This is a genomic window from Streptomyces sp. NPDC085946, from assembly GCF_044540485.1.
GTDB lineage: Bacteria > Actinomycetota > Actinomycetes > Streptomycetales > Streptomycetaceae > Streptomyces.
Map to the genome: position 1 here is coordinate 26,679 of NZ_JBITSF010000014.1, position 57,671 is coordinate 84,349.

44 protein-coding genes, 1 other RNA gene and 3 pseudogenes (1 of these 48 only partly in view) are annotated in these 57,671 nt (G+C 70.7%); 28 read left to right on the forward strand and 20 right to left on the reverse strand.

Translation table 11 applies throughout. The annotated features are described in order from the left end of the window. Positions 1-463 precede the first annotated feature (463 nt). Complete coding sequence (gene prfB, locus ACIF8T_RS25660) at positions 464-1,570, forward strand: peptide chain release factor 2 (RefSeq protein ID WP_400038441.1); 1,107 nt, start codon at positions 464-466, stop codon at positions 1,568-1,570. A gap of 298 nt (positions 1,571-1,868) precedes the next feature. After that, the gene (locus ACIF8T_RS25665; RefSeq protein ID WP_400038442.1) at positions 1,869-2,510 is read left to right on the forward strand and encodes an LPXTG cell wall anchor domain-containing protein; all 642 of its coding nucleotides are present in this window, start codon (positions 1,869-1,871) and stop codon (positions 2,508-2,510) included. Positions 2,511-2,632: 122 nt separating this feature from the next. Here the strand turns inward: ACIF8T_RS25665 and ACIF8T_RS25670 are convergent, their stop codons facing one another. Beyond that, the gene (locus ACIF8T_RS25670) at positions 2,633-2,824 is read right to left on the reverse strand and encodes a hypothetical protein (protein WP_400038443.1); all 192 of its coding nucleotides are present in this window, start codon (positions 2,822-2,824) and stop codon (positions 2,633-2,635) included. 225 nt (positions 2,825-3,049) lie between these two features. Here ACIF8T_RS25670 and ftsE point away from each other — a divergent pair, with 225 nt between their 5' ends. From ftsE to ACIF8T_RS25700, 6 genes are all read left to right on the forward strand, one after another. Next, entirely contained in the window at positions 3,050-3,739 is a 690-nt protein-coding gene (gene ftsE / locus ACIF8T_RS25675) for a cell division ATP-binding protein FtsE (protein WP_190202671.1), read from the forward strand. 56 nt (positions 3,740-3,795) lie between these two features. Then, positions 3,796-4,713, forward strand: coding sequence for a permease-like cell division protein FtsX (ftsX, locus tag ACIF8T_RS25680; RefSeq protein WP_400038444.1), 918 nt, complete (start codon positions 3,796-3,798; stop codon positions 4,711-4,713). Positions 4,714-4,781: 68 nt separating this feature from the next. Then, a complete protein-coding gene (locus ACIF8T_RS25685; protein ID WP_400038445.1) occupies positions 4,782-5,951 on the forward strand; it encodes a S41 family peptidase in 1,170 nt (389 codons plus the stop codon). Between the two features lie 79 nt (positions 5,952-6,030). Then, the gene (gene smpB, locus ACIF8T_RS25690) at positions 6,031-6,573 is read left to right on the forward strand and encodes an SsrA-binding protein SmpB (RefSeq protein WP_400038579.1); all 543 of its coding nucleotides are present in this window, start codon (positions 6,031-6,033) and stop codon (positions 6,571-6,573) included. A 137-nt stretch (positions 6,574-6,710) separates the two neighbouring features. Continuing rightward, positions 6,711-7,114, forward strand: a transfer-messenger RNA (tmRNA) gene (gene ssrA / locus ACIF8T_RS25695). 107 nt (positions 7,115-7,221) lie between these two features. Next, positions 7,222-8,214 carry an alpha/beta hydrolase family esterase gene (locus tag ACIF8T_RS25700; RefSeq protein WP_400038446.1) on the forward strand — a complete coding sequence of 331 codons (993 nt, stop codon included), beginning with the start codon at positions 7,222-7,224 and terminating at the stop codon, positions 8,212-8,214. Positions 8,215-8,259: 45 nt separating this feature from the next. Here ACIF8T_RS25700 and ACIF8T_RS25705 read toward each other — a convergent pair whose 3' ends face one another. The 6 genes from ACIF8T_RS25705 to ACIF8T_RS25730 all read right to left on the reverse strand — a co-directional run bounded on the left by ACIF8T_RS25705 (position 8,260) and on the right by ACIF8T_RS25730 (position 16,097). Then, on the reverse strand, positions 8,260-9,267 hold the full coding sequence (locus tag ACIF8T_RS25705) for a LacI family DNA-binding transcriptional regulator (protein WP_400038447.1): 1,008 nt from the start codon (positions 9,265-9,267) through the stop codon (positions 8,260-8,262). Beyond that, positions 9,261-11,516, reverse strand: a complete 2,256-nt coding sequence (gene yicI / locus ACIF8T_RS25710; protein ID WP_400038448.1) for an alpha-xylosidase — start codon at positions 11,514-11,516, stop codon at positions 9,261-9,263. The genes ACIF8T_RS25705 and yicI overlap by 7 nt, the downstream gene beginning before the upstream one ends. Before the next feature lie 9 nt (positions 11,517-11,525). After that, entirely contained in the window at positions 11,526-12,350 is an 825-nt protein-coding gene (locus ACIF8T_RS25715; protein WP_400038449.1) for a carbohydrate ABC transporter permease, read from the reverse strand. Further along, a complete protein-coding gene (locus ACIF8T_RS25720) occupies positions 12,347-13,315 on the reverse strand; it encodes a carbohydrate ABC transporter permease (RefSeq protein ID WP_400038450.1) in 969 nt (322 codons plus the stop codon). Before ACIF8T_RS25720 ends, ACIF8T_RS25715 begins: the two co-directional genes overlap by 4 nt. After that, positions 13,312-14,604: an ABC transporter substrate-binding protein gene (locus ACIF8T_RS25725; RefSeq protein WP_400038451.1), complete on the reverse strand. Its 1,293-nt coding sequence runs from the start codon at positions 14,602-14,604 to the stop codon at positions 13,312-13,314. The genes ACIF8T_RS25720 and ACIF8T_RS25725 overlap by 4 nt, the downstream gene beginning before the upstream one ends. 203 nt (positions 14,605-14,807) lie before the next feature. Further along, the gene (locus ACIF8T_RS25730; RefSeq protein WP_400038452.1) at positions 14,808-16,097 is read right to left on the reverse strand and encodes an MFS transporter; all 1,290 of its coding nucleotides are present in this window, start codon (positions 16,095-16,097) and stop codon (positions 14,808-14,810) included. Positions 16,098-16,180: 83 nt separating this feature from the next. Between ACIF8T_RS25730 and ACIF8T_RS25735 the strand changes: the two genes are divergently transcribed. The 7 genes from ACIF8T_RS25735 to ACIF8T_RS25765 all read left to right on the forward strand — a co-directional run bounded on the left by ACIF8T_RS25735 (position 16,181) and on the right by ACIF8T_RS25765 (position 33,344). Beyond that, positions 16,181-17,158 carry a LysR family transcriptional regulator gene (locus tag ACIF8T_RS25735; RefSeq protein ID WP_400038453.1) on the forward strand — a complete coding sequence of 326 codons (978 nt, stop codon included), beginning with the start codon at positions 16,181-16,183 and terminating at the stop codon, positions 17,156-17,158. 188 nt (positions 17,159-17,346) lie between these two features. Then, entirely contained in the window at positions 17,347-18,447 is a 1,101-nt protein-coding gene (locus ACIF8T_RS25740; protein WP_400038454.1) for a hypothetical protein, read from the forward strand. Further along, the gene (locus ACIF8T_RS25745; protein ID WP_400038455.1) at positions 18,447-20,639 is read left to right on the forward strand and encodes a glycosyltransferase; all 2,193 of its coding nucleotides are present in this window, start codon (positions 18,447-18,449) and stop codon (positions 20,637-20,639) included. The genes ACIF8T_RS25740 and ACIF8T_RS25745 overlap by 1 nt, the downstream gene beginning before the upstream one ends. Further along, positions 20,636-21,889 carry an acyltransferase gene (locus tag ACIF8T_RS25750; RefSeq protein ID WP_400038456.1) on the forward strand — a complete coding sequence of 418 codons (1,254 nt, stop codon included), beginning with the start codon at positions 20,636-20,638 and terminating at the stop codon, positions 21,887-21,889. Before ACIF8T_RS25745 ends, ACIF8T_RS25750 begins: the two co-directional genes overlap by 4 nt. Positions 21,890-22,248: 359 nt before the next feature. Continuing rightward, positions 22,249-25,884 (forward strand): LamG domain-containing protein, encoded by a 3,636-nt coding sequence (locus ACIF8T_RS25755; RefSeq protein ID WP_400038457.1) that lies wholly within the window; start codon positions 22,249-22,251, stop codon positions 25,882-25,884. A gap of 169 nt (positions 25,885-26,053) precedes the next feature. Then, entirely contained in the window at positions 26,054-32,953 is a 6,900-nt protein-coding gene (locus ACIF8T_RS25760) for a polymorphic toxin-type HINT domain-containing protein (RefSeq protein ID WP_400038458.1), read from the forward strand. Then, on the forward strand, positions 32,898-33,344 hold the full coding sequence (locus ACIF8T_RS25765) for a DUF5958 family protein (protein ID WP_400038459.1): 447 nt from the start codon (positions 32,898-32,900) through the stop codon (positions 33,342-33,344). Before ACIF8T_RS25760 ends, ACIF8T_RS25765 begins: the two co-directional genes overlap by 56 nt. A 123-nt stretch (positions 33,345-33,467) precedes the next feature. Here ACIF8T_RS25765 and ACIF8T_RS25770 read toward each other — a convergent pair. Continuing rightward, positions 33,468-34,426, reverse strand: a pseudogene (locus tag ACIF8T_RS25770) (tyrosine-type recombinase/integrase); the annotation flags it as partial. A 402-nt stretch (positions 34,427-34,828) separates the two neighbouring features. Here ACIF8T_RS25770 and ACIF8T_RS25775 point away from each other — a divergent pair. Next, complete coding sequence (locus ACIF8T_RS25775) at positions 34,829-36,211, forward strand: nitrate/nitrite transporter (protein WP_400038460.1); 1,383 nt, start codon at positions 34,829-34,831, stop codon at positions 36,209-36,211. Positions 36,212-36,352: 141 nt separating this feature from the next. Continuing rightward, positions 36,353-37,504 carry a uroporphyrinogen-III synthase gene (locus tag ACIF8T_RS25780; RefSeq protein ID WP_400038461.1) on the forward strand — a complete coding sequence of 384 codons (1,152 nt, stop codon included), beginning with the start codon at positions 36,353-36,355 and terminating at the stop codon, positions 37,502-37,504. A gap of 147 nt (positions 37,505-37,651) precedes the next feature. Here ACIF8T_RS25780 and ACIF8T_RS25785 read toward each other — a convergent pair whose 3' ends face one another. Together ACIF8T_RS25785 and sigK are read right to left on the reverse strand one after the other, a co-directional pair. Continuing rightward, positions 37,652-38,398, reverse strand: a complete 747-nt coding sequence (locus tag ACIF8T_RS25785; protein ID WP_400038462.1) for an anti-sigma factor domain-containing protein — start codon at positions 38,396-38,398, stop codon at positions 37,652-37,654. Continuing rightward, the gene (gene sigK, locus ACIF8T_RS25790; protein ID WP_400038580.1) at positions 38,395-38,979 is read right to left on the reverse strand and encodes an ECF RNA polymerase sigma factor SigK; all 585 of its coding nucleotides are present in this window, start codon (positions 38,977-38,979) and stop codon (positions 38,395-38,397) included. Before sigK ends, ACIF8T_RS25785 begins: the two co-directional genes overlap by 4 nt. A gap of 521 nt (positions 38,980-39,500) precedes the next feature. Here sigK and ACIF8T_RS25795 point away from each other — a divergent pair. After that, positions 39,501-40,736, forward strand: coding sequence for a M24 family metallopeptidase (locus tag ACIF8T_RS25795; protein WP_400038463.1), 1,236 nt, complete (start codon positions 39,501-39,503; stop codon positions 40,734-40,736). Positions 40,737-41,012: 276 nt separating this feature from the next. On the opposite strand, the gene ACIF8T_RS25800 is transcribed toward ACIF8T_RS25795, so the two are convergent. Together ACIF8T_RS25800 and ACIF8T_RS25805 are read right to left on the reverse strand one after the other, a co-directional pair. Continuing rightward, the gene (locus ACIF8T_RS25800; RefSeq protein ID WP_400038464.1) at positions 41,013-41,906 is read right to left on the reverse strand and encodes a virginiamycin B lyase; all 894 of its coding nucleotides are present in this window, start codon (positions 41,904-41,906) and stop codon (positions 41,013-41,015) included. 23 nt (positions 41,907-41,929) lie between these two features. After that, on the reverse strand, positions 41,930-42,838 hold the full coding sequence (locus ACIF8T_RS25805; protein ID WP_400038465.1) for an alpha/beta fold hydrolase: 909 nt from the start codon (positions 42,836-42,838) through the stop codon (positions 41,930-41,932). Positions 42,839-43,228: 390 nt separating this feature from the next. Here ACIF8T_RS25805 and ACIF8T_RS25810 point away from each other — a divergent pair, with 390 nt between their 5' ends. Continuing rightward, positions 43,229-44,497, forward strand: coding sequence for a hypothetical protein (locus ACIF8T_RS25810; RefSeq protein WP_400038466.1), 1,269 nt, complete (start codon positions 43,229-43,231; stop codon positions 44,495-44,497). Then, positions 44,451-44,777, forward strand: a complete 327-nt coding sequence (locus tag ACIF8T_RS25815; RefSeq protein WP_400038467.1) for a hypothetical protein — start codon at positions 44,451-44,453, stop codon at positions 44,775-44,777. The genes ACIF8T_RS25810 and ACIF8T_RS25815 overlap by 47 nt, the downstream gene beginning before the upstream one ends. A 212-nt stretch (positions 44,778-44,989) precedes the next feature. Here the strand turns inward: ACIF8T_RS25815 and ACIF8T_RS25820 are convergent, their stop codons facing one another. Then, the gene (locus tag ACIF8T_RS25820) at positions 44,990-45,187 is read right to left on the reverse strand and encodes a hypothetical protein (protein WP_400038468.1); all 198 of its coding nucleotides are present in this window, start codon (positions 45,185-45,187) and stop codon (positions 44,990-44,992) included. 14 nt (positions 45,188-45,201) lie between these two features. Continuing rightward, complete coding sequence (locus ACIF8T_RS25825; protein WP_400038469.1) at positions 45,202-45,786, reverse strand: ArsR/SmtB family transcription factor; 585 nt, start codon at positions 45,784-45,786, stop codon at positions 45,202-45,204. A 328-nt stretch (positions 45,787-46,114) separates the two neighbouring features. Between ACIF8T_RS25825 and ACIF8T_RS25830 the strand changes: the two genes are divergently transcribed. The 3 genes and pseudogenes from ACIF8T_RS25830 to ACIF8T_RS25840 all read left to right on the forward strand — a co-directional run bounded on the left by ACIF8T_RS25830 (position 46,115) and on the right by ACIF8T_RS25840 (position 47,358). Further along, complete coding sequence (locus ACIF8T_RS25830; RefSeq protein ID WP_400038470.1) at positions 46,115-46,876, forward strand: hypothetical protein; 762 nt, start codon at positions 46,115-46,117, stop codon at positions 46,874-46,876. 21 nt (positions 46,877-46,897) lie between these two features. Continuing rightward, positions 46,898-47,017, forward strand: a pseudogene (locus ACIF8T_RS25835) (IS5/IS1182 family transposase); the annotation flags it as partial. 17 nt (positions 47,018-47,034) lie between these two features. Beyond that, on the forward strand, positions 47,035-47,358 hold the full coding sequence (locus tag ACIF8T_RS25840) for a hypothetical protein (RefSeq protein WP_400038471.1): 324 nt from the start codon (positions 47,035-47,037) through the stop codon (positions 47,356-47,358). A gap of 372 nt (positions 47,359-47,730) precedes the next feature. Here the strand turns inward: ACIF8T_RS25840 and ACIF8T_RS25845 are convergent, their stop codons facing one another. After that, the gene (locus ACIF8T_RS25845) at positions 47,731-48,591 is read right to left on the reverse strand and encodes a DUF1963 domain-containing protein (RefSeq protein WP_400038472.1); all 861 of its coding nucleotides are present in this window, start codon (positions 48,589-48,591) and stop codon (positions 47,731-47,733) included. A 383-nt stretch (positions 48,592-48,974) separates the two neighbouring features. On the opposite strand from ACIF8T_RS25845, the gene ACIF8T_RS25850 reads away from it, so the two are divergent. After that, a complete protein-coding gene (locus ACIF8T_RS25850; RefSeq protein WP_400038473.1) occupies positions 48,975-49,712 on the forward strand; it encodes a VOC family protein in 738 nt (245 codons plus the stop codon). 549 nt (positions 49,713-50,261) lie between these two features. Here the strand turns inward: ACIF8T_RS25850 and ACIF8T_RS25855 are convergent. The 4 genes from ACIF8T_RS25855 to ACIF8T_RS25870 form a co-directional block, all read right to left on the reverse strand. Next, positions 50,262-50,639, reverse strand: a complete 378-nt coding sequence (locus ACIF8T_RS25855) for a DUF1330 domain-containing protein (protein ID WP_400038474.1) — start codon at positions 50,637-50,639, stop codon at positions 50,262-50,264. Between the two features lie 313 nt (positions 50,640-50,952). Then, positions 50,953-51,345, reverse strand: coding sequence for a four-helix bundle copper-binding protein (locus ACIF8T_RS25860; RefSeq protein ID WP_400038581.1), 393 nt, complete (start codon positions 51,343-51,345; stop codon positions 50,953-50,955). Positions 51,346-51,514: 169 nt separating this feature from the next. Then, on the reverse strand, positions 51,515-51,910 hold the full coding sequence (locus tag ACIF8T_RS25865) for a hypothetical protein (protein ID WP_400038582.1): 396 nt from the start codon (positions 51,908-51,910) through the stop codon (positions 51,515-51,517). A 327-nt stretch (positions 51,911-52,237) separates the two neighbouring features. Further along, complete coding sequence (locus tag ACIF8T_RS25870; RefSeq protein WP_400038475.1) at positions 52,238-52,570, reverse strand: plasmid stabilization protein; 333 nt, start codon at positions 52,568-52,570, stop codon at positions 52,238-52,240. 713 nt (positions 52,571-53,283) lie between these two features. On the opposite strand from ACIF8T_RS25870, the gene ACIF8T_RS25875 reads away from it, so the two are divergent. The 4 genes and pseudogenes from ACIF8T_RS25875 to ACIF8T_RS25890 form a co-directional block, all read left to right on the forward strand. Next, positions 53,284-53,892 carry an ABC transporter ATP-binding protein gene (locus ACIF8T_RS25875; protein WP_400038476.1) on the forward strand — a complete coding sequence of 203 codons (609 nt, stop codon included), beginning with the start codon at positions 53,284-53,286 and terminating at the stop codon, positions 53,890-53,892. After that, positions 53,889-54,758: an ABC transporter permease gene (locus ACIF8T_RS25880; RefSeq protein WP_400038477.1), complete on the forward strand. Its 870-nt coding sequence runs from the start codon at positions 53,889-53,891 to the stop codon at positions 54,756-54,758. Before ACIF8T_RS25875 ends, ACIF8T_RS25880 begins: the two co-directional genes overlap by 4 nt. 17 nt (positions 54,759-54,775) lie before the next feature. After that, complete coding sequence (gene uppS, locus ACIF8T_RS25885; protein WP_400038478.1) at positions 54,776-56,614, forward strand: polyprenyl diphosphate synthase; 1,839 nt, start codon at positions 54,776-54,778, stop codon at positions 56,612-56,614. Between the two features lie 239 nt (positions 56,615-56,853). Next, positions 56,854-57,146, forward strand: a pseudogene (locus ACIF8T_RS25890) (hypothetical protein); the annotation flags it as partial. Between the two features lie 371 nt (positions 57,147-57,517). On the opposite strand, the gene ACIF8T_RS25895 reads toward ACIF8T_RS25890, so the two are convergent. Further along, positions 57,518-57,671, reverse strand: partial view of a medium chain dehydrogenase/reductase family protein gene (locus ACIF8T_RS25895; RefSeq protein ID WP_400038479.1) — the final stretch only. 902 nt of this gene lie beyond the right edge of the window; only the last 154 of its 1,056 coding nucleotides appear in the window; the start codon falls outside the window, past its right edge — the gene reads right to left on this strand; it ends in the stop codon at positions 57,518-57,520.

The following is a 57,671-nucleotide window of genomic DNA, read 5'->3' on the forward strand; positions in this document are numbered from 1 at the left end:
GCCCTGTGCCCCGGTGGCGCCGTGGGGTGCGGGCGGTGGTCCCGGTCGCCCCGGTGGGTGCCGGGGCGGGGTCGGCGGCCCCGGGCGGCGGCGCGGACGCCGTCCCTCTCGGGGCACCGGCGACTTGGCTCCGGTAGGTCCCTGACCTGGGGCGCTTCCCGGAATCGGCGCCCTGTGCCCCGGTGGCGCCGTGGGGTGCGGGCGGTGGTCCCGGTCGCCCCGGTGGGTGCCGGGGCGGGGTCGGCGGCCCCGGGCGGCGGCGCGGAGGCCGTCCCCTCGGGACGCCTGCAACTCGGTCCCGGCAACGCCCTGACCTGCGGACCTTTCCTCGGACCGGGTCGCGCGCCCGTGCGGCGGACGCGCCCCGGCGCCTTCTCCCCCCACCCCCGGCGGGACGAGGTCCCCGGCCGCCGTGCCCGTCGGCCCGGCGTTCGCCGGTGGGCGGAGCCGTTACGCTGGATGCGTGGCAGTCGTCGATGTATCCGAAGAGCTCAAGTCCCTCTCCTCGACCATGGAGTCGATCGAGGCCGTTCTGGACCTCGACAAGCTGAGGGCAGACATCGCCGTGCTCGAGGAGCAGGCGGCCGCGCCGTCCCTGTGGGACAACCCGGACGAGGCGCAGAAGATCACCAGCAAGCTCTCCCACCTCCAGGCCGAGGTCAGGAAGGCGGAAGCGCTGCGCGGGCGGATCGACGATCTCGCCGTGCTCTTCGAGATGGCCGAGGAGGAGGACGACCCGGACACCCGGGCCGAGGCCGAGTCCGAGCTCGCCGCCGTCAAGAAGGCGCTGGACGAGATGGAGGTCCGCACCCTCCTGTCCGGCGAGTACGACTCCCGCGAGGCGCTCGTGAACATCCGCGCCGAGGCCGGCGGTGTCGACGCCGCCGACTTCGCCGAGAAGCTCCAGCGCATGTACCTGCGGTGGGCCGAGCAGCGCGGCTACAAGACCGAGCTCATCGAGACGTCGTACGCCGAAGAGGCCGGCATCAAGTCGACCACCTTCGCCGTGCAGGCGCCCTACGCCTACGGCACCCTCTCCGTCGAGCAGGGCACGCACCGCCTGGTGCGCATCTCGCCCTTCGACAACCAGGGACGCCGCCAGACCTCCTTCGCCGGTGTCGAGGTGCTCCCCGTCGTCGAGCAGTCCGACCACGTCGAGATCGACGAGTCCGAGCTGCGCATCGACGTCTACCGGTCCTCCGGCCCAGGCGGCCAGGGCGTGAACACCACCGACTCCGCGGTGCGCATCACCCACCTCCCGACCGGCATCGTCGTCTCCTGCCAGAACGAGCGCTCGCAGATCCAGAACAAGGCCACGGCGATGAACGTCCTCCAGGCCAAGCTGCTGGAGCGCCGCCGCCAGGAGGAGCAGGCCAAGATGGACGCCCTCAAGGGCGACGGCGGCAACTCCTGGGGCAACCAGATGCGTTCGTACGTGCTGCACCCGTACCAGATGGTCAAGGACCTGCGCACCGAGCACGAAGTGGGCAACCCCGAGGCCGTGTTCAACGGTGAGATCGACGGCTTCCTGGAGGCCGGGATTCGCTGGCGCAAGCAGCAGGAGAAGTAGAGCGAAGCGCGCACAGCGCTTTGTCGACAAGACAACTGCCGCCCGATGGGCGGCAGTTGTGTTTATGTCTGGGTTTTACATCACACTCACAGGCGCCAAGTCACCGTAAAGCAGCCGTACATGGACATCGCGTACGCAACGGCCTTGACGGCGCTCCGGAAAATCGGAAGGGTGAACGGTGGCATGCGTTATGTCTGGGGCGCATGTGAACCGGGGGGCTCTTCATCGCAGCTACCTCCGTCGATCACGGCCCCGAGCGCCGCCTCTCTGACACTCAGCTACTGGGGGTAGCAACCACATGACCAAGAAGACGCGGATCCGCGTCGCGCGCATCGCGGCCGGCGCCGTGATCGCCGCCGGTGCCTCGCTGACCGCCGCGGGCGCGGCCTCCGCCGCGGAGTCCGAGGACTGCCTGCTCGGCGTCCTGTGCGCCGACGAGTCGCCGACTCCCACCACCCCGCCGACCGAGCTCCCCACCGACCCGCCGACCGAGCTCCCGAGCGACCCGCCGCCGTCGACGGAGCAGCCGCCGACCGACCTGCCCACCGACCCGACCGAGGACCCCACCGAGCCCGAGGACCCGATCGAGGAGCCGACCACCGAGCCGTCCGCCCCGGGCAACGGGAACGGCAACGGCAACGGCAATGGGAACGGCAACGGCAACGGGAACGGCACCGGTGGCGGGAACGCCGCCGACCCCGACGGCGGCTCCGGCACCTCCACCCAGGAGCAGGGCTCCTCGGCCCTCACCGACACCGGCTCGGACACCGTGACCGCCGGGACCGGCACGTCGGCCCAGGGCAACGGCGCGGAGCTCGCCGAGACCGGTGCCGCGCAGACCACCTTCCTGGTCATCGGTGCCGCGACGATGATCGCCGGTGGCGTCGGCTTCCGTGTGCTGCCGCGCCTGATGGGCGGCCGCGGCGGCGCCGCCGCCTGAGCGCGGTCACGCGCCCGCGCGGCACACGCGCACCAGGGGCCCGGAGCGTCTCGCTCCGGGCCCCTGTGGCGTGTACGGAGGGGTACGGCGGCCCGCGCCCGCCGGCGGGCGGATACGGCGGCTTACGCGGTCTGGTGCGCCAGCAGTGCGACCGCCGCGACCAGCACGGCCAGCAGCGCGATCAGCGTCATCGGGTTCAGCCCCGCGAAGAAGTTCTCCTGCTGCAGCCGCTCGCGGTTCGCCCGGCATACGGGGCACCGGCCCTCGTTCACGGGCGCCGCGCAGTTCGCGCACACCAGCCGGTCGTACGTCATGCGCTTCGCCCTCCTTGCACCGGTTTCCCTGTACCTCAACGCTCACGGTGCCGCGAACGTTCCCCCTCCACTGTGCCAGGTTCCTCCGAAGGGTGCGCGGCCCGCTGCGAGAGGCGTACGGCACAAAAGGCACAACCCGCACGCAACCCTGACCGGTGACTGCGGGGCCCTCCCCGGTTCGCGTATGGTCACGCTCATCTACCCCCGGCGACCCGTGGTGCATCCGTGATCCGATTCGACAACGTCTCCAAGGTCTACCCCAAGCAGAACCGCCCCGCCCTCAGGGATGTCTCCCTGGAGGTCGAGAAGGGCGAGTTCGTGTTCCTCGTGGGGTCCTCCGGCTCCGGAAAGTCCACCTTCCTGCGGCTGATCCTCCGCGAGGAGCGGGCCAGCCACGGGCAGGTGCACGTCCTGGGCAAGGACCTCGCGCGCCTCTCCAACTGGAAGGTGCCGCACATGCGCCGCCAGCTGGGGACGGTGTTCCAGGACTTCCGTCTCCTGCCCAACAAGACGGTCGCCGAGAACGTCGCCTTCGCGCAGGAGGTGATCGGCAAGTCCCGCGGCGAGATCCGCAAGTCCGTGCCGCAGGTGCTCGACCTCGTCGGGCTCGGCGGCAAGGAGGACCGGATGCCGGGCGAGCTGTCCGGCGGTGAGCAGCAGCGCGTCGCCATCGCGCGGGCCTTCGTCAACCGGCCCAAGCTGCTGATCGCCGACGAGCCCACCGGCAACCTCGACCCGCAGACCTCGGTGGGCATCATGAAGCTGCTGGACCGCATCAACCGGACCGGTACGACCGTCGTGATGGCCACCCACGACCAGAACATCGTGGACCAGATGCGCAAGCGCGTCATCGAGCTGGAGAAGGGCCGCCTCGTCCGCGACCAGGCACGCGGCGTCTACGGCTACCAGCACTGACCCGCGCCGAGACAGCCGTCTGCTGACCGTCCACGGAAAGGCCTGAACAACACGCCATGCGCGCCCAGTTCGTACTGTCGGAGATCGGTGTGGGTCTCCGTCGCAACCTGACGATGACCTTCGCCGTCATCGTCTCCGTCGCCCTGTCGCTCGCCCTGTTCGGCGGGTCGCTCCTGATGAGCGACCAGGTCAACACGATGAAGGGCTACTGGTACGACAAGGTCAACGTCTCGATCTTCCTCTGCAACAAGAGCGACGCGGAGTCCGACCCCAACTGCGCCAAGGGCGCGGTCACCGAGGACCAGAAGAAGCAGATCCGCGCCGACCTGAAGAAGATGTCGGTGGTCGACTCGGTGACGTACGAGTCGCAGGACGAGGCGTACAAGCACTACAAGGAGCAGTTCGGCGACTCGCCGCTGGCCGCCTCGCTCACGCCGGACCAGATGCAGGAGTCGTACCGCATCAAGCTGAAGGACCCGGAGAAGTACCAGGTCATCGCGACCGCCTTCGACGGGCGCGACGGCGTGCAGTCCGTGCAGGACCAGAAGGGCATCCTGGACAACCTGTTCGGGCTGCTGAACCTGATGAACCGGGCGGCGCTCGGCGTGATGGCGCTGATGCTGGTCGTCGCGCTGCTGCTGATCGTCAACACCGTGCGCGTCTCCGCGTTCAGCCGCCGCAGGGAGACCGGCATCATGCGGCTGGTCGGCGCCTCCGGCTTCTACATCCAGGCGCCGTTCATCATGGAGGCCGCCGTCGCCGGCCTCATCGGCGGCTGCCTGGCCTGCCTCTTCCTGGTCGTCGGACGGTACTTCACGATCGACCACGGCATGGCCCTGTCCTCCAAGCTCAACCTGATCAACTTCGTGGGCTGGGACGCCGTGGTCACCAAGCTGCCGCTGATCCTCGCGGCGAGCGTCCTGATGCCCGCGTTGGCCGCGTTCTTCGCGCTGCGCAAGTACTTGAAGGTGTGACGCATGCCAAGAAGGGCCGTGCGGTCAACGAGCCGTACGGCCCTTCACGTTGTCCTAGACTCACCGGCATGTCAGGTCGTGACCTGTTCTGTCAGCCCCGCCGCGTACGCCGCGGGGCCGCCCTGACCTTGGTGTTCGCCAGTGTGCTCGCCGCCGGTGCCGCCACGGGCGCGCTGCCCGGGGCCGATCGCGAACCCGCACCGGACCCGACCCGCCAGGCCGCGCCCGCCGGACCCCACGCGGACGTCGCCAGGGCGGCCGAGGAGGCCCTCGCCGACGGCAAGTCCCCCGTGGAGGCCGCCCGGCGGGCCGTCAGCCGCAGCGGCGACCGGTGGGGCGCCGTCTACTCGCCGGACGAGTACGAGGACGTCGAGGACGCCCTCGACGGCCGGTACACCGGCGTCGGCCTGTGGGCGCGGCGCGAGCGGGACGGCCGGATCGAGGTGACGAAGGTGCGGGCCGGATCGCCCGCCGCCGACGCCGGGATCCGCGCCGGCGACCGGCTGCGCAGCGTCGACGGTCACGAGGTCGACGGGCGGCCCGTCACCGAGGTCGTCTCCTTACTGCGCGGTGACGCCACCGACGAGCCCGCCGGCACCACGGTCCGCCTCGGCCTGGAGCGCGGCACGCGCGCGTGGGACGTCACCCTGCGCCGGGCCCGCCTGTCCACCGAGTCGGTGGCGGTCCGGGAACTCCCCGGCGGGATCACCGTCATCAGGGTCGACACGTTCACCAAGGGCAGCGGCGACCGGGTGCGCACCGCCGTGCGGCGGGCCCCGGCCGACGCCGGGATCGTCCTGGACCTGCGCGGCAACTCCGGCGGCCTGGTCGACGAGGCCGTCACCACCGCCTCCGCCTTCCTCGACGGCGGGCTCGTCGCCACCTACGACGTCGAGGGCGAGCAGCGCGCCCTGCACGCCGAGGGCGGCGGCGACACCGGCCGGCCCCTGGTCACGCTGGTCGACGAGGGCACCATGAGCGCCGCCGAGCTGCTCACCGGCGCCCTGCAGGACCGCGGCCGCGCGATCGTCGTCGGGACGCGCACCTTCGGCAAGGGCTCCGTCCAGATGCCGGGCCGGCTGCCCGACGGCTCCGTCGCCGAGCTCACCGTCGGCCACTACCGCACCCCCTCCGGCCGCAGCGTCGACGGCCGCGGCATCACGCCCGACCTGGAGGCCGACGAGGGCGCCCTGGAGCAGGCGGAGACGGTCCTGAGCGGCATAGGGGACCCGCGCTAGCGTCCTGCGCCCGCCGCATCAATCGGCTTCCCTCACACCCCCCGCGTAGTGCGAAAATGGCGGCACTATGAGCAAGGGAATGTACGTACCCAAGGAGTCCCAGCCCAAGCAGGGCGGCGGGGGCGGCAAGGCCAGGGACGGCGAGAAGGGCGGCCAGCGCAAGATCGTCGCCCAGAACAAGAAGGCCCGGCACGACTACGCGATCATCGACACATACGAGGCCGGGCTCGTGCTCACCGGCACCGAGGTCAAGTCGCTCCGTGAGGGGCGGACCTCGCTGACCGACGGCTTCGTCCAGATCGACAGGGGCGAGGCGTGGCTGCACAACGCCCACATCCCCGAGTATCACCAGGGCAGCTGGACCAACCACTCCGCGCGCCGCAAGCGCAAGCTGCTGCTGCACCGGGAGGAGATCGACAAGCTGGAGTCCAAGGCCCAGGAGACGGGGCACACGATCGTCCCGCTGGCCCTGTACTTCAAGGACGGCCGCGCCAAGGCCGAGATCGCCCTGGCGCGCGGCAAGAAGGAGTACGACAAGCGCCAGACCCTGCGGGAGAAGCAGGACCGCCGGGAGTCGGAGCGCGCCATCGCGGCGGCGAAGCGGAAGCAGCGGGCCGTCTAGCCCGGGGCCGCCCGGCCCCAAGGCCGTCCGGCCCGGAGCCGGCCGGTCCCGGGGAATGCGCTGGCCTCGGCGTGCGTTGGTCACGTATCATGAGGGAACCACCGGCCGGACCGGTGGGCGGATTGAAAAATCAACATGGGGATGATCGGTTTCGACAGCGGCTGTCGAAGCAGGGGAAGCGTGTCGAGGAAGCGGCCATGATCTCGTAAACCACAGGCCGAAAAAAATAATCGCCACTGTTAAGAGCGATTCTCCCAAGGCGACGCAGTTCGCCCTCGCTGCCTGATCAGGTAGCTAGGCGACTGCCCCTTACTTAAGGGAGTGTCAGCCCGGGGCTGTTCCCGACCCGGATCCTGGCATCAGCTAGGGAACTAAACCTTGATCCCGGTCACGGGGTGAAGAGGGAAACCGCACAGTGACTGGGCCCGTCGGAGACTTGTCCGCGTGATCTCCGGGGCCGAGAAAAGCGAAGCGGACTGCACACGGAGAAGCCCTGGTTCCGCACCGTTGGACGCGGGTTCGATTCCCGCCATCTCCACAGTCTCCATGTCACGAGGGCCCGGTGGTCTACAACCACCGGGCCCTCGTCGTGTTTGTGGTGCCCCGGCACATATCGAGGGGTGGTTCACGCTTCTACCGTCCTTCCCCATGACCCAGACCGGAGCCGCACGCCGCCGCACCGCCCCGGCGACCCTGCTGGTCGCCCTGATCACCGCCCTGATCACCAGCCTCCTCACCCCCGGCCGGGCCGCCGCGGCCTCCCTCCAGGAGGTCACCGCCTTCGGCACCAACCCGGGCGCGCTGCGCATGTTCCGCCACGTGCCCGACGGGCTGCCCGCCGGACGCCCCGTCGTCGTCGCCCTGCACGGCTGCACGCAGAACGCCGCCGGGTACGGCACCGGCAGCGGATGGCTCCGGCTCGCCGACCAATGGGGCTTCTCGGTCGTGCTGCCGCAGCAGCAGAGCGCCAACAACGCCTCCGCCTGCCTCAACTGGTTCCAGACCGGCGACATCCAGCGCGGCGCGGGCGAGGCCGCCTCCATCGCGCAGATGGTCGACCGGCAGCTCGCCGACGCCTCGGCGGACGCGTCCCGGGTGTACGTCACCGGCCTGTCCGCCGGCGGCGGCATGACCGCCGTGATGATGGCGGCGTACCCGGAGAAGTTCGCGGCCGGCGGGATCGTCGCCGGGCTGCCCTACGGGTGCGCGCAGGCCGCCGGGTCGCCGTACGTGTGCATGTACGTCGGCGCCACCCAGACCGCCCGGCAGTGGGGCGACCGGGTGCGTGCCGCCCGGCCCGGGTACGCCGGGCCCTGGCCGCGGCTCACCGTCCTGCACGGCACCGCCGACCACACCGTCAGGCCCGTCAACATGACCGGCCTGGTCGAGCAGTGGACCGACGTGCACGGCGCCGACCGGGCCGCGGACGTCACCGACACCGTCGGCGGGTACCCCCACCAGGTCTTCCGGGGCCCGGCCGGTGACACCGTCGTCGAGACCTACGCCCTCACCGGCATGGGCCACGGCCAGCCCGTCGACCCCGGCACCGGGACCGAGCAGTGCGGGACGGCCGGGGCGTACCTCCTGGACGTGAACCTGTGCGCCGCGTACCGGCTCGGCCGGGCCTGGGGACTCGGCTGACCCGGAACCCCCCGGGCCCCCGGCACCGCGCGCGGCCCCGGCACGTCAGGCCGTGCGCGGTGCCGTGCTCGCCCGTTCGGTCAGCCGGGGCGCCAGCAGCGTGGTCCCGGGCACGGGCGTCCCGCCCAGCTTGCGCATCAGCAGCTCCACCGCCCGCGCCCCCAGCTCGGCGGACGGCAGGCCCACCCCGGTGACGGGGACGCGCAGCGAGGCGGCGAGCTCGTCGGGGCAGACGGCCGTCACGGACAGGTCGCCGGGCACCCGCAGCCCGAGCTGCCCGAACGCGTCGATCAGCGGCTCCAGCAGCGGCTCGTTGTGCACGACGACCCCGGTCAGCGCGGGCTGCTCGCGCAGCAGCCGCTCGGCGACGCGGCGGGCGGCGTCCGGCCCGGTGCCGCACGGGTGCACCGCCGAGGCCAGCCCGTGCCGGTCGGCGGCGGCCGTGAAGCCCTGCACCAGCCGCTGCGCGAACGCGGTCCGCCGCACGTACACCTCCGGCGGCGAGCCGACCAGCGCCACCACCCGGTGCCCGAGCCGCGCCAGGTGCTCCACGCACCTTTCGCCCGCCGCCCGGAAGTCCAGGTCGACGCAGGTCAGCCCGTCCGGCTCGGCGGGGAAACCGATCAGCACCGAGGGCCGGTCCAGGGACCGCAGCAACGGCAGCCGGGGGTCCCGCAGCTCGACGTCCATCACGATCAGCGCGTCCGCCAGCGCCGTGTCCACCACCCGCCGCAGCCCCTCCTCGCCCTCCTCCTGGGTGAGCAGCAGCACGTCGTGGTCGTGGGCCCGGGCGGTGGTGACCACCGCGACCGCGCACTGCATGACGACCGGCACGTGGATCCCCGCGCGCAGCGGGACCACCAACGCCAGCACGTTGGACCTGCTGCTGGCCAGGGCCCGGGCACCGGCGTGCGGGCGGTAGCCCAGCTCGCGGACGGCCGCCTGGACGCGCCGCCGGGTCTCCTCGGAGATCGGCCGCTTGCCGCTCAGCGCGTACGACACGGTGCTGGGGGAGACCCCCGCGCGCCGCGCCACGTCCGTGATCTTCACCATCGGTCCAGCTCCAGGGAGAGGAAGCCGGTGCCCGCCGGGGCCCGCACCGCGCGCTCGCCCGCGGCCAGCCCCCAGGGCGCCGCCGGGTCGTCGCAGGACGCCCGCAGGGTGTCGCCCTCGCGCACGACGGTGAAGGTCACGTCGCCGACCGGCACCGTCACCTGGTCGCCCCGCCGCAGGCCGTACGCCCGCAGGGTGACCCCGTCGGCGTGGTCGTAGTCGGGCCGGTCGTCCACCGCGCCCAGCGGGAGGACCGCGCCGGGCCGGACCAGCAGCGGCACGCTCCCGAAGCCGTGCCGCTCGCGCACCCAGCGCGGCCCCGTCACCGTCCGGCCGGTCAGGAAGTGGGTCCAGGTGCCCTCGGGCACGTAGTACGCGACGTCCCCGTCGTCGGAGAAGACCGGCGCGACCAGCAGGTCGGGCCCGAGCATGTACTGCCGCTCCAGGTGCGCGCACCCCGGGTCGTCCGGGAACTCCAGCACCATGGCCCGCATCACCGGCACGCCCTCGGTGTGCGCGGTGCGGGCGGCCCCGTACAGGTAGGGCATGAGCCGCAGCTTCAGCCGGGTGAACCGCCGCAGGACGTCCACGGCCTCCTCGTCGAAGAGCCACGGCACCCGGTAGGAGGAGCTGCCGTGCAGCCGGCTGTGGGAGGACAGCAGCCCGAAGGCGATCCACCGCTTGAACAGCGCGGGGGTCGGGGTGCCCTCGAAGCCGCCGATGTCGTGGCTCCAGAAGCCGAAGCCGGACAGCCCCAGCGACAGGCCGCCGCGCAGCGACTCGGCCATCGACGCGTACGTCGCCTCGCAGTCGCCGCCCCAGTGCACCGGGAACCGCTGGCTGCCCGCCGTCGCCGACCGGGCGAAGACGACGGCCTCCTCCTCGCCGCGGTGCCTGCGCAGCACCTCGAAGACCGTGCGGTTGTACATGTACGTGTAGTAGTTGTGCATCCGCTCCGGGTCTGAGCCGTCGGACCAGGCCACGTCGAGGGGCACCCGCTCGCCGAAGTCGGTCTTGAAGCAGTCCACGCCCTGCTCCAGCAGCGCCTCCAGCTCGGCCGCGTACCAGTCGCGGGCGGCCGGGCTGGTGAAGTCGACCAGGGCCATGCCCGGCTGCCACAGGTCCCACTGCCAGACCGCGCCATCCGGCCGCTTCAGCAGGTGCCCGAGCGCCCTGCCCTCGGCGAACAGCGGGGAGCGCTGCGCGATGTACGGGTTGATCCACACGCACACCCGCAGGCCCCGCTCCTTCAGCCGGGCCAGCATGCCCTCGGGGTCCGGGAACACCCGCGGGTCCCACCGGAAGTCGCACCAGTGGAACTCGCGCATCCAGAAGCAGTCGAAGTGGAAGACGGACAGCGGCAGTTCGCGCTGCCGCATGCCCTCGATGAAGGAGGTGACGGTCTCCTCGTCGTAGGAGGTGGTGAAGGACGTCGACAGCCACAGGCCGAAGGACCAGGGCGGCGGGAGCGCCGGGCGGCCGGTGAGGGCGGTGTACTTGCGCAGGATCTCCTTCGGGGTGGGGCCGTAGACGACGTAGTACGTCAACCGCTGTGTCTCCGCGCTGAACTGGACCCGGGAGACGACCTCCGAGCCGACCTCGAAGGAGACCCTGCCGGGGTGGTCGACGAAGACGCCGTAGCCCGCGTCGGTCAGGTAGAAGGGGACGTTCTTGTAGGCCTGCTCGGTGGCCGTGCCCCCGTCGGCGTTCCAGACGTCGACGGCCTGGCCGTTCTTCACCAGGGGACCGAAGCGCTCGCCCAGCCCGTAGACGGCCGTGCCCACCCCCAGGTCGAGCTGCTCGCGCAGGTGGTGGGCGCCGGAGGCGTCCCGCAGGATGGCCGTGCCCCGGGTGCCGCTGGAGGTGAGCGTGCGGCCGCGGGCGAGGAAGCCGACGTGCCAGGGGCCGGTGCGCGCCACCCGGACCGACAGCGCGCCGGAGGTCAGGGTCGCGTGCGCGTCGTCGTACGCGATCTGCGGGGCGCCGTCCCCGGTGCGCACCTCGAAGGCGGGGCGGCGGGGCGGCTCGCCGTCGAAGTGGGTGAGGGTGACGCCGATGACGTCGGGCATCGGCGCGTGCACGCCGACCGTCACGACCGGTCCCTTCAGCAGGTCGCCGCGGTGGCGGACGGGGTGGGTCGGCGCGTGGATCTCCAGCGTGCCGTCCCGTGCGGTCACGTCGAGCACCTCGGCCGGGTAGGCGGCGGTGACGCCCTCGCGCAGCAGCCAGTAACCGTCGGTGAACTTCATGGGGGGTCCTCATTTCACGGCACCCACGGCGATGCCGCGGGTGAGGGTCCGCTGGAACAGGAGGAAGAACACGAGCGCGGGGAGCACGCCGAGCAGGGCGGCCGCGTTGGTCATCGTGGCGTCCATCAGGCGCTGGCCCTGGAGCACGCCGAGGGCCACCGACACCGTCTGGTTGTCGTTGGAGATCAGCATGACCAGGGGGAGCAGGAACTCGTTCCAGGTCCAGACGAAGAAGAGGACCAGGAGCACGCCGAGGGTGGGGCGGCTGACGGGGACCACGATCCGCCACAGCACCTGCCACGTGCTCGCCCCGTCGATCCGGGCGGCCTCGACGATCTCGCGCGGGAACCGCCCCAGCACCGACGACAGCAGGTAGGTGCCGAAGGCCGCCTGGAGCACGGTGAAGACGATGACCACGCTGAGCCGGGTGTCGTACAGCCCGGCCTGCTTGCTCAGGAAGTAGACCGGGTAGACCAGCGACTCCTGCGGCAGCACGTTCGCCAGCACGAAGAACGCCAGCACCCAGGTGCGGCCCCGGATCCGGCCGATGCCGATCGCGTACGCGGTCAGCACCGACAGGCCGGCCGCCAGGACCGCCACCGAGCCGCTGATCAGCACGGAGTTGAGGAGCTTCTGCCCGTAGTCGACGCGTTCCCAGAAGTCCGTCAGGCCGTCCAGGTAGAGGCCGTCGGGCAGGGCGAGCGGGCCGCCGCGGGCGTACTCGGCCGGTGACTTGACCGCGTTGACCGCCACGACGACGAACGGCAGCACCATGAACAGGGCGGCGACGCACAGGGCGGCGAACACGGGGGAGCGGCGCAGGGCGGCCGTCATGTGCGGATCCCTTCCTCCGCGTCCTCCGCCCGGGTCTGGAACCTCAGCCCGACGAGCGAGAGCACGAGGACGATCACGGTGAGGACGGTGGACATCGCGGCGCCGTAGCCGACCTGGGTCTTCTCGAAGAACGTGGTGAAGGAGAAGTACGACGGCACGTCGGTGGCCCCGCCCGGGCCGCCCTTGGTCAGCACGTACACCGCGCCGAAGACCTTCAGCGCGGCGATCGTGCACCAGGTGAGCACGACGTACGTCTCGGGCCGGACCTGCGGCAGGGTGATGTGCCGGAAGCGGCGCCACCAGCCGGCGCCGTCCAGCTCGGCCGCCTCGTACAGCTGCGGGTCGACGCGTTGCAGCCCCGCCATGAAGACCACCAGCGGGAAGCCGATCTGGACCCAGACCATGACGCCCATGACGCTGTACAGCGCGAGGTCGGGGTCGCCCAGCCAGTCCTGCCGCCAGGAGCCGAGGCCGACCGCCTCCAGCAGCGCGTTGAGGGAGCCGTCGTCGGGGGCGAGGATCCAGCTCCAGACGATCCCGGCGACCGCGACGGGCAGCACCTGCGGGAGGTAGAAGCAGGCGCGCAGGACGGCCACCGTCCGCGGCCCGGCGTGCTTGCCGACGTAGTCGAACAGGACGGCGGCCAGCACCAGTCCGATCGCCGTGGGCACGACGGCCATCGCGACGACCATGAACAGGCTGTGCCGGAAGGACGCCCAGAACGCCCCGTCGCCCGCCAGCTCCCGGTAGTTGGCGAGCCCGGCCCACGCCGGGCGGCCCACGCCCTGCCAGTCGGTGAGGCTCACGCCCGTGTTCATCAGGAACGGCACGACGACGACGGCGAGGAAGGCGAGGGCGCCGGGGAGCAGGAACAGGGCGTAGCCGTCGCGGGGGCGGCGGCGCGGGCGGCCGGGTGCGGGCCGGCCGGCCGCCCGGGCGGTGTGCCGTGCGGCGGTCGCCGTCATCGCTTCGGGACGCCCTTGTCGTAGGCCTCCTGCAGGGCGGTGAGGACGTCGTCCGGTTCCGCGGTGCCCGTGATCAGCTTCTGCGTCTCGGAGACGAGGACGTCGTAGAAGCCGGGGACCGGCCAGTCGGGGTAGAAGGCCAGGCCGTCCCGCCGGGAGAGGGTGTCGAAGTCGGCGATCAGCTGCCGGGACCGCGGGTCGGTGACGGCGTCCGCGTCGGCCGCGACCGGGACCCCGCCCTTGTTCCCCAGCAGGTTCTGGATCCTCTCCGACAGGGTGATGTCGATGAAGTCGTAGGCGAGCTCCTTGTTCTCCGCGCCCTCGGGGACCACCCAGAGGTTGCCGCCGGAGCCGAGGGTGAGGTCGGTGCCGGGCCACAGGAAGGTGCCCCAGTCGAAGTCCGCCTCCGCCCGGAAGCGGCCGTACCACCAGCTTCCGGAGAACAGGACCGGCGCCTTGCCCCGGACGAAGGAGACGCCGGCGTCCTCGGCCTTCGTACCGCTGGACGTCTTGCCGATGTACCCCTTCTCCACCCAGTCGGCGAAGGTCTCGGCGCCGTACGTCCAGGCCGCGTCGTGGAAGTCCGTCCTGCCCCGGTACAGCTCGTAGGCGTCCACCCAGGAGCGGTCGGCCCTGCTGAGCGCCAGCTGGTACAGGTACTGCTGGGCCATGTACTCGGCGCCGGCGTTGGCGAGCGGCGTGATGCCCGCGTCGACGAACGCGTCCAGGGCGGCGGTGAAGTCGGCGAAGGTCTCCGGCTCGGCGACGCCGTGCTCGCGGAACAGGTCCTTGTTGTAGAAGACCAGCGTGTACTCGGCGTAGTTGGGGACGCCGTACCACGCGCCGGAGCCCATGACCCCGTCCTCGTCGTACAGGCTGGTGGCGCGCACCCCCGCGCTCAGCTTCTCGTCCCAGCCGCGCTTCGCGGCCTCGGGGGTGAGGTCGGTGAGGAGGCCCTGCTTCGAGAGCAGGCCCGCCGTGGCGTTGCCCTTGTTGTACTCCATGAGGTCCGGGGCGTCGGAGGAGTTGAGCACCATGGGCGCGGTCTTCTGGATCTGCTCGAAGCCCTTCTCCTCGAACTCGACCGTCACGCCCGGGTGGGTCCTCTCGAACTCCCGGACCGCCTCGGCCCAGGCCTGGCCCATCGCGCTGTCCGGGCCCTCGTAGTGCCACAGCCGCAGCGTCCGGCTGCCGGAGGAGCCACCGTCCGAGCCACCGCAGGAGGCCATGAGCAGTGATCCCGCCAGGACCACCGCCGCCGCCACCCCGCGCCTTCGTGCCGTCAACATCTCGTGCCTCCACATGGGGGTCGGAGGGGAGGGTCGGGCACCACGCAGCGTCATCGAACGGTTCGATACGTGGTGTCGAAGCGCTTCGACGGGGGAAGGTAGGGGGTGGCTCCGGGGGCGTCAATGGATCGCGCAGAGATTGCGCAGAGATCGGTGAAGCGATTCGACGCGTCGAGCGCGCGGGACGGGCGGACCCCGGCAGGTCAGCGGCGGGCCGCCGCCAGCCCGATCAGCAGCGCCACCGCCGCCGCCGTCACGGGCACGCCGAAGCCGGCCGCCGCCGAGGCGTGCTCCGCCGTCCAGCCGCCGACCGCGCTGCCGCAGGCGATCCCGCCGAGCAGGCCGGTCACCGCGAGGCTCATGCCCTCGTTGAGGCGGCCCGGCGGCGTCCACTGCTGGACCAGGGCCATGGTGGTGACCATGGTGGGGGCGGTCGCCATCCCGGCCACCAGCAGCGCGCCCGCGAGCAGCAGGAGCGAGCCGGTCAGGGCCGCCGCGAGCAGCGGCAGCGTCATCAGGGCCGTCATCGCGGCCACGCACCACACCAGCCGGGTGCGCGCCGGCCCGGCCGGCCGCACCGCCCCGTACACCAGGCCGGCCGCGCAGGAACCGGCCGCCTGCAGGGCGAGCACGGCACCGGCCGCCGCCTTGTGCCCCTGCGCGTCGGCGAACGCGATCGTGACGACCTCCATCGCCCCGAACACCGCGCCCGTCGCCAGGCAGACGGCGAGCAGCGCGGGCATGCCCGGCGCGCGCAGCGGCGACCCGGCCGCCCGCGTCCGGCCCCGGGGCGGCGGCTCGGTCGAGCGCTGCGCCGCGAACAGCAGGACGCCGGTCACCATCAGCACCGCGCCGGCCAGCGTGCCCGCCTCCGGGAAGAACGTCCCGCACAGGAAGGCCGCGAGCACCGGACCCAGCATGAAGCACAGCTCGTCGGCGGCCTGTTCGAAGGAGTTCGCGGTGTGCAGGGCCTTCGGGTCGCCCTCCAGCAGGTGGGCCCAGCGCGCCCGGGACATGCCGCCGGTGTTGGGGGTGGTGGCGGTGGCGGCGTACGCGGCGAACAGGGTCCAGTCGGGCGCCCCGCGGTGCACGCACAGCACCAGGGCGAGCGAGCCGAGGGCGGCGACCACGGTGGCGGGCACGGCGACCCGGGCCTGGCCGTGGCGGTCGACGAGCCGGGCGGTCCACGGCGCGACCACCGCGGTCGCCGCCAGCCCGGTCGCCGTGACCGCCCCGGCCAGGGCGTACGAGCCGCGCGCGCCGGCGATCATGATGACCGCGCTCACGCTGAACATGCCCATCGGGAGCCGGGCGATGAGATTGCCCAGGGTGAAGGCCCGGGTGCCCGGCAGGGCGAAGAGGCGGCGGTACGGACCGGCGGGGCGGGGGCGGGCGCTGCTGCGCGGACGGAAGTCGGCGATGACCAGGCTGTCGCCGGTGACGGTGCGGAGCGGGGCGGCGGACGGGGTCGGGCGCGGGGCGGACTGCGGCATGGCCCCACCGTCGCCCGGGGCGGGCCGGGGGGTCCAACACCTTCTCGCTACCGATTCACGCACGTGCGTTGTAAGTTCACCGGATGTCCGGCACCCCCGCGCTCCGCGCCCACCTCGACCCGCGCCTGCTGCGCGCCTTCGTCACCGTCGCCGAGGAACTGCACTTCACCCGCGCCGCGACCCGCCTGTACGTCGCCCAGCAGGCGCTCAGCCGGGACGTGCGGCGCCTGGAGCGCGAGCTGGGCGCCGACCTGTTCGTGCGCACCACCCGCCAGGTGACCCTCACCGCCGACGGCGAGCGGCTGCTGCCGTACGCCCGCCGGGTGCTCCAGGCGCAGGACGAGCTGCTCGCCGCCTTCGGGCAGGCCCGTCCGCTGCTGGTCGACCTCAACTCCCCGGGCCTGCTCACCCCGCGCCGCGTGCTGCACCGGGCCCGCGAGCTCGCCCCCGAGCACGAGCTGATGGCCCGCTACGAGAGCGGCCTGACCGGCGCCGCCGGCGAGCTGCTCGCGGGCCGCCTCGACGCCTCCTTCGGCCGGTACGCGGGTCTGGCCCCGGCGCTGCGGGCGGGCCTGGACCACCAGCCCGTGCGGTACGAGCCGATGGCCGTCGTCCTGCCCGAGGACCACCCGCTGGCCGCGCTGCCGCGGGTGCCGCTCGGCGCGCTGGCCGGCGAGCCCGTCTACGCGGGCGCCGGGAACCCGCGCACCCCGGAGTGGACCGACCTCGCGCGGCTGCTGTTCGCGGGGCGGGGCATCGAGGTGGCGTCGCCCGCCCCGCTGGCCGTGGGCGAGGAGGAGTTCCAGCGGATCATGGCCCGGACGCGCTGCCCGATCCTGGCGGTGGTGGACTTCCCGCCCCTGCCCGGCACCGTGCTGCGGCCGCTGGTCGACCCCGTCCCGCTGTCACCGGTCTCGCTGGTGTGGCGCAAGGGGCTGGTCCACCCCGCGTTCGACGCGCTCCGGCGGGCGGCGGCCCAGGTCGCGGCCGAGGAGGGCTGGCTGAGGCGACCTGCCGGGGGATGGATTCCGGCCACTGACGCCGCTCTTATGTCGCCTTGAGGTCCTAATGTCGTCTCACTATTGACACGAATCGGCACAGCGCAAACACATGTCCCGTCCGTGCGCTACATTCGATGCCTGAGCACGGTGTGATAAACGGGGCGCTCGGAGCGGGTGGGGGCCCGGTCCGGCGGCGAGTGCTCGAGTCGCGTGCGCGCCCGTACCGTCCCGTGGGGGGAAGCGCGCGCGTGAACAATTGGCGAGAAGACGCCCAACCGGTCTGGCCCGAGGTCGCATCCGCGACCAGGAGGATCCCGGCCGACACCAGAGACCGCAACCGGCGGGAGACCCAGGTCTTCCCGGCCGGCGGTGCCGCCCCGGCGGACGGCGATCCGGCCGCCGCGACGGACCGGACGACACGTCTGCCCTCCGCCGCGGCCGAGACGCAGCTGCTGCGGGGCATCCCCCGGCAGAGCGAGAACGAGCCCGACACGGAGCTGCTGTCCTCCCTCATATCCGAGGCCAGGACCCGCCCCTTCCCGGCGCCCGCCGACCGCCCCACCGTCCGCGACCCCTGGCAGGAGGACGCCGGCGCCGCCGGTCACACCCACGACCCGCACGAGGTGACGGTCCAGCTCGACGCCGTGCAGCTCGGCGACGGGCTCCTGCGGCAGGCGCCGGGCCGGCCGGCCGGCACGCCCGAGCCGTCCTCCGACGGACCCGTCTTCGTCGACGCGTCCGGCCGCCGCAGCCGCCGCTTCCGCCGCATCGGCATGGCCGTCGGCCTCGCCTGCGCCGGCTACGCCGTCGTCATCGTCTCCACGGTCCTGTCCGGCAACTCCAACGCCCCCTGGCTGCCCGTCCCGGGCCAGCAGGACGACCGGCCCGCCGGCCAGGTCGACACCTCCCCGCAGCCCGCCGAGCCGGCACCGCCCACCGGCACCGGCACCACCCTGCCGACCGGCACGCCCACGGCCGGCGCCACCGCCGTCCCGTCGTCCGGCACCGGCGCCACCGCTCCCGGCGCCACCGCCGGCCCCGCCGCGCCGGACGCGTCCGCGGACCCGGCCGCGACCCCGGTCCGGCCCACCGCGTCGAACGCCCCGGGCACCGGCGTGACCGACCCCACCCCGGCGAAGCCCTCGGCCGCGCCGACCACCCCGGCCCCCGATCCGACGCCCACGGACGTGGCCACCACCGCCCCGGCCGACCCGTCCGGAGGCACCGACGGCGCCGGCACCGACACGGTCGCCGAGGGCCAGGTCACCCCGCAGCCCGTCGCCGAGAGCCCCGCCGCACCGCCGGCCCCGACCGTCCCCCTCGCACCGTCCCCGGAGTACGTCCTCTGATGGCACCCCGCACCCGCCGTCGTCCCGGGCACGCAGCCCGCGACGGCTCCCGGCGCCGCCGCCTGCCCATGCGCCTGCTGCTGCCGGTCCTCGTCCTCGTCGCCCTGATGGCGATGCTCATGCTGCGCGGGTTCGTGCACAGCGAGATCCTGGCGGACCACCGGGTCCAGCCGCCCGCGGCCAAGGACAAGGTGCCGCAGGAAATCCTCAAGGGCGGACCGGTCATCGACACGCGCACCGGTCGCGCGGAAAGCCTCAGTCTGCCCGACCACCGTCTCGTCCTCACCTTCGACGACGGGCCCGACCCGGAGTGGACGCCCAAGGTATTGGACGTGCTGAAGAAGCACGACGCGCACGCCGTCTTCTTCGTCACCGGCACCATGGCCTCGCGCTATCCCGAGCTGGTCAAGCGGATGGTCGACGAGGGCCACGAGATCGGCCTGCACACCTTCAACCACCCGGACCTCTCCTACCAATCGAAGAAGCGCATCGACTGGGAGCTGTCCCAGAACCAGCTCGCCCTCGCCGGCGCGGCCGGGATCCGCAGCTCCCTGTTCCGGCCCCCCTACTCCTCCTTCGCCTACGCCATGGACAACAAGTCCTGGCCGGTGACGGAGTACATCGGCTCCCGCGGCTACATCACCGTCGTCAACAACACCGACAGCGAGGACTGGCGGAAGCCCGGCGTGGACGAGATCATCCGCCGCGCCACTCCGAAGGACGGCGCGGGCGCCATCGTCCTGATGCACGACTCCGGCGGCGACCGCCGGCAGACCGTCGAAGCCCTCGAGATCTTCCTGCCGCAGCTCGACGAGCAGGGGTACAAGTTCCAGAACCTCACCGAAGCCCTGAACGCGCCGAGCGCGCACTCCCAGGTCACCGGCCTCGAACTGTGGAAGGGCAAGGCCTGGATCGTTCTCGTCAAGGCCTCGGAGAACATCACCGACGTCCTGGTCGTCGGCCTGGCCGCCATCGGTGTCCTGGTCTTCGCTCGCTTCGGTCTGATGCTGCTGCTGTCCGGCCTGCACGCGCGCCGGACCCGGCGCCGTGGTTTCCGTTGGGGCCCTCGACCGATCACCGAACCGGTGTCGGTGCTGGTCCCGGCATACAACGAGGCGAAGTGCATTGAGAACACGGTCCGCTCCCTGACACAGAGCGATCACCCCATCGAGGTCATCGTCATCGACGACGGCTCCAGCGACGGCACCGCGCGGATCGTCGAGGCGATGAATCTGCCCAACGTGCGAGTGGTGCGCCAGCTCAACGCCGGAAAGCCCGCAGCCCTCAACCGGGGTGTGGCGAACGCGCGTTACGACCTGATCGTGATGATGGACGGCGACACGGTGTTCGAGCCGTCCACCGTCCGGGAGCTGGTCCAGCCCTTTGCCGATCCAGGAGTCGGCGCGGTGGCGGGCAATGCCAAGGTCGGCAACAAGGACACCCTCATCGGCGCCTGGCAGCACATCGAGTACGTGATGGGCTTCAACCTCGACCGCAGGATGTACGACGTGCTGCGCTGCATGCCGACGATCCCGGGCGCGGTGGGAGCCTTCCGGCGGTCCGCCCTCGAACGGGTCGGTGGCATGAGCGACGACACCCTCGCCGAGGACACCGACATCACCATGGCGCTGCACCGCGACGGCTGGCGCGTGGTGTACGCGGAGAACGCCCGCGCCTGGACCGAGGCCCCCGAGACGGTCCAGCAGCTGTGGTCCCAGCGCTACCGCTGGTCGTACGGCACCATGCAGGCCATCTGGAAGCACCGCCGAGCGCTGGTCGACAAGGGCCCCTCGGGACGCTTCGGCCGGGTGGGCCTGCCGCTGGTGTCCCTCTTCATGATCATCGCGCCGCTGCTGGCGCCGCTCATCGACGTGTTCCTGATCTACGGCCTGGTCTTCGGCCCGACGCAGAAGACGATCGTGGCCTGGCTGGGTGTCCTTGCCATCCAGGCGGTCTGCGCGGCGTACGCCTTCCGGCTGGACCGGGAACGCATGACCCACCTGATCTCGCTGCCCCTCCAGCAGATCCTCTACCGCCAATTGATGTACGTGGTCCTGCTCCAGTCCTGGATCACCGCGCTGACCGGCGGTCGCCTGCGGTGGCAGAAGCTCCGGCGCACCGGTGTGGTGGGCGCGCCGCCGCCCGGCGCCGTGCAGCAGCCCGCGGCGATGGGAAGCAGGCCGGTCGGATGAGCACCTCACCTTCGCAGGAAGTCTGGAACGTGACCGTGACCCCGGCTCCGACGAGCACGGACAATTTCACCGAGCAGCCCTCGCCCGAGCCGGAGCGGCGCGGGCCCGTACGCGACCGGTACTTCGACTTGCTGCGGGCGGTCGCTCTTTTCCGCGTCGTGCTCTACCACTTGGTGGGCTGGGCATGGCTGCCGGTGGTCTTCCCGTCGATGGGCGTCATGTTCGCGCTCGCGGGCAACCTCATGGCGAAGTCGCTCAAGAAGCGCCCGCCCCTGGGCGTCGTACGGGGCCGCATGCGTCGGCTGCTGCCGCCGCTGTGGCTGATGGGCGCGATCGGCGTGACAGGGATGCTCCTGCAGGGCTGGGGACCGAACGACGAGGGGCACCCCGGCTGGTGGTGGTTCCACCTCGTCTACTGGGTCCTGCCGCTCAGCGACCCGCCGTACGCCGAAGGGCTGCCGGGCATCCACGGCATCCTCGGCGAGAACTGGGCCACGGACTTCGCCGGCCCGCTGTGGTACATCCGGGCCTACCTCTGGTACGTCCTGCTCTCGCCGTTCCTGCTGCGTGCCCTGCGCGCGCTGCCGTGGGCGACGATCCTCGCGCCGATCGCCCTGTCGGCCGCGTTCACCTACGGATACATCAACATCCCCGGCGAGCGCATCCCGTCCGCGCTCACGGACTTCAGCACCTTCGGTGCCTGCTGGATCCTGGGCATGGCTCACCAGGAAGGCATCCTCAAGCGCCTGCCCCGCTATGTCATCCCCTCGGTGGCTCCGGTGATCGCCTGCCTGGGGCTGTGGTACGCGGTGGCGCACGGCTTCAAGACCGGCTACGACCTGGACTCGATTCCGTTCGCTCAGGCCGTCTGGTCCTTCGGCACGGTGCTGTTGCTCCTGCACGTCAGCCCGTCCTGGACGGACTGGCCCCGCTGGCTGCGCCGGTGGGACCGGCTGATTACGCTGCTCAACTCCCGAGCGGTGACTATTTATCTCTGGCACAACGTCTGCATCCTCGTCGCCGCCACACTGTGGGATCAGCTGTGGGGGTTCGACGTGATGTGGCAGCACTTCTCATGGCTGCTGGAAAGCCCGTGGCCGGTTCTTGCACTCGCCTGGGTGTTCATCGCCAGCTGCATTGTCTGGTTCGGGTGGGCTGAGGACCTGGCGGCGAAGAGAAAACCGCAGTTGTGGCCGGACGGCTCGGCACAGGGCCGCAAGCGGTCGCAGGCCGGAGCGCATCGCGTCTGACACCAGCACTTGGGCCAGAAGGGCCGCCCGGTACTCCGGGCGGCCTATTTTCATTTACTGGCTCAATAAATGGCTGGAACTGCCATTGTTGTACAACGCTTCATGTGCTGAATGAGGAACTCGGGAGGGCGACTTGCCTGATTGATCAGTCACAGCAGAATTCTGTCCTTTCGTTGGCGGTTAGGTCGATATCTTCTGACGCTTTGCCAATCCTTGATTGACCGTTTTTGAAACCGGATGGTTGGCTTCACTGGCTCACTGTGAACGAACTGTGACTCTGAGGTGGGGAATTGGCGGGCAGAGGGGGAGGGCGCCTTCATGGTGTTCGCCCGACGGGCAGGACCGTTCGGGCGATCAGCATGACGACAGCGGGTGCTGTCCTGGCGTCGCTGTTCACGGCGGCGGGAGTCGCGGCCACACCGGCGTACGCGACGGCCGCGAAAGACGGCAGGGCCGATGCGGAGTCGTCGGCCACGGCTCGGGCGGCACAAACCGGCGAGCCCGTGGAGGTGCTGTCGGAACGCACGCCGTACTCGACCACGAGGGCGAACCCGGACGGCACCTACACGCTCACGCAGTCAACGGCTCCTCAGAGGGTGAAGTCCGCTGACGGATCGTGGCGCAGCGTCGACGCGACGCTGGTGCGCCGTCCGGACGGCAGCCTCGGGCCGAAGGCCGCGGTGGTGGATCTGGCGTTCTCCGGTGGCGGGGCCGGCAAGGACCTGATCCGGATCAGCAACGAGCGCGGCACGCTGAGTCTGGGCTGGCCCGGACGGTTGCCCGAACCGGTGTTGGACGGAGCTACCGCGACCTACCCGGAGGTCTTCGAGGGCGTCGACCTCGAGCTGACCGCCACGGCCGAGGGTTATCGCGAGGTACTCGTCGTCAAGACGGCGAAGGCGGCGGACAACCCGAAACTGGAGCGGGTCAGCCTCACCGTCACCGGACAGAGGCTTCGGATCCGTCCCGGGCGGGGCGGCGGACTGCGTGCCGTGGACGAGGACGGCAACACGGTCTTCGACGGACCGGCCGGCCTGATGTGGGACTCGTCCGGCGTAGCGCAGGCTGGCGAGCAGACCTCACGGCAGGCGTCGAACCAGGTGGACGCGACCGTGCCCGGACCCGGAGACGCCAGCGCCGAGATGCCGGTCTCGGTCGGGAGCGGTGCGATCAGCGTGCGGCCGGACCTGAAGTTGTTGCGTGGCGACGACACGGTGTACCCCGTGCGGATCGACCCGTCCGTGGGGCTGGGTGCGACCGAGCGGACCGTCCTGTCCAGTGATGGCGACCGGTTCTGGCAGTTCGACGGTGACTACGGCGTGGGCAACTGCAGCCGGCTGGGCCCGTACTACTGCGACGTGGACCACACGAACCGGATGTATTTCGAGTTCGGCGGCACGAAGCTGGCAGGCAAGCAGGTCGTCGATGCCACGTTTCGAGCGAAGGAGACGTGGTCGTTCACGTGCGACCCCAAGTGGATCGACCTGAAGCGCACCGACAACATCTCCGAAGGCACGAGGTGGCCCGGTCCCTCCGTGCTCGACCACATCGGTGACCGCAACGTCTCAGCAGGCCGGGGCGATCTCTGCAGCCCGGACCAACCGGATTCGTGGATCGAGTTCAACGACAACCCGGACGAGGCGGACGAGAACCTGACCGCCTCCGTGCGCAATCTCGCCGCAGGCAAGTTCTCCCGGCTGACGTTGATGCTGCGGGCCAAGGACGAGGGCGACCCGGGAGCCTGGAAGCGCTTCGACGACAACGCGGAACTGCAGGTGGTCTACGTACCCAAGCCGGGTGTGCCGTCCTCGGTCGGGCTGATACCCGGCAACGGGACGACCGCGTACTGCAACAAGTCCCAGTCCGACCCGCTGGTGGTCACCCGGCTGGACCCGATGGCACAGGCCCGTGTGCAGACGCAGGTCAAGCCCAAGTCCACCGAGGAGAAGGGCGAGCTGCAGGCGGAGTTCGTCGTTCAGCGGGGGGATGACGCGGCTTGGCACCAGGTGTGGTCCGACTACCGGCCGAAGCCGGGCTGGGATCCTGACGAGACGCTCGAGAAGGTCCGGATGGACAACCGTGCGGACGGCGGTTTGTACCGCATGCGAGCGCGTACCCAGTCGCACTGGACGTATGGCACGAGGTCCGGTGACCTGTGGTCCGCGTACTCCTCCTGGTGTTACTTCAAGATCGATTCGACCGCACCCAAGGCTCCGCAGATCACCAGCACCGGCGTCTACACCGAGTGCACCGCCGACTTGTGCGAGGGCAAGGGCGGTCCGAACATCGCGGGTTCCTTCCAACTGCGGCCGAATGCTCTGGACAAGGACATAACGGCCTACCGCTGGCGTCTGCTGATCCAGAAGGGCGCCACCACCACGCCCGGCTCCTCCGTCACGGTCAAGCCGGTGCCGTCCCTGTCGGGAGTCCAAGTACTGACGGTCCAGGCCAAGGACGTCCGCGAACGATGGGGTGATCCGGCGGAGTTCGTGTTCAAGGTGGCGAACGCGACCGGTCCCGTGGGCACCTGGCACTTCGACGACGGCGCACCCGGTTCCACCGTGACCACGGCCAAGGACACCGCAATCGAAGGCGCGCGTCACGACGCGACCCTGCATCCTCAGGCCGGCGGTACGGCGGCCGGCTGGTCGGTGCTCGGCCGGCGCGGCACCGACGACTACTCGCTGCGTCTGAACGACGACGTGTCGGACGCCACCAAGCGGACCGGATACGCCGGCACGGCCGGCCCGGTCGTCAACACCGGTGACTCGTTCACCATCTCCACCTGGGTACTGCTGACCGACGACTCGGCGAACCGTGTGGTGGCCACGGCGCCCGGGGCCAACGGCTCGGCGTTCGCCCTCTACTACTCGAGTTCGTACGACAAGTGGGTCTTCAACCGGACGAGCGCCGATGTGAAGACCGGTGGGGTCATCATCCGGTCGCTGGGGGACTCGGCCGACCCGCCCAAGGAGGTGTGGACCCATCTCGCCGGCGTGTTCGACACCAAGGGCGACACCGACAGGACGAACGACACCATCCAACTGTTCGTCAACGGTCGACCGCAGGGGCAGCCCGTAAAGCTCTACGCGGCGACCACCGCCTACACGCCATGGGTCTCCACGGAGGGTCTGCAGATCGGCCGTTCGAAGGTCGCGGGCGCCTACGGCGAGTACTTCCTGGGCCGTGTCGACGAGCTCAACGCCTGGCAGCGCGCTCTGTCCGCCGACGAGATCCGCCAGGACGCGCGTCTGGAGAAGGACGGCGTGGCGGCGACGGAGCTGGTCGCCTACTGGGACAGTGCGACGGCGGCGGTCGGCAAGGTCACGGAGTTCACATCGTATGCCCTCGGCTCCATGACCATCAGCTCGACGGGAGCGGTGGCCGACCCGGACCAGAACGAACTGCGCCTGGACGGAAGCAGCGGTCACATGTCCACCACCGGACCGGCAGTCGACGAGACCGGCTCCTTCACGGTGACCGCCGACGTCAAGCTCGACGGAGCCGCGTTCGCGGCGCTGCCGATCGGCCGCCGGGCCCACGTTTTCGGGCAGGCCACTCCCGACGGCAAGGAGTCGTCCTGGGCGCTGTGGGTGGAGAAGGTTTCCTCCGACGGCTACCTGTGGCGCTTCGGCCGCACCGCGACCGACTCCACCGGCAAGGCCCTCGCCACGGCGTCCGTGCCGTCCGAGACCTCCGCCGAGATGGACACCTGGGTGCAGGTGACCGGCGTGTACGACGCCACCGAGGAGGTGAACGGGGGCTACGGCAACACGCACCTGTACGTGAGCGACGCCGAACAGGCCCAGGAGGGTGGAGCCTCCTTCACCGCTCTCCAGCAGGGCGGTGGCGAGATCGCTGCGGGCCGTGGCCGGGCCGCCGGCACCACGGGGCACTACCTGCCCGGTTCGCTCGACGAGGTGCGGGTGTGGGCGGGCGCGATGAGCGCGGACCAGGTCCGCTCCAAGGCGCTGGGCACGCCCGGCGACGAGTAGGCCGAACAGCACGACCAAGGGCCGGGCGGCGGCTGCGGACGCCGCCCGGCGGACGATCCGCCGGCGCACGCGCGTGCCGCCCGGTCCTTCTCACTTTGACCACAAGAGCACGGCGAGCCGTGCTCAGTGCTGCCCGGGGGAGGGCGGCCACACAGGGGAGCGCGATGACATGACAGGGCTTCGATCAGGTACGTTCCGGGCCGGAGCGGCGGGCAGACGTCTGGCCGCAGCGATCGGTTTCGCCATGCTGCCGGGACTGCTGACCCCCGTCGCCTTCGCCGCGGACACCGGTCCGCTCGGCCGACCCGACCTGGAGGCACCCAAGGCCACCAAGGTCAGCCCTCTCACCGCGAAGGCCAACCGGAAAGCCGAGGCCGCGGTGGAGGAGGCCGCCCAGGCCGACCGGACCGCGGCTGCGCGGGCGCGCCACGACCAGCGGCGCGAGGCCAGGTGGCCGGAGGCCGGCACGGCTTCGCTGACGGTGCCCGACAAGGGCACCGCGAAGGCCGCGCCCGGCTCCCTGCCGGTGACGGTTGCCGCTCCCGCGCGGGGGAGGGCGGCCGACTCCGTCACCGTCCAGGTCCTGAACCAGAAGACGGCGGCCGGACTCGGAATCAAGGGGGTCCTCCTCAAGGTCACCGCTCCGAAGGGCGGGGGCAGGGCCCGGCTCGGGATCGACTACTCTGCCTTCGCCTCCGCGTACGGCGGTGACTGGGCCGGGCGCCTCCGGCTCGCTCGCCTGCCGGACTGCGCGCTGGACGACCCGACCGAGGTGAAGTGCCGCAGGAGCCGTGAACTCGACACGGTCAACGACCGCGCGGCCGACCGCCTCACGGCATCCCTGGAACTGGCGTCCGGCGGACAGCCCATGATGCTCGCCCTGGCGGCGGGAACCCAATCGAGGGCCGGTGACTACAAGGCGACTCCGCTGTCGTCGTCCTCGACGTGGCAGGCGGGCGGCTCGTCGGGCAACTTCACGTGGTCGTATCCGCTGCGTGTGCCGCCGGCCGCGGCCGGTCCCCAGCCCGATCTGTCGATCTCGTACGATTCCGGCAGCGTCGACGGGCGCACCGCGAGCACGAACAACCAGGGCAGCCAGATCGGCGAGGGCTTCGACCTCACCTCGTCCTTCATCGAGCGCAAGTACGGTTCCTGTGACGACGACGGTCAGACGGACAAGTTCGACCTCTGCTGGAAGTACGACAACGCCTCGCTGGTGCTGAACGGCAAGGCGACCGAGCTGGTCAAGGACGACACGACGGGTAAGTGGCGTCTGAAGAACGACGACGCCTCCACCGTCACCCGCTCCACCGGCGCGGAGAACGGCGACGACGACGGCGAGTACTGGACCGTGGTCACCGGCGCCGGCACCAAGTACGTCTTCGGCCTGAACAAGCTCGACGGTGCAGGCACGACCGACCGCACCCAGTCGGTGTGGACCGCTCCGGTCTTCGGTGACGACGAGGGCGAACCCGGGTACTCCGACGGGACCTCCTTCTCCGGACGCGCCAAGACCCAGGCCTGGCGCTGGAACCTCGACTACGTCGAGGACACCCACGGCAACGCCATGACGTACTGGTACGCGGCGGAGCACAACAACTACGACAAGCTCGGTGACGACGACACCGGTACCGACTACGTCCGCGGCGGCTACCTGAAGGAGATCCGGTACGGACAGCGGGCCGGCGCCCTGTTCTCGGGCTCCCCGGCCGCCTCCGACAAGGTCGTCCTCGCCTACGCGGAGCGCTGTCTGGCCTCCGGCACCGGCTGCGACTCGCTGACCGAGGACACCCGGGACAACTGGCCGGACGTGCCCTTCGACGCGGTCTGCAAGGACGGCGACAAGTGCACCGGCAATGTCGGACCGACGTTCTTCACCCGCAAGCGCCTGACCGGCATCACCACGTACGCGTGGAACGCGGCTGCCGCGACCCCCGCTTTCGACCCCGTGGACGCCTGGTCGCTGAAGCACCTCTACCTCGACCCCGGTGACACGGGCGACTCGACCGACCAGTCCCTCTGGCTCGACGAGCTCAAGCACACCGGCAAGCGCGGCACCGATCTGTCCCTGGCACCGGTCAAGTTCGGCCACGTCATGTTCCCCAACCGGGTGGACGGCGCAGCCGACAACATCCTGCCGCTCAACAAACCGCGGCTGAAGACCGTGACGTCCGAGGCCGGCGCGCAGACGATCGTCACCTACATGCCGTCCGAGTGCTCGGCCGGCGGGACCAGACCGAAGCTCGACGAGAACGCCAAGCGCTGCTATCCGGTGTACTGGTCGCCCAACGGTGAGAAGGACCCGGTTCTCGACTGGTTCCAGAAGTACCCGGTCGCGTCCGTGTCGACCACCGATCCGTTCGGCGGCTCGGAAGCGGTGCAGCATGCCTACCAGTACACGGGGGGCGGTGCCTGGCACTACAACGAGGACCCGATGACTCCGGCCAAGGAGCGCACCTGGTCGGTCTGGCGGGGGTACGAGAGGGTCACCCACCTCGTGGGCGTCTCCGGGCGTACGCAGAGCAAGACGGTCACCGTCTACCTGCGGGGCATGAACGGAGACCGCGTCCTGGGCTCCGACGGCAGGACACCGGCCACGGACGCCCGCAAGACCGTCGAGGTCTCCGGGATCAAGGCCGGGAAGATCACGGACTCCGACCAGTACGCGGGCTTCGCCCGTGAGACGGTCACTTACGACGGGACCAGCGAGGTCGGCGGCACGGTCAACGATCCCTGGTCCAAGCGGACGGCCACACAGCACAAGTCGTACGCGGACACCGAGGCGTACTTCGTGCGCGTCGCCGCTGCCCACAACCGCACGAACATCACCAGCAAGCTCACCCCGTACGACCGGGTGCGCACCGTGAAGACCACCTACGACGACCACGGCATGGCCGAGACCTTCGAGGACCAGGGCGACGACGCGGTAACCGGTGACGAGAGATGCACCCGCACCTGGTACGCCCGCAACGCCGACAAGGGCATCACCTCCCTCGTCTCGCGTACCCGTACGGTCGCGAGGCCCTGCGCCACCACGGACTCGGCGCTGGACCTGCCCGCCGACTCCACCCGCCCCGGTGACGTGGTCTCCGACAACGCGACCGTCTACGACGACACGACGGCCACCGCGTGGTCGGCCTCCCAGCAGCCGACCAAGGGCGATGCGAACTGGACCGGCCGTGCGAAGGGGTACGGTGGCGACGACGCCCCCGTGTGGCAGAAGGTGGCCACGACGACGTACGACACGCTCGGCCGTCCTCTCGTGGTCAAGGACACCAACGGCGCGATGGTGTCCACCACCGCCTACACCCCGGCGGCTGCCGGTCCCATGACCTCGACGGTGGTCTCCAACATCAAGACGCACAAGACGACCACGGCTGTCGACTTCGCCACCGGCACCACACTGAAGGTCACCGACCCCAACAACAAGATCACGGAGTCGGAGTACGACAGCCTCGGCCGTGTCACCAGGGTGTGGCTGCCGAACCGCTCCAAGTCACTCGGCAAGACACCGAACTACGTCTACGAGTACAAGGTCAGCAACACCGCGATGTCGTGGGTCTCGACCGGGACCCTCAAGGGCGATGGATCCGGCTACAACACCAGCTACGAGTTCTACGATTCGCTGCTGCGCTCCCGCCAGGTCCAGACCCCGAGCCCGGTGGGCGGCCGGTTGGTCTCCCTGTCGCTGTACGACCACCGTGGACTGGCAGTCAGCCAGCAGTCGGACATCTGGGACGACACGTCTGCCCCGTCCAGCACCCCGGTGCAGACGGACGGCGGACAGGCACCCCTCCAGACGGACACGACGTACGACGGCGCCGGCCGTCCGACCAAGGCCGTGACGAAGGTCCACGGCGTCACCCGCTGGACGATCGACACCGCGTACACCGGTGACACTGTCACGACCAGCGCTCCGAGCGGTGGTCAGGCCACTGCCGTCGTGACCAACGGCATCGGCCAGATGACGGAACGCCGCGAGTACGCAGGTCCGCAGCCGACGGGCACCGACTACACCACGACGGGCTACACCTACACGCCCGCAGGGCGGCAGGAGACCGTCACCGGCCCTGACAAGGCCAAGTGGTCCTACAGCTACGACCTGTTCGGCCGCCAGGTGACGTCGACCGACCCGGACAAGGGCAGGAGCACCACCGAGTACAACGCGCTCGACCAGGTCTCCAGCACCACAGCGAACGACGACCAGTCCAAGAAGCTGATCAGCGAGTACGACGAACTCGGCCGTAGAACGGGCCTGTGGCAGGCATCGAAAACCGACGCCAACAAGCTCGCGGGGTGGACCTTCGACACCCTGCAGAAGGGCCAGCAGGACACCGCCACTCGCTACGACGGAGGTGTGGGCGGCAAGGAGTACACCCAGAAGGTCACGTCTTACGACGCGCTGTACCGGGCGACGGGGTCCCAGCTGATCCTTCCCGACACTGAGCCGCTGCTGACCGCTGGTGTGCCGAAGACCTTGTCGTTCAGCACCGGTTACAACCTGGACGGCACGATCAGCCAGTCGACTGCTCCGGCGGCGGGTGGTCTGGCGGCCGAGACGGTCTCGTACACATATGACTCGACCGGTCACCAGCTCACCTCGAAGGGCACCACGGGCTACCTCCAGGGCGCGGCCTTCTCACCGCAGGGTGACCTGCGCCAGCTGACCCTGGGCACGGACGGCACGAGCTCGGCGAAGAAGGCGTACCTCAACTGGGACTACGAGTCGGGAACCCGCCGCCTCACCCGCGCCTACGTCACCGACGACGTGCACGGCTACATGCCGCAGGAGCTGAAGTTCACCCAGGACGATGCCGGCAACGTCACGTCGATCTTCGACGCCACCACGCAGGGGGGTACGGCCAAGGCCGACTACCAGTGCTTCGGATACGACGGCTACAGCCGTCTGACCGAGGCGTGGACGCCCAGGACGGCCGACTGCGCAGCCACCGGCCGCACGATGTCCAACATCGACGGTGCGGCCCCGTACTGGACGTCGTACACGTACACCACAGGCGGCCAGCGCAAGACGGAAACGCAGCACACCTCCGCGGGCGACAAGACCACCACCTACACCTACGACGACACGACGGACGCCAAGCCGCACACGCTGGACAAGACGACCGGCGCGCGAGCGGGCACCTACGCCTACGACAGCAGCGGCAACACCACCGCCCGCCCCGGACCGACCGCCCAGCAGACGCTGGCCTGGAACGCCGAGAGCGAGCTGACGAAGCTCACGGAGAGCACGAAGGAGACGACCTACCTCTACGATGCGTCTGGTGAACTGCTCATCCGCAGGGCCAAGGGCGACGGTGACACGATCCTCTACCTCGGCGGAGGCAACGAAGTCCGCGTGACCGTGAAGGGCACGGCCAAGACCGTCTCCGGCACGCGGTACTACTCGGCCAACGGCCAGACGATCGCGGTCCGTACGGCAGTGGCGGGCACGTCGGGTACGAAGCTCAGCTTCCTTGCCGCCGACCACCATGGCACGTCGAGCATCGCCATGGATGCCGCCACGTACGCGGTCACCAAGCGTTACAGCACGCCGTTCGGCGGGGTGCGCGGCACGAAACCGACCGTCTGGCCGGACGACAAGGCGTTCCTGGGGAAGCCGGCGGATGACGCGACGGGCCTGACCCATATAGGTGCTCGCGAGTACGACCCGGCCATCGGCCAGTTCGTCAGCGTCGACCCGGTGCTGGCTTTGGACCAGCACCAGTCGCTGAACGGTTATGCATACGGCAACAACAGCCCCGTGACCCTCAGCGACCCGACGGGGTTGTGGATCGACGACGGAACCGGCCATAGCGAGCCGCATCCCAGGGCCACCGGCAAACCGAGGGACAACGTCGGTATTCCGCCCGGTGGAACCGGGCCCGGTGGTTGCTACTACACGTGCCAGGATGCGCTTGATCAGGCGAGCACCGAAGCCTATGTCAGTACGGTCGCCGCAGTCGATCAGGGACTGCCTTACGTGCGTACCTCCGAGACGGTGGACGCCGACGAGTTCCACCAGGCAATGGTCAAGTACCAAGGCGATGCCGGCGGAGCCGTCCAGGATTCCCAATGGATGATGTGGCTCTACGGCTACGACGAGGAGGTGATCGACAACTTCGGTCCCTGCTTGGTGCTCGACTGCAACAGCGCGGTATCGCTGGAAGACGTCCGCAGCCTTCCGCTGAACCGCGAAGGTTTCCTCGAGCAGTTCGGTCGATCGTTCGCTGACGGGCTCATGACCCGTGTCGGGCTCGGAAGCAAGGGGAAAAGCCCACAGGGCGACTGCAACAAATGCTTCCTTGCCGGAACCGACGTTCTCATGGCCGACGGCAGCACCAAGGACATCGAGGACATCGAGCTCGGTGACGAGGTGCAGGCCACCGATCCGGAAACCGGAGAGACAGGGCCGCGGACGGTCACCCGGCTCATCCGGACGGAAGGCGACAAGTACTTCAACGAGCTGTCCATCGCGACCGAGAACGGCATCGAGAAGCTCACCGCCACCCACGAGCATCCCTTCTGGTCACCGTCCGAGCAGGACTGGGTGACTGCGGCGGATCTCGAGCCTGGCATGTCTCTGCTCACCGACACCGGCGATACCGTCATCGTCACGGCGAACCGCCCCTTCACCAAGCACACGCGGACGTACAACCTCACGGTCGACGATCTGCATACGTACTATGTGCTGGCGGGCCAGACTCCGGTCCTGGTTCACAACTCCAACGGGTGGTGTGGGCCTGGCCTGAGAACGACATCGGAAGCTGGTATCAGCCCGAATGATGCCAAGCGAATTCAGAATGCCGCCGACAAGGCGGGGCAGCCAATCATCGTGGTCGGAAGCCGGGCAAACGGAACCCCCAACCCGACGTCAGACTGGGACTACATCCTGTCTGGCCCGTCCAGAACTCGTCACAGCGTCAAGAATTCGCTGCCAAGAGGAACGGGTGATGGTGAAGGGAGCGGGCGTGGTCGAGACTTCTGGCAAAGCTATAATCCGAACCGCCCCGACTATGCAGAGCTGGATCGGAATAGGCCGTACGTGGTATTTGAGCCCCGGAGCAGGTGAGGACTTGAGAGCGTCAGAGTGCATCATCAACGAGGTCGCTCAAGGGCTCCGCGTCCTGGACGACGCTGTGGCTTGGTTCTCCTCGTTGGAACAGGCTCAGCAGAAGGCGGTACTGCACGAGGTTGTTCGTTACGCCATGCAGGCCCATGCAACGGTGAATGACGCGCGTGAGGGGCTACTGCGATCAGGCGTTAAGCCGACCATGACCCCGGCAGTGCTGATTATCCGGGAACCGATTCTCGAACAGATGGGGAAGATCATAAATCTTCCCCCAGGTGAATACGTGAAATCTTTTCGCGTCCTCGTGTCTACATTCGCAGTAGCTGACACGCGGCGAAGAGAAACGGAGTGCCGAGGAACTTGTAGCCACGCCTGGCACAATATGTCGTAAGTGCCGATGCCGTCGGCGCACCGAAGGTAAATTGCCAAGGGTTTCAGAGTTCACTCGGGCGCATATTGGGAGCTCTCGCCGAGTCAGTAATCGGCGAGGGCTCCCGGGCGTTTGACGGCAACGTCAGCGGACGAGCGTTGCGGCAGGCGGCTCGTCAGGGGGTTTCTTGGCGTGGCCGAGGACGCCGCTCAGGGAGTCGATGGCTTGGCGTTGGAGGCGAACCGGACGTGGGCGTAGACGCCGGCGGTGACGCCGATGTGGGAGTGTCTGAGGAGTTCCTTAATGACGACGAGGTCCACGCCCTGCTCCAGGAGAAGGGTCGCCGTAGAGCGTCGGAGGTCGTGGAAGCGGATGCGGCGGAGTCTGGCCCGGTCAAGGAAGCTACGGAAGCGACGGATGAGGTTGGCAGGGTCGAGAGGTCCACCGGTCGGCGTGGTGAAGACCAGGCCACTACCCTTCCAGTCCGAGCCGACAGTCTGGCGCTCCATGTCCTGCCGCTCCTTGTGTTCCTTGAGGGCACGGAGGCATTCGGTCGGGAGGGCGATGCGGCGTTCGGAGGCTCGCGTCTTGGTGGGCAGCGTGGTGAGACCGCCGGCACTGGAGCGTGCGGCGGATGTTGGCGGTGCCTGCGTCGAGGTCGAGGTCTTCCCAGCGCAGGCCGAGGAGTTCGCCCTTGCGGAGTCCGGTATGCAGGGCGAGTTCGAATAGCGCGTGCAACCGATGTCCGCGCGTGGCCGTGAGGAACTGGCGGGCTTCGTCGGCGGTGAGGGGTTCGAAGCGTTGGGGCCGGGGTGTGCCGGTGCGGACGTTGCGGGCGACGTTGCGTGGGATCTCCTCCTCGCGGACGGCGTACTTCAGGGCGGGCCCGAGCACGGAGTGGATGTAGTTCAGGGTCAGCGGAGAGAGCAGCTCCGGCCGATTGCGCAGCAGCGGGGCTGGTCGCGCCGGGCGTCGATGGGGCGGACGCAGCACTGGCAGCTGGTGCGGAGCTGGTTGAGCCAGGTGCGGACATCTCTGGCACTGAGCTTGGTGAGCTTCTTCCTACCGAGTCCGGGGATGAGGTACCGGTGGACGCATGCGGTGACGAGGCTGCTCTCTCCAGGTTCGGGTTGTCCAGCTTCCTTGCAGTAGCCGCACAGGCTGTGGAAACGACGAAGGTGCCGGTGTCTTCGGTGCTCCTGATGGCGTACCCGGCGATGCGAGCGGCGATCTTGTGGTCGTGAGCTCGCCGTCTCCCAGTGCGGGGATCTGCTGGGTGCCGAGGCGCTTCCCCCAGAGAGTGGAGGTGCTGTCCTGCGCCACATGCAGCAAGTCGGCCGGCCGGCATCGACAACCCGTGGGGACCTCTCATCCCGCCCCCGCCCGAGGTGAGAGCAAAGTTCCTTCGCGGTCACCCGGTGCCACAGACAGGAAACGCGCCCTCCCTACCTTCGGGATCAGCCACTCCCCCGGCAGAACGAGCCCCGGAGCACCGTGGAGGCGTCATGACAGCCCCGAGCACAGCCCCCGCACCCCCGAGCAGGGGCGGCCGCTGGATCCAGCACTGGGATCCGGAGGACGAGACCTTCTGGAAGGAGACCGGAGAGAAGGTCGCCCGCCGCAACCTGCTCTTCTCCGTCCTCTCCGAGCACATCGGGTTCTCGGTGTGGACGCTGTGGTCGGTGATGGTGCTCTTCATGGGCCCGGAGTACGGGCTCACCCCGGCCGACAAGTTCACCATCGTGTCGATGGCGACCCTGGTCGGCGCCGTCGTGCGGGTGCCCTACACCTTCGCCGTCGCGCTGTTCGGCGGCCGGAACTGGACCGTCGTCTCGGCCAGCCTGCTGCTGATCCCGACGGTCGCCGCCTTCGTGGTGATGGAGCCGGGCACCTCGTTCACCGCCTTCCTGGTCTGCGCGATGCTCGCGGGCGTCGGCGGCGGCAACTTCGCCTCCAGCATGACCAACATCAACGCCTTCTTCCCGCTGCGGAAGAAGGGCTGGGCGCTCGGGCTCAACGCGGGCGGCGGCAACATCGGCGTGCCGGTCGTGCAGCTCGTCGGCCTCGCCGTGATCGGGGCGAGCGGCGGACCGCGCCTGCTGCTCGGCATCTACATCCCGTTCATCGTCGTCGCGGCCGTCTGCGCCGCGGCGAGGATGGACAACATCGCGCACCTGAAGAACGACACCGGCGCCGCCCGGGAGGCCGTCAGGGACGCGCACACCTGGATCATGGCCTTCCTCTACATCGGGACGTTCGGCTCGTTCATCGGCTACAGCTTCGCCTTCGGCCTGGTGCTCCAGACCCAGTTCGGCCGCACCCCGCTGCAGGCCGCGTACGTCACCTTCATCGGCCCGCTGCTCGGCTCGCTGATCCGGCCCGTGGGCGGTGCGCTGGCCGACCGGTACGGCGGCGCGAAGATCACCCTGTGGAACTACGTCGCCATGGCCGCCGCCACCACGGTCGTCGTCGTCGCGTCCATGCGGGAGTCGCTGCCCCTGTTCACCGCCGCGTTCATCGCCCTCTTCGTCCTCAGCGGACTGGGCAACGGCTCCACGTTCAAGATGATCCCCGGCATCTTCCACGCCAAGGCCCTCGCCAAGGGGCTCCGGGGCGAGGAGGCCGCCGCGTACGGACGCCGGCTCTCCGGTGCCACCATGGGCATCATCGGAGCGGTCGGCGCGCTCGGCGGCCTGGGCATCAACCTCGCCTTCCGGCAGTCGTTCCTGACCGTCGGCTCGGGCACCGGGGCCTTCGTCGCCTTCCTGGCCTTCTACGGGGTCTGCTTCGCGGTGACGTGGGCCGTATACCTTCGCCGCCCGGCCGGGGAGACGTCCGTCACCCCGGCCGCGGAGACGAAGTCGCAGCTCACCTACGCCGAGGTGTGACGTAACACTGACGACACGAAGCCGAACCGAGCCTGTCACGCGCCGTTGACAGGCTCGGCCGGCATGCGGGTACCGCCGCATGGCACCCGGATGAGGCGGTACGGCAGGCAGGGACGACGACTCGAGTGCGGGGCGAGAGCCATGGACGAGCAAGAACAGCGACCGGAACACGGTCCCCTCGCGGGCTTCACCGTGGGCGTGACCGCCGCGCGCCGGGCCGACGAACTGGGGGCGCTGCTCCAGCGGCGGGGCGCCGCCGTCCTGCACGCCCCCGCCCTGCGCATCGTGCCGCTCGCCGACGACGGCGAACTGCTGGCCGCCACGAAGGAGATCATCCGGCAGGTGCCGGACATCGTGGTCGCCACGACCGCGATCGGCTTCCGGGGCTGGGTGGAGGCCGCCGACGGATGGGGCCTCGGCGACGACCTGCTGTCCCGGCTGCGCGGGGTGCGGATCCTCGCCCGCGGACCCAAGGTGAAGGGCGCGGTCCGCGCCGCCGGGCTGACGGAGGAGTGGTCTCCGTCGTCCGAGTCCATGGCCGAGGTGCTGGACCGGCTCATGGAGGAGGGCGTCGAGGGCCGGCGGATCGCCTTGCAGCTGCACGGCGAGCCGCTGCCCGGCTTCGTGGAGACGCTGCGGGCGGGCGGGGCCGAGGTGGTCGGGGTGCCCGTCTACCGCTGGATGCCGCCGGAGGACATCGGCCCGGTGGACCGGCTGCTGGACGCCACCGTCTCCCGCGGCCTGGACGCCCTCACCTTCACCAGCGCGCCCGCCGCCGCGTCCCTGCTGTCCCGGGCCGAGGAGCGCGGGCTGCTGCCCGAGGTGCTGGCCGCCCTCGGCCACGACGTGCTGCCGGCCTGCGTCGGCCCGGTCACCGCGCTGCCCCTGCAGGCGCGCGGCGTCGACACCGTCCAGCCCGAACGCTTCCGGCTCGGCCCGCTGGTCCAGCTGCTCTGCCAGGAACTCCCGGCCCGCGCGCGGTCGTTGCCGGTCGCCGGGCACCGGGTGGAGATCCGCGGGCACGCGGTGCTGGTGGACGGCGTGCTCAGGCCCGTGCCGCCCGCCGGGATGTCCCTGCTGCGCGCCCTGTCCCGCCGCCCCGGCTGGGTCGTGGCCCGCGCCGAACTGCTGCGCGCCCTGCCCGGCGCCGGACGCGACGAGCACGCGGTGGAGACGGCCATGGCCCGCCTGCGCACGGCCCTCGGCGCCCCCAAGCTGATCCAGACGGTGGTCAAGCGCGGCTACCGGCTGGCCCTGGACCCGGCGGCGGACTCCAAGTACGCCGACTCGTAGCGGCCGGGGGGGGGGGGGGGGGGGGGGGGGGGGGGGGGGGGGGGCGGGCCCCCCCCCCCCCCCACCACAGGCGGATGCCCGCCGGTGTCAGGAGACTGACCCGGAGGAGCGGCGACATGATCGTTCGGCGTGTTCAGGCGTGTGCGGTCATGCCGGCAGCTCCACCACGGCCAGGGGTACCGAGGTGGGGCGGGCCGATCCTCCGGCGGGTTCGACGGTGATGCCCACGGCGGAGGCCGAGTTGGCGGAGCCTGACAGGGTCACGGCCTGACGGGTGCGGCCGGCGTCCATCAGACCTGCCGGCCGCATGGTGCCGTTCCGGTCGTACCAGAGCTGGTAGACCTTGCCCCGGGGCGGCGTGGCCATGTTGGCCGCCACCACAACGGCCGTGTCACGCGTCCGGGAGACGACGACTGTTGCGCTGGCGCCGTCTTCGAGCGGGATACGGTGTGAGACGGCGTCGGAGGCGCCCAGCACAGCGATCAGCTCGTCCGTCTGCTGACGGGCCTGCCGCTCTTGTGCGGCGGCGTTCCCGGCCCGGTCGTGCTCCCGGACGGCGATGCCGCCCAGCGTGGCCGTCGCCGCCAGGCAGGCGGCGAGCACCAGGTGGGGAAGCCGCCTGCGCAGCGTCGCGGCCGATGGCGTCCGCGGGACGAACGGGGTCACCTGCCGGACCGTGGCCACGCGCTGCAGGACCTGGTGCCTCATGGCGGGGCGGGGAGTGACGGCCGCGGCCGCTGCGAGTTTCGCGGCCGTGGCGGTGAATTCCGCGACCTCGTCGGTGCAGGACCGGCATGCGTCCAAGTGCTCTTCGAACAGCGCGCGTTCCTCATCGGACAGCGCGTGCAGGGCGTAGGCACCGGTGAGGGTGTGCGGATCGGCGTCGGTGGTCATGCGCTCACTCCCAGGCAGTCGCGCAAGCGGATCAATCCGTCACGCAGGCGGGTTTTCACCGTCCCCAGGGGGAGGGACAACTGGGCGGCCACTTCGCGGTAGGTGAGCCCGCGGTAGTAGGCGAGGGTGACGGACTGGCGCTGCAGCTCGGTCAGTGTGCGCAGGCACCGGCGGACCTGTTCGCGCTCCAGGCGGTGCTCGACCTGCTCGCTCACCTCGTCGTACTCGGGCAGCCGGTCCAGCAGCGCGGCCTTGTGGTCCCTGGCCGCGGCGGCCTCCACCGAGCGGACCCGGTCGACGGCACGCCGGTGGGCGAGGGTGAGGATCCAGTTCATGGCCGTGCCCCGCTCAGGCCGATAACGCGGTGCGGTGCGCCACACCTCCACCAGCACCTCCTGGGCGACCTCCTCGGACTGCGCCACGTCACGCAGCACTGCGCGTGCCACACCCAGTACGGGAGCCGCGACGGCGTCGTACAGCTGAGCGAAGGCGTCGGTGTCCCCGCGGGCCACCGACTCCACCAGCGTGTGCAGATCCGGCCGCCGCACCGGATCGGGTCCGATAAATACAGGTTCTTTCACCGACATCCATCCTTGTGCTGGTGTGCACCCGCACCGTTGTCCGTTCGTCCGCGAGCACCGGAGCAGGCCCGGCGGTCGCCGGACCGGAGCCGAAGGCCCCGACTATGCGCCTGCGTGAGAGGCAGTGCAAAACCGCCCAAGAGCTGTCCCGGGCGAAGTGGTCCGATCCTGACCGTCGTCGTCTGTCACACAGGGAATCCGGCTCCGGAGGGCCGGCGGATTGGTCGCTCCGGAGCCGGAGTGCGGCCCTTGTCCGGCTGCTCCCACCTGGTGTTCGGGAGGTGAGGGAACGGCCGTGGCCTGGGAGCAGCCTCGTCGCAGGTGGTCGCGGTACGCGCCGACCGGGAATCGGTACGACGAGATGCCGGCCATATGGGTGGCTGAGCGTCACCGATTCGTGAAATGTGAGGCCCGGCGGGACACATCTGGCACGGTGGAGCCGATTCCACGCGTGCGTTCCCCACCTGCGCACGACGGCACGTTCGCCACCAGTACTGCGCCCTACCCGCTGAGGACGATGCATGCGCGCACAGATCATCGGCGCCGTCCGCGAACGGCTGCAGGACCGGGGCTTGGACGCCTACCTCGCCTACACCCCTTCGAACGTCTTCTACACGACGGGCTTCCGGAGTTTCTTCCTGATGGAGTGGTGGAGGATGCTGGGCACGGTCCTTGCTGTCATCCCGGCCGACCCCGCCCAGCCGCCCGCCTTGGTGGTCAGCGACTTCGAAGCGGGACAAGCCCGCGAGGAGTCCGGTTTCGAAGACGTCCGGCCGTTTCGGGTGTGGGTGGAACTGCGCGACGCTCGCGACCTGGCCGACCCTTCGGCCGCCGCTGTGCCCGGCAGCCGTCCGGCCCCGTACGACATCGCCGAGCAGGACGCGCTGCTGTGCTCCGTCCTGGCTGACCGCGGCCTGCTCGGCGCCCGGATCGGCACGGACCTGCGGTACGTCCTGCACGACACCGTACGCCGGGTCGCCGCCTTCGCTCCCCGGCTGACCTGGGAAGACATGACAGAGGACCTGTACGAACTGCGCAGCGTGAAATACGACTTCGAGATCGAGAGACTGCGGCGGGCCACGGAACTGTCCGAAGCGGGCATGAGCTTCGCCGTCCGCGACCTGCGCCCCGGCCTCACGGCCCTCGATCTGCGCCACCGCTACCAGCAGGGCGTCCTGGCCGCCGCCATGGCCGATCCCTGTTACGCCGGCTACAGCGACCAGTGGATGCTGCCCGCTGTCGGCCCCTCCGCCGGGACCGGCACCGGTGCCGGTCCCGAGGCCGCTCCCGTTCTCGCGGACGGTGCCCTCATCAAGTTCGACTGCGGCGTCACCGTGGGCGGCTACCGCGGCGACGGCGGACGCACCTTCGCCTACCGCACCGTCCAGCCTGCCGCGCGACGCCTCCACGACGTCCTGCTCGGCGCCCACCGGGAAGCCCGGTCCGTCGTCCGTCCGGGCGTCGCCGCACGCGAGGTGTTCCGAGCCGCGCAACGGCACATCCGCGCGGGCGGTTACCCCTCCTTCACCCGCGGCCACTACGGCCATTCGGTGGGGATCGACACCTTCCACGAGGAACCGCCCTACCTCAGCGCCGACGAGGAGCGGCCCCTGCTGCCCGGCATGGTGCTCGCGGTGGAGACCCCCTCGTATTCCTCGGACACCGGGGCCATCATGATCGAAGACCTGTTGCTGGTGACCGATGACGGCCACGAGGTGCTCCACCGGCTGCCGCGCGAGCTGACCGTGGTGGGCTGACCACGTCGTACTCGGGCAGAACCAACCACTGCGCTCGCCGACGGGGCGGGGGAGTGCCCGGCGAGCGGTTCCCGCTCGCGCTCACCGAGCCGGCGGACTCCCTTGCCGTCGCTGTAGCGCTGTTCCCCCTGGTCGCGGGCGGTGTACGTCGACGTGCCGCCCCTCGCGTGACCCGGGTGGGGGTCAGGGACGTGGTGCGGCACCGGCATCCGGCTGCCCGGGCTTGCCCGGAACGTGCGGGCGGAGCTCAGGGCTGGGCGGTTCTCCGTCCCGACGCTACGGTTCGACCCGCGCGACCCCTCCCGTTTCGAGGGCCACCCACACAGCGCCGTCGGGACCCAGGGTGATGCCGTGCGGCTCGGACGACGGCGACGGCAGGCTGTACTCGGAGATCTCGCCGCTGTCGGTGATGTGGCCAATGCGGTTGGCTCCCCATTCGGTGAACCAGCACTCCCCGGTGGAGGCCGCGACAATGGCGTGGGGCCTGGCCGTGCGGTCGGGGAGCGGGAACTCCTCGATCTCGCCGTCCACCGAGATCCTGCCGATCCGGCCCGCCGCGATCTCGACGAACCACAAGGCGGTGCCGTCGCCGGCGATGCCCACGGGTGCGGCGCCGGCGGTGGGGAGCGGATGGATCACGATGTCTCCGTGGACCGTGATGCGGCCGATCGCGTTCGCCTGGTTGAGCGTGAACCACAGGGCCCCGTCAGGGCCCGCGGTGATCGCCGCGGGAAAGGCGCCCGCATGGGGAAGGGCGAACTCGGTGACCTCTCCCGTGCCGGTGATCCGGCCGATGCGGTCGGTGTTCATTTCCGTGAACCACATCGCATCGTCCGGGCCGGCAGTGATGCCGAAGGGTCCGCTGCCGGGCGTCGGTACGGGGAAGGACTCCGTTTCGCCGTCGGCGGTGACGCGGCCGATCCGGTGGTCCTGGGACCGGGTGAACCACAGCGCCCCGTCGGGCCCGGGAGCGATGACCGTAGGGCGGCACCCGGACGAGTCCAGGGGGTACTCGTCGAGGTCGCCGTCGAGGGTGAGACGCGCGATGCGACCGCTGTGCACGAAGGTGAGCCACAGCGCACCGTCAGGTCCGGCCGCGATGCCGTAAGGCCCGGCCCCCTTGTCCGCCACGGGGATCTCCCTGATGGCCGGGGCGTCAGAACGGTGCACGGCAACTCCTTGTGGGGGTGGGGTCAGTCGGCGTTCCCGGCCGGTGCCGCAGCTCGGTCCCGCACCAGGTCGAGAATGATCGCGGCGAGATCGGCGGGCCGGGTCATGGGGACGTTGTGGTGCGAGCTGATGTCGACCAGCCGGCGGCCGGGTGCGGCATCGACGACGGCACGCACCTCGTCGCGCCGCGAGGCGTAGAAACCGTCCTCGGCCAGCACGATCGTCATCGGGCAGGTGAGGCGGTCGTACACGTCGACGGCCGGGAAGACTTCCACACCGGGCTCCACGGCAGCGACCGTCGCGATCTCCTCGACGGTCGGCCGTCGTACCCACCACCGACCGCAGCGCAGGAAGGAGCGCCGCGTGACCTCCTCGACGAGCCCGGGCCGTGCTCCCGCGTTGAGCCAGTCCTCTCCGGCCTCCCGCACGCACTGCTCGACATAGGCGTGCAGTTGGTCGTCGTCGGCTTTCCAGCCGTAGCGGAACATGGTCCGCAGACGGTCCGCCGCCTCGGTGGTCCGCACGCCGGCATGCCCGGCGAGTGACGTGTCGCGGTCGTCGAGCACCACGCCGTCCACGATGCACAGGGCGGCCGGTGCCACGAGTCCACCGGCCGTGGCGGCCGTCACCGCGTACCCGCCGGTGGAATGACCCACCAGCACGGGGCGGTCCCAGGCCAGCGCGGTGACGACGCCGCCGATGTCTCGCCAGTACTGCTCGGGACCGGTGGAGCCGAGCCGGGACTGCCCGTGGCCACGCAGGTCGATGGCAACCGGACGGCACTCGTTCACCAGATGCGACGCCACGTCCCTCCAGGCCGCGGCGTTGTGTCCACTGCCGTGGACGAGCAGCACGCCCTCACCGTGACCGCCGAAGTCCACACCGGACAGGACTCCGTCCCCGACGGGAAGTTCGATGTCTGTTCCGATCACCACCGCACCCTGTCCGCGAGAGGACAGCCGGCGCAACCGCTTTTCCCCCAAGGGGTCAGGGCCGGGGGGAGGGCGCGTCCGGAGGACGTCTGACCAGCCTCTCGGCGGGCGAGTCCCCGGCAGCGGGGTGGTGCCGCATGTGAGGGCCGGGGTGCGCGGGCTGCGTACCCGTTGCCCGACGGATCCGCCCGGTCCGGAGCGGGAGATCCTCGGGCCGCCGGTATCTCCATGCCTGGGCCCAGGAAGCCACGGGCACCACCGTGCGGATCGTGCAGCGTTGCGACGTCGCCACCGGCGCCCGCCGTACGGATCGGCCGTGAAGTTCCGCGGGCTCCCCTCACGGAGTCGCGCTTTCCCGCAGGCCCACGCAGTGAACCACCAGGGGATTCCATGGCCATCAGCCAGACCAGACGTCCGACGTCCCGTGCGACCTGGACGGTATGCGCCGTTCCCGTGGCCGGCGCGGCCATCACGCCGCAGGTCGTCGCACCCGCCCAGCCGGCCGCCGCCGCGGACGGGGACTGCACCACCCACTCGGTTCCCACCTACGTCTGGGAACCGGCCGCCACCGCCGACGTCGCGTCCAAGCGCGTCCTTCACAAGTGCATGGAGTGGGGTCCCAAGAGCCCTGACGCCGTGCTCCTGGACACGCTGAACACGGCGAGCCTGCCGATGACCAGCAAGGTGTTCACGGGCGGCGGCAACGGCATCCTGTACGAGGCCACCGTCGGCGGTCAGGTCAAGGCGTACCAGGACAACACCGCCACCGGCGGCGCCCTGCTGACCCCGGTGAAGACCTACAGCCTCGACTGGTCGTCCGCGAAGCGGATCCTGACCAACGGCCAGTGGTTCCTGGTGTTCGCCTCCGACGGCACCATGGACGTCTACAAGCAGTCCAGCCCGGCGACCGGAGACGGCACCCTGACCCGGGTCATCGACGGCACCAGGTCCTCCGTCATCACGGCGATCGGCGCCTCGGACGACGCCTGGATGGTCAACTCCGCCGTGCAGTGGCTGAAGGACGGCACCGTCCAGCAGAGCCTCCTGCTGCCGGTCGACCTCACCACCGGTCCCACGGTCAGGCTGCTGCGCCCCACCGAGATCGCCACCGGCGTCGACGCCACGCAGGCGTGGGCGCCCGGCCCGGGGGCCGTCAGCACCCAGTCCGTCACCGCGGACCCCGACACCACCGGCCAGGTCCGTACGTACACCACCGGTCCCTGGACCCAGGCCGACGACGACGTGCGCGCCGGCATCGTCGGCGAGGTCATGGCCGACGCCGGGCCCTGCCTCACCGACCCCGACCCGGACGTGGCCCCCTACTTCGGCACCCCGCCGGACGACACGGGCGACCCCGTCCCGGGCGAGCCGGCCGGTGACACCGTCGCACCGCCGTCCCGCACCGTGACGGGCACCTTCACCCTGGGCAACGGCCGGCCCGCCCCGGGCCTGCCGGTCACCGTCACCGCGTCCGACGTCGGCATCGACGCGACGAGCGAGACGAAGGGGGCCGTGGTCGGCACCGCGACCACCGGCGCGGACGGATCCTGGTCCCTCACGTTGCCCGAGGCCCTTCCGGCCGCTGACGCTGCTGCGCGGCGAGATCACGCAGGTGCCCGAAGGGCTCCGGATCACGGGGTACAAGGCCCTCAGCCATGAGGACACGGACGGGCACCCGCTGAGCGCCTCCCCGGTCGGGGGGTCACCCGGCACACCGGACCTCACCACGCTGCCCGACCGCTCCGGCCGGCCGTCCCTGGTGCCGGCGCACGAACCCGGCGAGGTCTTCTGGGCGGCCCGGGTCCGTGTGACGGGCAAGGTCACCGGTGACCTGACCGGGTGCCGGTACTACTACCGGCAGGGTGACGCGGAGTACCAGCAGGACCTGGCCTGCGTCTCCAGGATCCGTCTCGGACCGCCCTTGAAGGCCCAGGACTGACGCCTGACAGGCCCCGGGGCCCGCACCGAACGCCAGGTTCGGTGCGGGCCCCGGTCACATCCGGGTCCGGCGGTCACGCCCCGAAGGCGGCAGCCACGTTCTCTCTACGCCCCGTACAGATCCGACCACTACGCCTTCAACGGCCGCGACGGACGGCACCGCACGTCCGACCGCCGCGACTACCGGCCCGGCGCACCCGTACGGTCACAGCGCTAGGGAACAGAGGCCGCCGTCCTGGGTGGAGTGGTCAGCCGCAGGCCGACCTCCACGAGGGTCCAGCCGAGGCGGGTCCGGAGGTTCCGGAGGTCCCGGGGGCGCCTGGCCGCGGCGGCGAGACGGTGCGCGTCGGCTTCGGCACGGAGTCCGGCGGTGCGGACCTGGTGCAGGGCGAGGTGGGTGTCGGGGTGCATCGGGCTGTGTCCTCTCATTCCGTGGTGAGGGGGAAGGCGTGTGTCTGGATACGCACCGGGGCGGTGTCGGCGGCGTCCTCGTCGGTGGCCCGGTCGCGGTAGGTCTCGACGAGCGCGTGCATCTTCTCGACGAGTTCTCGGGTGAGTTCCGGCGTCAGCCGTAGCGTCGCGCTGCTCATGTCCCAGCTGTGCTGCCACTCTTCCGGCCATGCGTGGCGGTTGCCCAGCCAGGTCGACAGGTCCCGGGCCTGGGTGGTCGCGACCTCGTGGAGGTACATGTCGGCGGCCCCGCGTACGTCCGGGTTGGCGTCCGTGAGCAGGGCGTCGTCGAAGCGCAGGCCCTGGTGGGCCGCCTTCCACCACCGTTCCCGGCCCTTGCCCCGCTCGGGGGCGTCCTCGATGAAGCCGTGGGTGGCGAGCTGTCGCAGGTGGTAGCTGGTGGCACCGCTCGACTCGCCCAGCCTCTGGGCGAGTTGGGACGCGGTGGCCGGACCGCCGAAACGCAGGGCGTCCAGCAACTGCATCCGCAGGGGGTGCGCGAGCCCGCGCAGGGAGCGGGCGTCGAGACTGCGGACCTGCGGGTCCTGGGACTCGTTCATGCCCACGAAGTTAGTCATGCAAAGGACTTGTTGCAATAGGTTCTTTGCAACGAGTTCTTTGTAAGGGCTGCCCTGTGATCGATCCTCAGGTGTGCCGCGTATGCCGAACCGCCGGCGGTGGCTGTCCGTGCGGCCTGGAGGAGGCCGTGCAGGTGCGCTGTACGCGCGGGTCGGGAGGGATGGGTGATGACAGCGCGGGGATGGCGGATCTAGGATCCGCCCTGATCAAGGAGACGGGGGGCAGAGTGATGGGTGAGGACGCTACGGGGAACGCCCGCCGGGGTGTGAGGTGACGACGCCTCATCTCGTCTTGCGGGGCGGTGGCGTGGTGGCGCGGTTGGTTCACGACGGGGTGCTGCTGGAGCGGGCGGGCGAGGAGTTGGCCCTGCCGCTCACGGCGATCGAGCGGGTCACGGTGGACGGGCGGCGTGCCGCGATCGAACTGACCGCGCCGGACGGCACGGCGCCGCACGTCCACTGTGCCGAGGACGGGAGTGCGGTCGCGGTCGCCGCGTTCGCCGACGCGGTCAACCGGCTGCTGCCGAGGCGGGCGCCGGGCGAGCCCCGTGCCGACGGCTCCGCACTCGTCAGCATCCGCTCGCTTGCGGTCCAGGAACGGCGGATGACCGCGGGAGGCGCGGCCCTGATCGTCCTGCTCCTGACAGCCGGCGCCGTGGTGGTGGTCGTGGGTGTGGCCGGGGGAGCGCGCTACTCGGCGATGCTGGTGCCCGCGTTCATCGGCATCCTCATCGGCTGGCTGACTGCCTGCCTGCCCGGTCGGAGCCTGTACCGGACATGGTGGCTGCGAAAGCACGGCATCGCGGTGATCGCGCAGTTCTCGCACGACGTCGATGGGATGAGGGCGTACCGCTATACGGACACCAGCGGGGAGAGCCGCTTTCACACCACCACCAGTCACGATCGGCGGATCGAGGTCATGTACGACCCGGCAGATCCCTCCCGGGCCGTGGCCCGGGAGTCCCTCGCGATGCGCTGCATGACGGCCGTCCTGGCGCTTGTGGGGCTCGCTGCCCTCGGCGGCACTCTCTGGTACGCGTACACCGTGATCACTGACGCGTTCACCGGCTGACCCGAATGAGATGATCTCGCGATGGCCGGTGCGATCACGGCGCCGGAACCTTCCTGGGCAGGCCCGTTCACCGGGCTGAGCCCGCCGCAGTTCGGCAAGCTGCTCACGGCACTACGACGCGGGGGCACGGACCCGGTTCGCTGGGCAGAATCGTCCGCGTGGAAGCACACCAGTCACCGGAGAGAACCCCCGACGGGCACTTCGTCGTCATCAAGGGAAGGAAATGGCGGGCAACCGATCCGTCCATCCCCGAGGAGATCGCCGCTCGTCTCCGGCGTCACCTCATGTCGGCCCGTCGCGCGGTGCGCTCCGCGACGACCGCGGGCGACGCGCAGGCCGAGCGAGCAGCGCGCGCACGCGTGAACCAGGCGAAGACCGCACTGGGCGAACGGGGCACCCCCTGGTGGGACCAGCCTGAGGACGAGCGCCGACGACGCTGGGAAGAGGGGCTGGCACGCCTCGACGCGGAGGCGCGGAGCTGAGGCCGCAGGAGGACAACGGGCGACAGGGCGAAGGCGGCGCTCGACCTGCGTTGGTCGTGCATGACGTCATGCCCGGCGCATGCCGACGGCGGACGGAAGCGGCATTGCCGTTTCACCGGCCGTGCCGTGCCGTGCCGTGCCGGGCCGGGCATCGGGCAGGGCCGATGTCCTCGAGGTGCTCGCGCCGCTCCTCCGGCAGCGCGCCGGCCGGGGACGGAACCGGCAAGCCTTCGGCGCGCCGCTGCTCGGCGTCGGCTGCCCGGCGGGCGGCGGCCAGGCGAGTACGAGACAGACGGCCGAAGCAGGCATGAGACGGACAGCCGGCATGCTCGCGGGCGCCGGCCAGCCGCGTCGCGAGCGCCGGATCGGGGGTCAGGGGTTCCAGTAGACGCTGGTGAACGCACGGTCGAAGCGCCGCGCGGCGAGGTCCTCGCGCTGGATCACCCAGTGGACGGAGGCGCTCTCCCAGCCCTGCACGTCACGGCCGGCCTGCCAGTCGGCGAGGAGCGTCCAGTCCGAGACGTCGGCCGAGACCGGACCCTGCCACTGGCCCGCTTCCGTCGCCTTCACGACGAGGGACACGGCGTCGGCGACCGGATCGGTGAAGACGGACTCCTCCGAGGCGTATCCGCCGAGCTGCAGCGACCCCGCGAAGACGACGGCGTCCTCGGTGCTCCCCCAGAGCTTCACGAGGTCCTCGGCGTGGGGATGCCCGGGAAGCGTCCGGCTCCACGGCGCCTCGGTGAGACCGACCGCGTGGTGGCAGGGCAGCGACACGTCGGCCGTCGCCCGCAGCGGGCCCTGCGGGAACTCCGCGAACATCGTCTCGTAGTCCTCGATGTCGTGGGAGTTCCAGGCGTGCCTGTCCCGTTCCGCCACGGCCGTGCCGACGGGCACGTACACCACGCTGCCCATGGACTCGAAATGGTCGGGGGTCTCGGGGAAGGCGAACAGCAGCAGGTGGCCGTCGGGGGGCAGGGGCAGATCCGTCGCGCCCGGGGGAAGGGCGGCGAGGTCGACGGAGGCGACGAAGGGGTGGTCGGGGTCCGGGGTGCCGGCCGGAAGCAGCAGCGGACCGCCGAACCGGCCCACCACCGGACCGTCCCCGTTCGTGGTCAGCGTCGCGCACGGGCGGGCGGTGGCCAGCCATCGCTCGACGTCGTCATCGGGTATGCCGCGCGCGGTCGCCGCGTCGCGGAACGGACCGAAACGGTTCCACATCTCGGGAGTCATGGGCGGAACCGTAGTGGCAGGGACTGACACGCCGGCTCTCAGGTGTCCCACGGCAGGGAACCGGTGGTGGCGTTGCCGGTCCAGCGGTCACGGGCAGGGCCGGTCCGGGGCGATCGCGGCCGGCTGCTCCGCGGGTACGGCGGCCCGCTCCACGTACGCCTGATGATCTCGTTCTGTGCCCTCCACCGCAGCAGAGCCCGGTGGTCCTCCCACCACGCCGAAGACTCCGGCCGGTGGACCCGCGTGCGCGGGAACGCCGCGCCCGTTGACAGGGCCCCGGTCAGGGAGAAGCGGAGCAGGGCCGGCTCGGCCGCCGCGTCGGCGCCGTCGTCGTGCTCCCGGTCCTCGCTGTCCTCGCCGCCGGCAGCTTCTAGGATCTGCGCATGCCGACAAGACTTGTGCAGATCAACATGAAGGCCCAGGACGACTCCGTGCTCGGCCGGTTCTGGGCGGAGGCACTCGGTTGGGGTGTCGACAGCGAGGCACCCGGCGTGACCAACCTCGAACCCGTGGGCTTCGCCTACCCCGACCCCGTGGCCGTCTGCATCGACATCGTCGCCCGTCCGGAACCGAAAACGGTGAAGAACCGGGTGCACCTCGACCTGGCCACCACCTCGGCCGCCCATCAGGCGGAGTTGGTCGCGCGCCTGAAGGACCTCGGCGCGACGCTCGCCGACGTGGGCCAGGGCGACGTCCCCTGGACGGTCATGGCCGACCCGGAGGGCAACGAGTTCTGCGTCCTGGAGCCCCGCCCGGCCCACCGGGACACCGGGCCGATCGCCGCGGTGGTGGTCGACTGCGCCGACCCGCGAGCGATGGCCCGCTTCTGGGGCGAGGCGATGGACTGGACGCTGCACGAGGTCACCGACAACCGGGCGACCATGCGCTCCGCCCAGGGCGTCGGCCCCTACCTGGAGTTCCTCCGCACCCCCGACACCAAGACGGTGTGGAACCGCGTCCACCTCGACGTCTGCCCTTATCCCGGTGACGACCTGGCAGCGGAGGAAGCCCGGCTGCGTGCCCTGGGCGCCACCGACCCCGGTATCGACCAGTCCGAGATCCCCTGGACGGTTCTGGTCGACCCGGAAGGCAACGAGTTCTGCCTCCTCACCCCTCGCTGACCTCGAGCGACCGCTCCGGCCGTGTGCGGGTCAGCGGTGAGGACCGCGCAGCGTCAGCGAATGCCGCCGGAGACGGGAGGGCGTCCTCGGTGATCCGGCCGGCAGATCGGGATCCGCCGTTCCATGGCGGGGTGCGTCCGGGGCATCCGGATGCCGCTGAGGACGGCCTCCGGCTCGGCATCGGCCGGCATCGTGCCGAGCCTCGCCGAGATCCGTCGCCTGATCACCCGTCTCACCGGCCGACGGCCCGCGCCCGTCGACCACGCTCTGCACCGGTCGACCTGGCGCCGCAGACGACAACACCAGGCCCGCCCCAGTCACTACGAACGACGCGGACGCACCCCCTGAACTGGTCGGCAACCAGCACGAGCACCGGCGCGGTATCAAAAGACACGGCGCCAACGGGCCTTTTCCACCTGGCCGTCAGCGCCCCTGACCATGCTCGGCGAGGCGTTCGGGCCGCCGGAACCGACTGTGGGGCTGCTGGTCATGACCTCGCCGCCGGCCGGTGTGTTCAGCCGTCAGCAGGCCGTTGAGCAGACCTCGTGATCACCGGTCGCGACCGGAGGGCCATGGGCTGGTCGGCTGGAGCACGGCCTCGGACAAGGCCCGGGAACGCAGGCCGGTGATCTCCTGGTACTCGCGGTCGGCCACCATACGGCTGAACGCCGCGCGATCGGGATAGCGGACGAGCAGCACCGCGTCCCAGGCCTGCCCGTCCTCGGCGACCAGGGGAGTGCCGCCGTCGCCGGCGTAGAGCAATTCGCCTCCGTACCGCTTCAGGAAGGTGGCCGCCCGTCGCGAGTACTCCTCATAGGAGGCGCGGCCGTCGGGAGCGAAGCGCAGCAGATTGAGCATGACGACGGGGCCACCGGGATCCTCCGCCATCAACCGTGCGAGATCGGCTCCCTGAGGGTCGACGGCCATGGGCTCCTCCTTCTCGTCGGGGACGGCGCGCCGGTTCCGGTAGGGGCGAGGCGCCGGGAGAAGCCTAAGGGCGGCGCACCCCCTCTGCATACCGTCTGGTCGGTTCGCCTTTCGGGGTTTGCCCCGTGCCGGAATCGTCACGACCTGCCATACCGGCGGAGGGCCCGCGAGTGGTCCTGACGGTTCTGAGAAAGAGGAGCAGATGAGGCGCGTAGCAGACCTCCGTCACCGGCAAGTACCGGTGACGGAGGCACCGCACAGTGGTCACAAGGCCTTGGCCGGTCGACGGGGACGGGAGGCGAGCCTCTGGCTGTCAGCCCAGGGAGGTGATCAGGTCGTTGCACGCCTGCTCGCAGCGGCGGCACGCCTCGGCGCAGACGCGGCAGTGCCCGCGCCGGTCGGCGCGGCTCGCGCACTCGCCGCCGCAGACCTTGCAGACGGTGGCGCACGCCTGGAGGATCGCCCGGGTGACGCTGGCGCCGTAGCCGGTGTGGCGGGAGAGTGCTGCGGCGGTGGCGTTGCAGATGTCCGCACAGTACGTCTGCGCCGGTGCCGGCCGAGGGCGACGGCACGAGGTGTCCGTGGCCGACGGGTTCCACCCATCGGCCCGCGTCCTCGGCAGCACGGCCCGCGCGTGGCGGACAGCGGATTCCCGAGGGCAGCGCCCCGGCCGTGTTCCGCATCGGTCTCCGTCGGTTCCGGGGATCGAGCGCACCGCCGAGCACCTCCGGCACGGCGGTGACCTCGCGCACGGCCGCATTCTCGTCCGTCCCGGCCCGTCCGGTACGCGGCCGGAACGGAAGCGGGCAGTGCCGTGGGCGGCCGGGAGGCCGTACGGGCGGCAAGCCGGGACGGCACCCGCCCGACCGGCGCGGTCAGCGCGGTCCGTGGCGTCCGTGCGACCGGCCCTCGGTGGTGCGGCGGCTCCCGGTCAGCCCCGCGACCCCCAAGGCGGCCCAGCCCAGAGCGCTGACGGCGGCCACCGCACGGCGGAACCGGCCGGGAAGGGCGGCACTGAACAAGACGGCGTCACCCACATCGGAGGCGATGCGCACGGCGGTCACCGTGGCCAGGGCCTTGCCCTCGGGAGCGGCGAGCATCGCCAGGCCGGTGGCGGCGTCCCGCCACGCCATGGGACGTACCACCAGGGCACTGCGCGGATCGACACGACCGTGCGGATCGACCAGCCCGAGGGGACGGGCCAGCAGGCCCGGCCGGTACACGGCGGCGACCCCGTACGCGCACGTCGCCGCCCCAAGTGCTCTGAGCATTCCGATGCGCACGGCCGGCACCTCCGCAAGCCGATGACCCCAGGTGTCCCGTTCCACGGCCGAGTACCCGATCCGGCGCACGACTCCCGTCCCTGTCCACCGGCCGAGGCCCTGCGACCACTGCGCGGGCCTTCCCCCTTCAGAACCGTTCGCAGGCTCTCCTTCAAACGACTGTTCGGGCAGCGGACCGTGTCGCTCCCCGAAGGCCGCCAGTGCACCGGTACCCCTCTCAGCAGCACCCCGGCAGGCTCTTCCGCTGCCGGGACGGTTCGAGGAGGAGCGCCGTCCGCGCAGGATCGGCCTGCTCCCGTGTGCCGACGGGGACGGTCAGCGGCCGAGAGCCTTGGCGAGCTGGTCCTTGTTCATCGTGGACCGGCCCTCGATGCCCTTCTTCTTCGCTTCCTGGTAGAGCTGCTCCCGGGTGGGGCCCGAACCCCCGCTGCCGGACTTGCCCGACCTCTCCCCGCCGCGCTGCGACGGCGACTTGCCCTTCGTCGAGCTGCTGCTCGACGACTTCGCCTCGCCGGATCGGGCGCGCTGCTTGTTCACCGTACGGGCGGCCAGTTCCTTGGCCCGCCCTTCGGACGCGCCGCGATCCTCGGCGCTGTCCTTGATGTGCTCGTACTGGCGCTCCCGCTTGGAGCTGGACCCTGCGGGCATGATCGGTCTCCTTCCGGTGCCGGCGTGCTGATGCGTGCGGGAGGCGCGCCGGCTCGATGGGTGCAGGGAGAGTTTCCCTCCGTGACGGGGTGAAACGGCCGGCGCGGGGGAGTCGCCGGTGTGCTGGTGGCGGGGTCCGCGGCGCTGGACGACCGCGCGGGCACCCGGCACGACGCGGGCCGTCCGCCGAGAACCCGGCGCTGCTCCTGGCCGGCCGGTGGTCTTTCCTTCCTCGTGGATCGCCACTGCGGACAGGCGGGTACGTCTGGGCCCCGCCCGTGGGTCCCTGCCAGCCGGAAGAGGCCGCCTGTGAGTGACCGGATCGCGGATATCCGGAGCGCGCGTACCCCGCACGCGAGGGACACGCCCTGGCCCGTGCGCGTCGACACCCACCTGGACGCCCCGGTGGCCGAACAGGACAACAGGACGTGGACCGGTGGGCGCACAGTCGGCGTGCATGCCGTGCAGCAACGGATGCGGCTGCGACAGTGCGGTGAAGGACGGCCGCATGGCCGGGACCCAGACCGTGCTGTGGACGCGCGTCCTGGACCGGATCAGTCCCGGGCAGGCGGCGGCGTGTTCACGCGGTGCCGGGGCCAGTGGCTGATTCCACCCCCTCCTGCGTCCTTCGACGCGAGGGCTCGTGTCTGTTCTGCCGTGTGATCGTTGGATAGTCGGGTCACGGTCGGCCCAGGTCCATGGGGGAGGCGTGCGTGGAGGTCAGGGGTGTGCATCATGCCTACCGTCGGCGTGTGGTCCTGCGGGGTGTCGACCTGCGGCTTCGGGCCGGGATGCTGTGCGGGATCGTCGGGGAGAACGGCGCGGGAAAGTCCACGCTGCTGAAGATTCTGTCCGGCGAGTTGCGGCCCACCCGTGGCACGGTCCGTCACAGCGGCCGGTTCGGTTACTGCCCGCAGCACGTGGTCCTCAACGACGCGCTGACCGTCCGGCAGCACCTGACGTTCTTCCAGACGGCCTATCGCCTCGCGGACGTGCGGTACGCCGAGGAGGTCATGGACGTGCTGGGCTTCGCCGGGTACGCCGACGAGCGGGCCGGGGTGCTCAGCGGCGGCACGCGGCAGAAGCTGAACGTGACGCTGGCGCTCATGCACGATCCGCAGGTCCTTCTGCTGGACGAGCCGTACCAGGGCTTCGACTGGGACACCTACCAGCGGTTCTGGGACCTGGCCGCGCGGCTGCGGGACGCGGGACGTTCGGTTCTGGTCGTCTCTCACCTGGCGTACGACACCGAACGCCTGGACGAGCTGTGGCGCCTGGACAGCGGAATGCTCCGCCCGGACGAGGCGGAGGCCGCCGCGTGAGGTCTCACCTGACCCATTTCGCCGTCGCCACCCGGTTCACGCTCATCGAGCACGGCCGCAACCGGTTCGCGATGATCCTGGTGATCGTGTTCGTCCCGGTGTGGACGACCCTGGCGTTCGTGGCGATGCCCGACACCCCGGCCCGGATGCGGCTTCGCGCCACCGGGGAGGCGCTGGCCCCGCACGGCAACGAACTGACCGCGATCAGCGGTGCGCTCAACGCCGTCACCCTGATCACCGGTTTCATGATGTTCGCCGCCACGTTCTCCGGCAGCGGCTTCGACCGCCGGCTGGCGATGGCCGGCTACCCCCGCGCCCACCTCGTCCTGGCCAAGGTCACGGCCCTGGCTCTGGTCTCGGCGGCGGTCGCCGCCTACGCCACCGCCATCACCTGCCTGGCCTGGACACCCCGCCAGCCTCTCCTGCTCGCCGCCGCGCTGTTCTGCGCCGGACTCACCTATGGCGCGCTCGGTGTCGGCTTCGGCTCCCTGCTGCGCCGGGAAGTCGAGGGGATGTTCGCCATCGTGATGACCAGCATCATCGACCTCGCACTGCAGAACCCCATCACCAGCTCCGGAGCCGACAACCCGGTCATGCGCTACCTGCCCTCCTACGGGGCCATGCAGGCCAGCACGGCGGCCGGCTTCTCCACCAGCCCGGTCCCCGGGCATCTGGCGATCCAGCTGACCTGGTTCGCAGGCGCCGCCCTGGTCGCCCTGCTGGGATTCCGCCGCAGCACCCGCAGCTCACTGCCGTCGACCGTCCCCGTCCCGCCGCCCGGGCCGGGAAGCGGCAGAACCAACCTTCCCGCACCGCGCCGAACCACCACGCCATCGGCCACGGCGCCCGACACGGAAGCACACTGAGGTCCTGGTCCCCCGACATGAGTGCCACCACGAAGCCCACTACGGCAGACCTCGACGCCGCCCTGCCGGCACGGCAGGGGCGACCTGCCGCCCGCAGGCTCACCGGCGACGACCCGTCCCTGCGGGCGGCATACCGGCTGTGCCGCCGCATCACACGACAGCACGACCCCGCGATCCACGCCCTCATCCGGCTCATGCCCGCCCTGCTGCGCCCGGCCTGCTGGGCGTTGTGGGCGGCAGCGAGCGTGCTGGACGACCTCGCCGACCAGCGAGACGCGGAACCGGCCGAACGCGAGGCCCGCGTCCAAGCGTGGACCCAGGCCCTGCAACGCGACCTGGCGGCCGGCACCAGCACGGATCCGGTCCGGCACGCCCTGGTGGACACCGCCCTGCGATGGCGGCTGGACCTGGCCGGCCTGCAAGGCGCCATGACCAGCACACGCGACGACACCCGCGGCCGGCGCTTCGCCGACTGGGCCGAGTGGCGGGCCTGGTGCAACGAGGGAATCACGCCCTGGGTCGACCAGGTACGGCACCTGTTCGAACAGGCCGGAGCACCGATGACGCTCCGCATGGACCGGCAAAGGGACTACGAGCAGTTCATCGACGGCGCCCAGCTCACCGACATCCTCACCGACCTGGGCGCCGACCTCGCCCAAGGCCACCTGCTCCTGCCGCGGGAGGCTCTGAACTCCTTCCCCGGAGCCGAGGACGACCTGCGGCAGCAGCGCTGGAGCCCGGCCACAGCGGCTTTGATCGCTGAGGTCACAGACCTGGCCCGCCGATGGGTGACCAGGCCCGCGATGACCACAGGCATGCACCCGGGCGCCGCCACCGTGTTCCACACGGCGGCCGCCCTGCTGCGTGCCCAGCTCGACGCCGTCGACGCAGCCGGCCCCGCCCTGCTCAAGCGCGCCCCGCGCCCGTCCGTCGCTGCCCGCGTCCGCATCCTTGCCCCCGCCCGCCTCCGCTCAGCGCTGGCCTGGAGCCTGACGCCCCTGACCGTGCCCGGACCCCGACGACCCGCGGTGAGCGCGAACGGTCCGAGTCCAGCAGCCGACGACTCCCCACTCCGGCCCCCGCCACCGCACCCCGACGGCGCCCGGCCCCCGCAGATCGCCGCCGACCGGATGCCCTCCCACGTGGCGATCATCATGGACGGCAACGGCCGCTGGGCCGAGCAGCGCGGCCTGCCCCGCCCGGAAGGCCACCGCGCCGGCACCACTGCCGCGCACGAGATGATCTACGGCGCCCTGGAGATAGGCCTGCGCCACCTGACCCTCTACGCGTTCTCCACCGAGAACTGGAAACGCGGCACCGAGGAAATCACGGCGATCCTGGAAGCGATCCGGCACGACCTCGACGAGGGCTCCCTCCGTGACCTCGACGTACGCCAGCGCTGGTTGGGCAACCCCGACAAACTGCCCGAGGAACTCGTCCAAGCTCTCCGGCGCGAGGAGCGCCGCACCCGCACCCGCACCGGACTGACTCTCACCGTGTGCATCAACTACGGCGGCCGCGACGAGATCACCCGGACCGCCGCGGCCCTCGCCCAGGCAGCCCAAGCAGGGGAAGTGGTCCCCCGACTCATGAGTGAGGACGACTTCGCCCGTTATCTGCCCCACCCCGACATGCCGGACGTCGACCTGTTGTGGCGCACGGGCAACGAACAGCGCACCTCGAACTTCCTTCCTTGGCACGCCACCTACGCCGAGCTGTACTTCACCCCCGGCTACTGGCCCGACGTCGACCGGCGTGACCTGTGGCAAGCCATCACCGAATACGGCCGACGCCAACGCCGCCACGGCGCTGCCCCCCTCACCTCCCCGCGGCGACCACCGACCCCTCCGATCTGACATCAGGGGGTGCCGAGGCCGACCCCGCGCGGCCCCGACCATGGCCGACCGGGCAGGCGACACGGTGTTCACGCGGTGCCGCGGCCAGGAGGGACCGCACGTCCATCGCCTGCAGCAGGCCGACACGAAGCACGCGGCAGGTCCGGTCCTCCCGCGCCGTCCGCACTCGACGACGTGGCGGGGGTGGTCCTGGCCCGCGAGCAGGACCGCCGGGAACCGGAGGTGCTGGAGACGTCCGTCGCTGGGGACCTCCTCGTCCGGGCGAGGAAGCGTGGGAGCAGGCCGAGCCCGCCGTGCCCGCGTCGCTCGATCCGCCCGCTGAGGCGGACGAGCACCCGGCGGCGCGGGCCGCGTCGTTGGACGGGACCTACCGCGAGGCGGCCGGGCGGGTGCCGGCGAACTCCCGGATCGTGTTCGACGACAACGGCCGCCTGGTTTCGCCGCCCTGGAACCGGAGCCCGAACCCGCCTCCCCACGTGCCCTGCGGGAGTTACAGAGCTTCCTTCGGGAGGTCGGCTTGGGTGACCTCCTACCCGGTCAGCGCACGGACGCAGGACATGAGCACTCCTGAGTACGGATCGGTCTGTTGGGTGAGCGGCGTGCCTTCGTAACGTCACGGCAAGTCCTCGCGAAAGAAGCGAGGTCAGTGCACCGCGACAGGCGAGGATCCCCTGTTTCCCGTGCGCATCGTGTCGTGAGAGCTGTCCCGTGGAGGTCCTGTCTTGTTCCGATTACTCAGCCGGCGCCCTCTCGCATCCTCTGCCTTGACCTTCGTCGTATCCGTGACGGCACTGCTGCTCCCTCCGGGTGCTGACCGCCCGAGGCCTCCTCGGCTGAAACGGCCCTGCCCTCTGCCCCGCGGCGGTCGCGGAGCAGAGGGCAGGGGCTACGAGCGCCGTACGGCTACGGCACCAGGACGACCTTGCCGACGACGGTGCCGGACTCCGCGAGCCGTACCGCTTCGCCGACCTCGGTGAGCGGCACGCGCGCGGCGACCTGGGGGACGAGTGCGCCGTCGGCGAGCAGGGCGAAGACCTGGGACAGGTCGGCGTGCAGC

Bases quoted from the DNA above. Each gene is read 5' to 3' on its own strand.
- ACIF8T_RS25780 (WP_400038461.1), top strand. From the start codon at position 36,353: ATGGACGAGCAAGAACAGCGACCGGAACACGGTCCCCTCGCGGGCTTC.
- smpB (WP_400038579.1), top strand. From the start codon at position 6,031: ATGTACGTACCCAAGGAGTCCCAGCCCAAGCAGGGCGGCGGGGGCGGC.
- ACIF8T_RS25725 (WP_400038451.1), bottom strand. From the start codon at position 14,604: ATGTTGACGGCACGAAGGCGCGGGGTGGCGGCGGCGGTGGTCCTGGCG.
- ACIF8T_RS25665 (WP_400038442.1), top strand. From the start codon at position 1,869: ATGACCAAGAAGACGCGGATCCGCGTCGCGCGCATCGCGGCCGGCGCC.
- ACIF8T_RS25745 (WP_400038455.1), top strand. From the start codon at position 18,447: ATGGCACCCCGCACCCGCCGTCGTCCCGGGCACGCAGCCCGCGACGGC.
- ACIF8T_RS25700 (WP_400038446.1), top strand. From the start codon at position 7,222: ATGACCCAGACCGGAGCCGCACGCCGCCGCACCGCCCCGGCGACCCTG.
- ACIF8T_RS25685 (WP_400038445.1), top strand. From the start codon at position 4,782: ATGTCAGGTCGTGACCTGTTCTGTCAGCCCCGCCGCGTACGCCGCGGG.
- ACIF8T_RS25765 (WP_400038459.1), top strand. From the start codon at position 32,898: ATGCAGAGCTGGATCGGAATAGGCCGTACGTGGTATTTGAGCCCCGGA.
- ACIF8T_RS25785 (WP_400038462.1), bottom strand. From the start codon at position 38,398: ATGACCACCGACGCCGATCCGCACACCCTCACCGGTGCCTACGCCCTG.
- uppS (WP_400038478.1), top strand. From the start codon at position 54,776: ATGAGTGCCACCACGAAGCCCACTACGGCAGACCTCGACGCCGCCCTG.
- ACIF8T_RS25755 (WP_400038457.1), top strand. From the start codon at position 22,249: ATGACGACAGCGGGTGCTGTCCTGGCGTCGCTGTTCACGGCGGCGGGA.
- ACIF8T_RS25870 (WP_400038475.1), bottom strand. From the start codon at position 52,570: ATGCCCGCAGGGTCCAGCTCCAAGCGGGAGCGCCAGTACGAGCACATC.
- ACIF8T_RS25810 (WP_400038466.1), top strand. From the start codon at position 43,229: ATGGCCATCAGCCAGACCAGACGTCCGACGTCCCGTGCGACCTGGACG.
- ACIF8T_RS25720 (WP_400038450.1), bottom strand. From the start codon at position 13,315: ATGACGGCGACCGCCGCACGGCACACCGCCCGGGCGGCCGGCCGGCCC.
- yicI (WP_400038448.1), bottom strand. From the start codon at position 11,516: ATGAAGTTCACCGACGGTTACTGGCTGCTGCGCGAGGGCGTCACCGCC.
- ACIF8T_RS25775 (WP_400038460.1), top strand. From the start codon at position 34,829: ATGACAGCCCCGAGCACAGCCCCCGCACCCCCGAGCAGGGGCGGCCGC.
- ACIF8T_RS25865 (WP_400038582.1), bottom strand. From the start codon at position 51,910: ATGCTCAGAGCACTTGGGGCGGCGACGTGCGCGTACGGGGTCGCCGCC.
- ACIF8T_RS25750 (WP_400038456.1), top strand. From the start codon at position 20,636: ATGAGCACCTCACCTTCGCAGGAAGTCTGGAACGTGACCGTGACCCCG.
- ACIF8T_RS25825 (WP_400038469.1), bottom strand. From the start codon at position 45,786: ATGAACGAGTCCCAGGACCCGCAGGTCCGCAGTCTCGACGCCCGCTCC.
- ACIF8T_RS25760 (WP_400038458.1), top strand. From the start codon at position 26,054: ATGACAGGGCTTCGATCAGGTACGTTCCGGGCCGGAGCGGCGGGCAGA.
- ACIF8T_RS25730 (WP_400038452.1), bottom strand. From the start codon at position 16,097: ATGCCGCAGTCCGCCCCGCGCCCGACCCCGTCCGCCGCCCCGCTCCGC.
- ACIF8T_RS25715 (WP_400038449.1), bottom strand. From the start codon at position 12,350: ATGACGGCCGCCCTGCGCCGCTCCCCCGTGTTCGCCGCCCTGTGCGTC.
- ACIF8T_RS25705 (WP_400038447.1), bottom strand. From the start codon at position 9,267: ATGGTGAAGATCACGGACGTGGCGCGGCGCGCGGGGGTCTCCCCCAGC.
- ACIF8T_RS25735 (WP_400038453.1), top strand. From the start codon at position 16,181: ATGTCCGGCACCCCCGCGCTCCGCGCCCACCTCGACCCGCGCCTGCTG.
- ACIF8T_RS25820 (WP_400038468.1), bottom strand. From the start codon at position 45,187: ATGCACCCCGACACCCACCTCGCCCTGCACCAGGTCCGCACCGCCGGA.
- ACIF8T_RS25670 (WP_400038443.1), bottom strand. From the start codon at position 2,824: ATGACGTACGACCGGCTGGTGTGCGCGAACTGCGCGGCGCCCGTGAAC.
- ACIF8T_RS25845 (WP_400038472.1), bottom strand. From the start codon at position 48,591: ATGACTCCCGAGATGTGGAACCGTTTCGGTCCGTTCCGCGACGCGGCG.
- ACIF8T_RS25795 (WP_400038463.1), top strand. From the start codon at position 39,501: ATGCGCGCACAGATCATCGGCGCCGTCCGCGAACGGCTGCAGGACCGG.
- ACIF8T_RS25855 (WP_400038474.1), bottom strand. From the start codon at position 50,639: ATGGCCGTCGACCCTCAGGGAGCCGATCTCGCACGGTTGATGGCGGAG.
- ACIF8T_RS25850 (WP_400038473.1), top strand. From the start codon at position 48,975: ATGCCGACAAGACTTGTGCAGATCAACATGAAGGCCCAGGACGACTCC.
- ftsX (WP_400038444.1), top strand. From the start codon at position 3,796: ATGCGCGCCCAGTTCGTACTGTCGGAGATCGGTGTGGGTCTCCGTCGC.